General features: G+C 72.1%; 50 protein-coding genes and 2 tRNA genes (2 of these 52 running past the window's edge). 14 read left to right on the top strand and 38 right to left on the bottom strand.

Annotation, left to right across the window (positions count from 1 at the left end):
* Positions 1-1098: the 3' portion of a glutamate--cysteine ligase gene (locus IG54_RS0112280; protein ID WP_030781405.1), read on the top strand. The gene continues 39 nt to the left of window position 1, outside the view; the window shows 1098 of its 1137 coding nt (coding positions 40-1137); its start codon lies off the left edge, out of view; it ends in the stop codon at positions 1096-1098.
* A gap of 75 nt (positions 1099-1173) precedes the next feature.
* Here IG54_RS0112280 and IG54_RS0112275 read toward each other — a convergent pair whose 3' ends face one another.
* The 3 genes from IG54_RS0112275 to IG54_RS0112265 form a co-directional block, all read right to left on the bottom strand.
* Positions 1174-2325 (bottom strand): hypothetical protein, encoded by a 1152-nt coding sequence (locus IG54_RS0112275; protein ID WP_030781403.1) that lies wholly within the window; start codon positions 2323-2325, stop codon positions 1174-1176.
* A 171-nt stretch (positions 2326-2496) separates the two neighbouring features.
* Positions 2497-4113, bottom strand: a complete 1617-nt coding sequence (locus IG54_RS0112270) for a class I adenylate-forming enzyme family protein (RefSeq protein WP_234336119.1) — start codon at positions 4111-4113, stop codon at positions 2497-2499.
* 214 nt (positions 4114-4327) lie between these two features.
* Positions 4328-4401, bottom strand: a tRNA-Pro gene (locus IG54_RS0112265).
* Between the two features lie 107 nt (positions 4402-4508).
* On the opposite strand from IG54_RS0112265, the gene IG54_RS0112260 reads away from it, so the two are divergent.
* Positions 4509-5042 carry a DUF309 domain-containing protein gene (locus IG54_RS0112260; RefSeq protein WP_037896937.1) on the top strand — a complete coding sequence of 178 codons (534 nt, stop codon included), beginning with the start codon at positions 4509-4511 and terminating at the stop codon, positions 5040-5042.
* 107 nt (positions 5043-5149) lie between these two features.
* Positions 5150-7219 carry an MDR family MFS transporter gene (locus tag IG54_RS0112255; RefSeq protein ID WP_106976993.1) on the top strand — a complete coding sequence of 690 codons (2070 nt, stop codon included), beginning with the start codon at positions 5150-5152 and terminating at the stop codon, positions 7217-7219.
* Between the two features lie 18 nt (positions 7220-7237).
* Here the strand turns inward: IG54_RS0112255 and IG54_RS0112250 are convergent, their stop codons facing one another.
* The 13 genes from IG54_RS0112250 to IG54_RS0112190 form a co-directional block, all read right to left on the bottom strand.
* Entirely contained in the window at positions 7238-8770 is a 1533-nt protein-coding gene (locus tag IG54_RS0112250) for a long-chain-fatty-acid--CoA ligase (RefSeq protein WP_030781390.1), read from the bottom strand.
* Between the two features lie 93 nt (positions 8771-8863).
* Positions 8864-10051 carry a thiolase family protein gene (locus tag IG54_RS0112245; RefSeq protein WP_030781387.1) on the bottom strand — a complete coding sequence of 396 codons (1188 nt, stop codon included), beginning with the start codon at positions 10049-10051 and terminating at the stop codon, positions 8864-8866.
* A 224-nt stretch (positions 10052-10275) separates the two neighbouring features.
* Entirely contained in the window at positions 10276-10803 is a 528-nt protein-coding gene (locus IG54_RS0112240) for a GtrA family protein (RefSeq protein WP_030781384.1), read from the bottom strand.
* 219 nt (positions 10804-11022) lie between these two features.
* Complete coding sequence (locus tag IG54_RS0112235; RefSeq protein ID WP_030781381.1) at positions 11023-12132, bottom strand: LigA protein; 1110 nt, start codon at positions 12130-12132, stop codon at positions 11023-11025.
* Between the two features lie 2 nt (positions 12133-12134).
* Positions 12135-13187, bottom strand: coding sequence for a hypothetical protein (locus IG54_RS0112230; RefSeq protein WP_030781378.1), 1053 nt, complete (start codon positions 13185-13187; stop codon positions 12135-12137).
* A gap of 118 nt (positions 13188-13305) precedes the next feature.
* Positions 13306-14544: an NAD(P)/FAD-dependent oxidoreductase gene (locus IG54_RS0112225; protein ID WP_030781375.1), complete on the bottom strand. Its 1239-nt coding sequence runs from the start codon at positions 14542-14544 to the stop codon at positions 13306-13308.
* On the bottom strand, positions 14541-15977 hold the full coding sequence (locus IG54_RS0112220; protein WP_051819453.1) for an FAD-dependent oxidoreductase: 1437 nt from the start codon (positions 15975-15977) through the stop codon (positions 14541-14543). Before IG54_RS0112220 ends, IG54_RS0112225 begins: the two co-directional genes overlap by 4 nt.
* A complete protein-coding gene (locus IG54_RS0112215; RefSeq protein ID WP_234336117.1) occupies positions 15974-17437 on the bottom strand; it encodes an FGGY family carbohydrate kinase in 1464 nt (487 codons plus the stop codon). Before IG54_RS0112215 ends, IG54_RS0112220 begins: the two co-directional genes overlap by 4 nt.
* A gap of 107 nt (positions 17438-17544) precedes the next feature.
* On the bottom strand, positions 17545-18903 hold the full coding sequence (locus IG54_RS0112210) for a radical SAM protein (protein ID WP_030781369.1): 1359 nt from the start codon (positions 18901-18903) through the stop codon (positions 17545-17547).
* A gap of 170 nt (positions 18904-19073) precedes the next feature.
* Entirely contained in the window at positions 19074-19859 is a 786-nt protein-coding gene (locus IG54_RS0112205) for a carbohydrate ABC transporter permease (protein ID WP_037896935.1), read from the bottom strand.
* Positions 19860-19944: 85 nt separating this feature from the next.
* A complete protein-coding gene (locus IG54_RS0112200; protein ID WP_030781366.1) occupies positions 19945-20889 on the bottom strand; it encodes a carbohydrate ABC transporter permease in 945 nt (314 codons plus the stop codon).
* On the bottom strand, positions 20886-22142 hold the full coding sequence (locus tag IG54_RS0112195) for an ABC transporter substrate-binding protein (protein WP_030781363.1): 1257 nt from the start codon (positions 22140-22142) through the stop codon (positions 20886-20888). Before IG54_RS0112195 ends, IG54_RS0112200 begins: the two co-directional genes overlap by 4 nt.
* 140 nt (positions 22143-22282) lie before the next feature.
* Complete coding sequence (locus IG54_RS0112190; protein ID WP_030781361.1) at positions 22283-23416, bottom strand: amidinotransferase; 1134 nt, start codon at positions 23414-23416, stop codon at positions 22283-22285.
* Positions 23417-23789: 373 nt separating this feature from the next.
* On the opposite strand from IG54_RS0112190, the gene IG54_RS0112185 reads away from it, so the two are divergent.
* The 3 genes from IG54_RS0112185 (at position 23790) to IG54_RS37880 (ending at position 26434) form a co-directional block, all read left to right on the top strand.
* Positions 23790-24881: a mechanosensitive ion channel family protein gene (locus tag IG54_RS0112185; RefSeq protein ID WP_030781360.1), complete on the top strand. Its 1092-nt coding sequence runs from the start codon at positions 23790-23792 to the stop codon at positions 24879-24881.
* 60 nt (positions 24882-24941) lie between these two features.
* The gene (locus IG54_RS0112180) at positions 24942-25868 is read left to right on the top strand and encodes a cation diffusion facilitator family transporter (RefSeq protein WP_030781359.1); all 927 of its coding nucleotides are present in this window, start codon (positions 24942-24944) and stop codon (positions 25866-25868) included.
* A gap of 77 nt (positions 25869-25945) precedes the next feature.
* Positions 25946-26434, top strand: a complete 489-nt coding sequence (locus tag IG54_RS37880) for a hypothetical protein (RefSeq protein WP_051819452.1) — start codon at positions 25946-25948, stop codon at positions 26432-26434.
* A gap of 35 nt (positions 26435-26469) precedes the next feature.
* On the opposite strand, the gene IG54_RS0112170 is transcribed toward IG54_RS37880, so the two are convergent.
* The 3 genes from IG54_RS0112170 to IG54_RS0112160 form a co-directional block, all read right to left on the bottom strand.
* Complete coding sequence (locus IG54_RS0112170) at positions 26470-27972, bottom strand: UDP-N-acetylmuramoyl-L-alanyl-D-glutamate--2,6-diaminopimelate ligase (RefSeq protein ID WP_030781351.1); 1503 nt, start codon at positions 27970-27972, stop codon at positions 26470-26472.
* A gap of 206 nt (positions 27973-28178) precedes the next feature.
* Positions 28179-28316 (bottom strand): hypothetical protein, encoded by a 138-nt coding sequence (locus tag IG54_RS41990; protein WP_158708857.1) that lies wholly within the window; start codon positions 28314-28316, stop codon positions 28179-28181.
* A 128-nt stretch (positions 28317-28444) separates the two neighbouring features.
* Positions 28445-29380: a LysR family transcriptional regulator gene (locus IG54_RS0112160; protein ID WP_030781348.1), complete on the bottom strand. Its 936-nt coding sequence runs from the start codon at positions 29378-29380 to the stop codon at positions 28445-28447.
* 71 nt (positions 29381-29451) lie between these two features.
* Here IG54_RS0112160 and IG54_RS0112155 point away from each other — a divergent pair, with 71 nt between their 5' ends.
* Together IG54_RS0112155 and gdhA are read left to right on the top strand one after the other, a co-directional pair.
* Positions 29452-30348 carry a dihydrodipicolinate synthase family protein gene (locus tag IG54_RS0112155; protein ID WP_030781346.1) on the top strand — a complete coding sequence of 299 codons (897 nt, stop codon included), beginning with the start codon at positions 29452-29454 and terminating at the stop codon, positions 30346-30348.
* A gap of 136 nt (positions 30349-30484) precedes the next feature.
* Positions 30485-31852: an NADP-specific glutamate dehydrogenase gene (gene gdhA, locus IG54_RS0112150; RefSeq protein WP_037896934.1), complete on the top strand. Its 1368-nt coding sequence runs from the start codon at positions 30485-30487 to the stop codon at positions 31850-31852.
* Between the two features lie 19 nt (positions 31853-31871).
* Here the strand turns inward: gdhA and IG54_RS0112145 are convergent, their stop codons facing one another.
* A complete protein-coding gene (locus IG54_RS0112145) occupies positions 31872-32762 on the bottom strand; it encodes an NAD-dependent protein deacetylase (protein ID WP_030781341.1) in 891 nt (296 codons plus the stop codon).
* 56 nt (positions 32763-32818) lie between these two features.
* Here IG54_RS0112145 and IG54_RS0112140 point away from each other — a divergent pair, with 56 nt between their 5' ends.
* Positions 32819-33091 (top strand): DUF3253 domain-containing protein, encoded by a 273-nt coding sequence (locus IG54_RS0112140; protein WP_030781338.1) that lies wholly within the window; start codon positions 32819-32821, stop codon positions 33089-33091.
* A gap of 16 nt (positions 33092-33107) precedes the next feature.
* Here the strand turns inward: IG54_RS0112140 and IG54_RS0112135 are convergent, their stop codons facing one another.
* The 6 genes from IG54_RS0112135 to IG54_RS0112110 all read right to left on the bottom strand — a co-directional run bounded on the left by IG54_RS0112135 (position 33108) and on the right by IG54_RS0112110 (position 37931).
* Positions 33108-34274 carry an alkaline phosphatase PhoX gene (locus IG54_RS0112135; RefSeq protein ID WP_030781336.1) on the bottom strand — a complete coding sequence of 389 codons (1167 nt, stop codon included), beginning with the start codon at positions 34272-34274 and terminating at the stop codon, positions 33108-33110.
* 266 nt (positions 34275-34540) lie between these two features.
* Positions 34541-34614, bottom strand: a tRNA-Pro gene (locus IG54_RS0112130).
* A 108-nt stretch (positions 34615-34722) separates the two neighbouring features.
* Entirely contained in the window at positions 34723-35103 is a 381-nt protein-coding gene (locus IG54_RS0112125) for an MmcQ/YjbR family DNA-binding protein (protein WP_030781334.1), read from the bottom strand.
* Positions 35104-35192: 89 nt separating this feature from the next.
* Complete coding sequence (locus IG54_RS0112120) at positions 35193-36176, bottom strand: alpha/beta fold hydrolase (protein ID WP_030781332.1); 984 nt, start codon at positions 36174-36176, stop codon at positions 35193-35195.
* A gap of 206 nt (positions 36177-36382) precedes the next feature.
* A complete protein-coding gene (locus IG54_RS0112115) occupies positions 36383-36946 on the bottom strand; it encodes a helix-turn-helix domain-containing protein (protein ID WP_106976991.1) in 564 nt (187 codons plus the stop codon).
* An 85-nt stretch (positions 36947-37031) separates the two neighbouring features.
* Positions 37032-37931, bottom strand: coding sequence for a LysR family transcriptional regulator (locus IG54_RS0112110; RefSeq protein ID WP_030781325.1), 900 nt, complete (start codon positions 37929-37931; stop codon positions 37032-37034).
* A gap of 550 nt (positions 37932-38481) precedes the next feature.
* Between IG54_RS0112110 and IG54_RS42900 the strand changes: the two genes are divergently transcribed.
* A complete protein-coding gene (locus IG54_RS42900; RefSeq protein WP_030781322.1) occupies positions 38482-39387 on the top strand; it encodes an aminoglycoside phosphotransferase family protein in 906 nt (301 codons plus the stop codon).
* Between the two features lie 18 nt (positions 39388-39405).
* Here IG54_RS42900 and IG54_RS0112100 read toward each other — a convergent pair whose 3' ends face one another.
* Entirely contained in the window at positions 39406-40611 is a 1206-nt protein-coding gene (locus tag IG54_RS0112100) for a glycine C-acetyltransferase (RefSeq protein WP_030781319.1), read from the bottom strand.
* A 106-nt stretch (positions 40612-40717) separates the two neighbouring features.
* Complete coding sequence (gene tdh / locus IG54_RS0112095; RefSeq protein WP_030781316.1) at positions 40718-41746, bottom strand: L-threonine 3-dehydrogenase; 1029 nt, start codon at positions 41744-41746, stop codon at positions 40718-40720.
* A 322-nt stretch (positions 41747-42068) separates the two neighbouring features.
* On the opposite strand from tdh, the gene IG54_RS0112090 reads away from it, so the two are divergent.
* Both IG54_RS0112090 and IG54_RS0112085 read left to right on the top strand, forming a co-directional pair.
* The gene (locus IG54_RS0112090; protein ID WP_051819451.1) at positions 42069-44630 is read left to right on the top strand and encodes a polysaccharide lyase 8 family protein; all 2562 of its coding nucleotides are present in this window, start codon (positions 42069-42071) and stop codon (positions 44628-44630) included.
* A gap of 65 nt (positions 44631-44695) precedes the next feature.
* A complete protein-coding gene (locus IG54_RS0112085; RefSeq protein WP_030781310.1) occupies positions 44696-46579 on the top strand; it encodes a DUF2264 domain-containing protein in 1884 nt (627 codons plus the stop codon).
* A gap of 6 nt (positions 46580-46585) precedes the next feature.
* Here the strand turns inward: IG54_RS0112085 and IG54_RS0112080 are convergent, their stop codons facing one another.
* From IG54_RS0112080 to IG54_RS0112055, 6 genes are all read right to left on the bottom strand, one after another.
* Positions 46586-47113 (bottom strand): GAF domain-containing protein, encoded by a 528-nt coding sequence (locus IG54_RS0112080; protein WP_030781309.1) that lies wholly within the window; start codon positions 47111-47113, stop codon positions 46586-46588.
* Complete coding sequence (locus IG54_RS0112075; protein ID WP_030781305.1) at positions 47110-47703, bottom strand: GTP-binding protein; 594 nt, start codon at positions 47701-47703, stop codon at positions 47110-47112. Before IG54_RS0112075 ends, IG54_RS0112080 begins: the two co-directional genes overlap by 4 nt.
* Positions 47681-48052, bottom strand: coding sequence for a DUF742 domain-containing protein (locus IG54_RS0112070; RefSeq protein ID WP_030781302.1), 372 nt, complete (start codon positions 48050-48052; stop codon positions 47681-47683). Before IG54_RS0112070 ends, IG54_RS0112075 begins: the two co-directional genes overlap by 23 nt.
* A gap of 2 nt (positions 48053-48054) precedes the next feature.
* A complete protein-coding gene (locus IG54_RS0112065) occupies positions 48055-48489 on the bottom strand; it encodes a roadblock/LC7 domain-containing protein (RefSeq protein ID WP_030781299.1) in 435 nt (144 codons plus the stop codon).
* A gap of 89 nt (positions 48490-48578) precedes the next feature.
* Positions 48579-50384 carry a sensor histidine kinase gene (locus IG54_RS0112060; RefSeq protein WP_051819450.1) on the bottom strand — a complete coding sequence of 602 codons (1806 nt, stop codon included), beginning with the start codon at positions 50382-50384 and terminating at the stop codon, positions 48579-48581.
* 416 nt (positions 50385-50800) lie between these two features.
* Positions 50801-52030 (bottom strand): MBL fold metallo-hydrolase, encoded by a 1230-nt coding sequence (locus IG54_RS0112055; RefSeq protein WP_030781293.1) that lies wholly within the window; start codon positions 52028-52030, stop codon positions 50801-50803.
* 143 nt (positions 52031-52173) lie between these two features.
* On the opposite strand from IG54_RS0112055, the gene IG54_RS0112050 reads away from it, so the two are divergent.
* Complete coding sequence (locus tag IG54_RS0112050) at positions 52174-52746, top strand: TetR/AcrR family transcriptional regulator (RefSeq protein ID WP_199809532.1); 573 nt, start codon at positions 52174-52176, stop codon at positions 52744-52746.
* Between the two features lie 76 nt (positions 52747-52822).
* On the opposite strand, the gene IG54_RS0112045 is transcribed toward IG54_RS0112050, so the two are convergent.
* Positions 52823-53629: an SGNH/GDSL hydrolase family protein gene (locus IG54_RS0112045; RefSeq protein ID WP_106976990.1), complete on the bottom strand. Its 807-nt coding sequence runs from the start codon at positions 53627-53629 to the stop codon at positions 52823-52825.
* A 280-nt stretch (positions 53630-53909) separates the two neighbouring features.
* Here IG54_RS0112045 and IG54_RS0112040 point away from each other — a divergent pair, with 280 nt between their 5' ends.
* Positions 53910-54707, top strand: coding sequence for a tyrosine-protein phosphatase (locus IG54_RS0112040; protein WP_030781287.1), 798 nt, complete (start codon positions 53910-53912; stop codon positions 54705-54707).
* Between the two features lie 30 nt (positions 54708-54737).
* Here IG54_RS0112040 and IG54_RS37875 read toward each other — a convergent pair whose 3' ends face one another.
* The 3 genes from IG54_RS37875 to IG54_RS0112025 all read right to left on the bottom strand — a co-directional run.
* Positions 54738-54854: a DUF6126 family protein gene (locus tag IG54_RS37875; protein ID WP_037896943.1), complete on the bottom strand. Its 117-nt coding sequence runs from the start codon at positions 54852-54854 to the stop codon at positions 54738-54740.
* Positions 54855-54907: 53 nt separating this feature from the next.
* The gene (locus IG54_RS0112030; RefSeq protein WP_051819449.1) at positions 54908-55597 is read right to left on the bottom strand and encodes a helix-turn-helix domain-containing protein; all 690 of its coding nucleotides are present in this window, start codon (positions 55595-55597) and stop codon (positions 54908-54910) included.
* Positions 55598-55675: 78 nt separating this feature from the next.
* Positions 55676-56885, bottom strand: the 3' portion of a protein-coding gene (locus IG54_RS0112025) for an aspartate aminotransferase family protein (protein WP_051819448.1). It continues 248 nt past the right edge of the window; only the last 1210 of its 1458 coding nucleotides appear in the window; its start codon lies off the right edge, out of view; its stop codon occupies positions 55676-55678.

Genomic DNA, 56885 nt, shown 5'->3' with positions numbered 1-56885 from the left:
GACCGTGAGAGCGGCGAACCCCGGGCCCTGTCCTCGGCCGTCCTGGCCCGAGCCGCCAAGGACGCCGCGGGTCCCCCCGGCGCCGAGCGGCACGCGGACGACTACCGCGACCCCGAGGAGGAGACGTTCGAGAAGGAGTTGCAGGGCCAGCAGCTGGAGTTCGCCACACAGCCGCGGACGGGCATGGACAGCCTCATGGAGGAGATCGTCCGTTGGCGCTCGGAGGCGGCACGGCACGCGGGCGACCTGGGGGCGACGGTCGCCGCGCTCGCGACCTCTCCCCTGCCCGTCAGCCCCTCGGTCAACGTGGGCAGCCGCTACCAGTGGATGGAGGAGCAGTTCGGGCTCACCACCCAGGAACAGCTGACCTGCGGCTGCCACGTCCATGTCTCCGTCGACTCGGACGACGAGGGCGTGGCCGTGCTCGACCGGATCCGCCCGTGGCTCTCGACCCTGGTGGCGCTGAGCGCCAACTCGCCCTACTGGCAGGGCAACGACAGCCGGTACAGCAGCTACCGCAGCCGGGTGTGGGGGCGCTGGCCGATGGCGGGCCCGACGCAGATCTTCGGTTCCGCCGCGCGGTACGAGGAGCAGGTCGAGGACATGGTGGCCACCGGGGTGCTGCGCGACCGCGGCATGATCTACTTCGACGCCCGGCTGTCCCACCGCTACCCCACCGTCGAGATCAGGGTCGCGGACGTGTGCCTGGAGGCGTCCACCACCGTGCTGATCGCGGCCCTCGCGCGGGCGCTGGTCGAGACGGCCGCCCGGGAGTGGCGCGCGGGGAGTCCGCCGCCCGCGCACGACGTCAGCCTGCTGCGCCTCGCCGCCTGGCGGGCCGCTCGGTCCGGCCTCGAGGACTCCCTGCTGGACCCCGTGACCATGCGGCCCGCGCCCTGCGGGGAGGTGATGGCGGGGCTCCTGGATCACGTGCGGGACGCCCTGGAGGAGGCCGGCGACCTGGACATGGTCCGGAAGAGGATGGCCGACCTGCTGGAGCACGGCACCGGAGCCCGCGTCCAGCGGCAGCTCCTGGACCGGACGGGCAGCCTGAGCGCCATGGTCGCGGAGTGCGCGCGCCGCACTCAGGCGACGTGAGGGCGGCGCGGGGGTAAGGGCGTCAGGGCCGCCCGTGCCCGGTGGCACGGGCGTGAGGCTTCCAGGACCGGCGCTCTACTTGTGCGGGTCCCGGAAGCGATGGAACGCCTTGGTGAGGGCGCTCAGCGGCGATGCCTCCGGCTTGGCGGGCCCCGGCACGGGCGGCCGGGACGCGGTGTCGCCGCCGCCCGCTTCGTTCAGCGCTGCCATCGCCGCCTCGGCCGCCTCCTGGTACAGGTCGCGGGATTTCGTCATGGCGTCGAGCGCCTCGGCGTACTTGGCGACCATGGCCTGGGCGTGCACCAGCTCCTCGTCCGGCGTGAGCAGGTGCCAGCCCTGGCGCAGCCGCGTCAGGGCCTGCTCGGCGTCGGCCGGCAGCGGGCGCGGCAGCGCGGCGAACTCCTTGATCCTGTCGAGGAGTTCGGTCGGTTCCGAGCCGTCGAGAAAGACGTTGCGGACCGTGAAGCGCTCGGCGTCGTACTCCTGTCCCTGCGGCGCCACGGGCAGGATGACGGCGCCGCCGCGCGGCATCCGCACGCTCAGCTCGCGCTTCATCGCGAAGTCGGCGATCTGCGCCTGCTCCGGCGTGCCCCGGTGCTCGACCACGCGGTGTCGCAGGCTCGGCGGCAGGAACGTGGAGACCGGCTGCTGCCCCGCCGCGTCGGGTGTCATCGCCTCGTGCACGACGACATGGATGAACCAGCTGAGCCGGGTGCAGTCCCGCAGCAGGTGGCGCAGTTCGTCGTCGTCCTTCGGCAGGTGGTTCGTCGACCGCAGGCGCAGATCCGCGACGGTGTCGTGGTCCCAGGGGACCCGGTCGCTGTCGGGCCAGAACATGGTGGCGGGCGAGGGCCAGCGCGCGTCCCACGCCCGCTCCGCCTCGGCGGCGAGGACCCAGGTGACGCCCTCGCCCTCCTTGCGGCGGGTCTCCGGGTCGTACGTGGTCAGCTGTGCGCGGACCGTGACGTCGTCGGCGACGCGCCAGCGGGCCTCGAAGAGACGGCGGGCCGAGGGGCCCGGGTCCGCGGTCTCGTCCCGCGGGTGCAGGACGGTGGAGCGGGCCGCCTCGACGGGGTCGAGGTCCAGGAAGTCGTCGAGCACCCCGGCCGCCTTGAGGGCGATCAGGTTGCGCCGGACATCCTGCTCGGGCTCGGGCCCGAGGTGGCGCCCGCGCCCCAGCCACGCGGTGTCGGGGACGGTGGTCGAGGAGGTGCTGTTCTTGGCCATGGAGTCGTTCTGTGGGCGATCAGGACGTGACCAGTATGGTGCGTCGGGCCGTCGATGGAAGCCGTATGGGGTGCACGGTCTCACTCGGCCCGCCCGCGGGGCCCGTGCGGGCGGCCGACTGACAGGACATCGCCGCCGCCCTGCGGATCGCCGACAGCCGACCTCAGAGGCTCAACGCTCCGTGCTCGTCCACGCCGCCCTCAGCGCCTTCTTGTCCACCTTGCCGACCTTGGTCGTCGGCAGTCGGTCGAGCAGGACCGTCCTGCGGGGCGTGTACAGCTCTCCCAGCTCGGCGGTCACCGCCGCGCCGACCGTGTCCGGATCGACGTCGGCGTCCTCGGCGGTGGCCAGGAAGATCTGCACGGCCTCCCCGTACTCCTCGTCCGGCACGCCGAGCGCCGCCGCGTTGCGCACCCCGGGCAGGGTGAGCAGGAAGTCCTCAAGGACCCGGGAGTAGACGTTGTCACTGGTGCTGCCGGTGACGATGATGTCCTTGGCCCGGTCGACGAGATAGAGGTAGCCCTCGGCGTCGAGGTAGCCCATGTCCCCCGTGCGCAGCCAGCCGTCGCGCAGCGCCTCCGCCGTGCGCGACGGGTCCTCGTAGTAGCCGAGCATCACCGTCTCACCCCGGACGCACACCTCGCCGACCTGCCTGGCGGGCAACGCCTCCGTGCTGTCCTCACCACGGATCTCGATCTCGACGTCGGATATCGCGCGACCGCAGCTGCGCCACAGCTCGGGCCGATCGGCTCCCTTCGCGGCGAGGTCCTCGGCGCCGAACGCGGTGATGCCGAGCGCCTCCGACTGTCCGTAGCCCTGGCTGAGCACCGGCCCGAAGACCTCGACGGCCTGCTGGAGCCGGCTCGGCGAGGAGGCCGCGCCGCCGACGACGATCCGCCGCAGCGCGGGGAGAGCGCCCGGCTCGCACTCCGGGTGATCGAGGAGCGCGTACAGCATCGGCGGTACGAACATGGTGGCGGTGATCCGCTCCTCGCGCAGCACCGCGAGCGCCGCGCCCGCGTCGAACTCGGGCAGCACGACGAGGGTGGCCCCCGTCACCAGCGCCTGGATCGACGTGAGGTGGCCACTGCCGTGGGTGAGCAGGGTGGCGGCGAGCACCCGGTCCGTCTCCGGGTCCATGGCCGGGAAGACCGAGGGGCCGGACTCCCGCGGGTCGTCCACCGCCAGGTCCACGAGCGTGTCGTACAGCCGGCGGCTGTGCGCGGCGAGCTTGGGGCGGCCCAGGGTGCCGCCGGTGTAGAGGACCGTGACGGCTTCGTCCGCGCCCGGTGCGGGTACGCCGTCGGGGCGCTCGGCGGGGCACTCGGCCGCGAGGGCCAGCAGGTCCGCGCACCCCTGCTCACAGGGCCCGAGGCCGAGCAGCATGGGGGCGTGGCTGCTGCGGCCCGCCGCGTCGGCGGCCCGCCGCGCGAAGAGCGGGTCGGTGACCACGGCACGCGCCCGGGACTGCTCGACCAGCGCGGCCAGCTCACTCGGGCCGGGCTCGGGCGGCAGGAACACGACCCGGCAGCCGATGAGATGGACGGCGAGCTGTACCAGGACGGAGTCCACGCGGTTGGCCAAAAACAGGCCCACGCCGTCGCCGGGCGCGAGCCCCTGCCGGCGCAGCGCGTGTCCCAGCCGGAAGAGCCGCCGCCGAGCCTCTCCCCGGGTCAGCCGCTGCGCACCCTGGACGAGCGCCTCGGCGTCCTCGTCCTCGTGCCAGTGTTCCAGGACGCGGTCCACGTACGTCCGGGCCGGGGAGGTTTGCTGTGCGTTAACGATCATGGGCACATGCAAACATGCCGCTCAGGATCGGTGACCCGACAGGGGGCGGCTTCGGCCATCGGTCAACGCAGTATGATGCGCCGCGGCGCCGCTAGAACCTCGGGATGCCGGCGGGGCCAGAGCCGCCGGAACCCCGCCGCGCAGACCCCCAAAACGATCAAGGGGCCGTTTCAGATTGCTCTGAAACGGCCCCTTGATCTACGACTCTTTCGAGTCGGGACGACAGGATTTGAACCTGCGACCCCTTGACCCCCAGTCAAGTGCGCTACCAAGCTGCGCCACGTCCCGGTGTGTTCGGTGCGGTGTCCCGCGTGATCACAGGTAGAACTCTACCCCACGTGAAAGGGTGCTCCGTTCCCCGGTGACCGCCGTCAGGTACGCGCGACAATCCACGTATGAGCACTGCATCTCAACCGTACGACGGTGGCCGTGATCGTGATCGCGACGAGGAGGGCCGGGCCCGTAACCAGCGGCCGCGCGACGGGCTCGGGCGGCCGCTGCCCTATGGGGCGGACGGCGTGGCCCGGCAGCCCGAGGGCGTCGTGCGCGCGCCCGGGGAGTCCGTCACCGAGGCGCAGGCCCTGCTCGACGCGGGGCGGCCCTTCCACGCGCACGAGGTCTTCGAGGACGCGTGGAAGTCGGGACCGGAGGCGGAGCGGGACCTGTGGAAGGGCCTGGCCCAGCTGGCCGTCGGGCTGACCCACGCGGCCCGCGGCAACACCACGGGCGGGGCCCGGCTGCTGCGGCGGGGCGCGGGCGCGGTCGCGGCCTGGCGTGCCGCACCGGGCGGGCAGGCTCAGCCGTACGGGATCGAGGTCGCGGAGGTGGTCCGCTGGGCCGAGGAGCTGGCGGAGCGGGTGGAGCGGGAGGCGGCCCCGGTGGACGCGGCGGCACACGCGCCGAGGCTGCGCGGGGACACTGCCGGATAGGCACCGTCACCGTCAGCGCCCCGCCGCCCCCGGACCCTCGCCGTCACCGGACCGGCCTCACCCCGCATGCACGGCCCCCGGGCCGGTGTGAGGGTGGCCGTGTGACCATGACCGACCAGCCGACCGCAGTCGCGGCACCGGCGCCTGCCGTCCTCGACCGGCGTCGCCGCAATGTCGTCTTCGTGACGATCATGCTGGGGATGCTGCTCGCCGCCCTCGACCAGACCATCGTCGGTACGGCGCTGCCGACGATCGTGTCGGATCTGGGCGGGGCGGAGCACATGTCGTGGGTGGTGACGTCGTATCTCCTGGCGGAGACCGTCGCCACGGTGCTCGTCGGCAAGTTCGGTGACCTGTTCGGGCGGAAGGTCGTCTTCCAGGTCTCGGCGGTCATCTTCATCACCGGCTCGTTCCTGTGCGGTCTGTCGACCAACATGACGCTGCTCATCGCCTGGCGGGCGATGCAGGGCATCGGCGCGGGCGGCCTGATGGTCACGTCCATGGCGTTGATCGCCGATGTCATCCCGCTGCGCGAACGCGGCAAGTACCAGGGGGCGATCGGCGCCGTCTTCGGGGTGTCCACGGTGATCGGGCCGCTGCTCGGCGGGCTGTTCACGGACCATCTGAGCTGGCGCTGGGCGTTCTACGTCAATGTGCCCATCGCGATCGTCGTGGTCATCGCGGCCGCCCGCACGATTCCCGTGGTGAAGTCCGCGGCGCGGCCGGTCGTCGACTACATGGGCATCGCGCTGGTGGCGGTCGGGGCGAGCGCGCTGATCCTGGCGACGAGTTGGGGCGGCAACGAGTACGCGTGGGGGTCGCCCACCATCATCGGCCTGTTCGTCGGCGGGCTGATCGCGCTGGCACTGTTCTGCGTCGTGGAGACGCGCGCCGCCGAACCGATGCTGCCGATGCGGCTCTTCGGCAATCCCGTCTTCACGGTCTGCTCGATCCTCAGCTTCATCGTGGGCTTCGCGATGCTCGGCGCGATGACGTTCCTGCCGACCTACCTCCAGTACGTCGACGGGGACTCGGCCACGATCTCGGGCGTGCGGACGCTGCCCATGGTGATCGGGCTGCTCATCGCGTCCATCTTCAGCGGCAACGTGGTCAGCAAGACGGGTACGTACCGCGTCTTCCCGATCGTCGGCGCGCTGGTGATGGCGCTCGGGCTCTATCTGCTCTCGCTCATGGGGAGCACCACGAGCGCGTGGCTGGAGTCGCTGTACATGTTCGTGCTCGGCGTCGGCATCGGCCTGTGCATGCAGGTCCTGACGATCGCCGTGCAGAACACCGTCCCGTACGCGGACCTGGGCACCGCCACATCGGGGGTGACCTTCTTCCGTACGCTGGGCAGTTCCTTCGGCACGGCGGTGTTCGGCACGATCTACGCCAACACTCTTGAGCCCAACCTCAGGGACGGGGTCGCCGAGGCCGCGGGGTCCGGCGCCGCGGATCCGGCGGCGATCGCGAAGGCCGCACAGAGCCCCCAGGGGGTGCACGAGCTGCCGGGCGCGGCGGCGGGGCCGGTCGTCGAGGCGTACGCGGACACCCTGCACACCGTCTTCCTGTGGACCGTCCCCGTGGCGTTCCTCGGGTTCCTGGTGGCGCTCTTCCTCAAGCAGGTGGAGCTGCGCGACAGTGCGCGGATGGGCGCCCCCGACATGGGCGAGGGCTTCGCGCAGCCGAGCAGCGGCGACTCGGGTCACGTCCTGGAGCGGAGTGTCGCCGGCATCGTCCGGAATGCCGGTATGAACACCGTGCGCGGCGTCATCAAGGACTCCGACACGCGCCTGGACATCGCGGGAGCCTGGGCGGTCATGCAGGTGTCGCTCTTCACCCGGATGGTGGGGTACGCCAGTCTCGGTCTGGTCGCGGCGCGGCGCAGGATTCCGGCGGAGGTGCTGGTGCCGGTCTTCGACCGTATGACCGAGGAAGGGTATATGACCCATACCGGTACGTACTTCTCGCTGACGCCTGCCGGGGAGCGCGAGGCGGAGGTCATCTCCGCGGCCTGGTCGTCCTGGCTGGCCGAGGAGATCGAGAAGGACATCGGGCGCCCGCCGGACGCGGAACTGACCGCCGCGGTGGACGCGATCGCCAAGCGGCTGCTCGCGGAGGACCTGGAACAGGGCCTCACCCCGGAGACGGCGGGCGCCTCGCTCGCGCGGCGCTGAATCTTCACCTAAGAACTGCTATGAGCCGCTCGTCGAGCCGTCGGCGTAGTGCGCGCGCAGCTCGCGCTTGAGCACCTTCATGCTGGGGCCGAGCGGGAGCCGGTCGGTGAACTCCAGGCGGCGCGGGTACTTGTGCCGCCCCAGGTGCTCCTTCGACCAGGCGATGATCGCGTCCGCGTCCTTGTCCGCGTCGGGCGCCGGGACGACGACGGCGCAGATCTCCTCGCCGTGGACGGGGTGGGCCAGGCCGATCACGGCGGCCTGCGCGACGTCGGGGTGACGCATGAGGACCTCCTCGACCTCGCGCGGATAGACGTTGAAGCCGCCGCGGATGATGACGTCCTTCTTGCGGTCGACGATCGTCGTGAAGCCCTCGGCGTCCTTGGTGCCGAGGTCGCCGGTGCGGAACCAGCCGTCGACCAGCGCCTCCGCGGTGGCCTCGGGTCGGCCCAGATAGCCGGAGAAGACGTTGTGACCGCGGACCACGACCTCGCCGAGTTCGCCGACGGGCAGGAGTTCGACGCGCTCGTCGATGTCGGCGCGGGCGATCTCGACGTCGACGCCCCATACGGGGTGGCCGACGGTGCCCGCCCTGATGCCGAGGCCGGGCTGGTTGACGGAGGCGGCCGGGGAGGTCTCGGAGAGGCCGTAGCCCTCGTAGACGGGGGTGCCGAAGGCCTCTTCGAAGCGTTCGAGGACGGCGACGGGCAGCGAGGCGCCTCCGGAGACGCACAGGCGCAGCTTGGGCAGTTCGGGCGCGGCAGCGGCGGCGGCCGCGAGCCCCACGTACATGGTGGGCACGCCGTGGAAGGTGTTCGCCCCTTCCGCCACCATCAGCTCGATGGCGCGCGCGGCGTCGAAGCGGGGCAGCAGGACGAGGGTCGCGCCGGCCCGCCAGATGGAGTTCATGGAGACGGTCTGGCCGAAGGCGTGGAAGAGGGGAAGGGCGCCCAGCGCGATGTCGTCGGGGCGGACGTCGTGGGCGTCGAAGGCGTTGACCGTCGCGTTCATCACGAGGTTGAAGTGGCTGAGCACGGCGCCCTTGGGGACGCCGGTGGTGCCGCTGGTGTAGAAGATGACGGCCGGGTCGTCGGCGGCGCGTGTGACGTACGAGGCGAGGGGCTCGGTCGTGCGGGCCAGCGTCTCCAACTCGCCCTCGGCGCCCAGTTCCAGCATGCGTACGCCGGTCGCCTCGGCCGCCGCTCCGCCCGTCGGGGCCTGGGCGGGGTGGCACAGGAGCAGGCGCGCGCCGCTGTCGCGCAGGACGTGTTCGACCTCCTCCGCGGAGAGCAGCAGGTGGACGGGGACGACCACGGCGCCCGCGGCGAGGATGGCGTAGTAGGCCTTCGGGAACTCGGTGACGTTGGGCGCCATCAGGGCCACGCGGTCACCCGGCCGGACGCCCAGCTCCGTGAGGGCGGCGCCCTGGGCGCGGGCCTCGTGCCACAACTCCTTGAAGGTGAGCCGCAGTTCACCCTCGACGAGGGCGGTGCGGTCGGGGTGGCGGCGGGCGGGTTCGGCGAGGACGGCGGCGAGGGACAGCGTGGCCATGAGGGTGGTGCTCCGTTTCCGTGCGGCCTTGCGGTGGTCGGACTGCTGCGCGGTGTGGCGGGCGCGCCGGTCGGTGGCGGTGCGCCCGGGTGCTCAGTCGCGCTCGACGAGGAGTGCGGTGCCCTGGCCCACGCCCACGCACATCGTGGCGAGGCCGCGCGAGGCTCCGGTGCGGCGCATGCGGTGCAGCAGCGTGGTGAGGATGCGGGCGCCGGAACAGCCGAGGGGGTGGCCGAGCGCGATGGCGCCGCCGGAGGGGTTGACCAGCTCCGGGTCGAGGCCGAGGGCGTCGACACAGGCGAGGGCCTGGGCGGCGAACGCCTCGTTGAACTCCGCCTCCTGGATGTCGCCGACGCTCCAGCCGACCCGGTCGAGCGCCTTGCGCGTGGCGGGGACGGGGCCGATGCCCATGGTGTCCGGGTGCACGCCCGCCGACGCCCCGGCCGCGTACCGCCCGAGGGACTCCAGGCCCAGGTCGTTCAGTGCCTCCTCGCTGACGAGCAGTAGTCCCGCGGCACCGTCGTTCATCGGTGAGGCGTTGCCCGCGGTGACCGTGCCGCCCTTGCGGAAGACGGGCTTCAGGCCGGCGAGCTTCTCGTACGAGGTGTCCTCGCGCACGCATTCGTCCTGGTCGACCACCACGCCGTCGGGCCGGGTGACGGGGAGCAGTTCGTCGTCGAAGTGGCCGCCGGAGCGGGCGGCGGCGGCGCGCTGGTGACTGCGGAGCGCGAAGGCGTCCTGGCGCTCGCGCGAGACGCCGTGGCGTTCGGCGACCTCCTCGGCGGTCTCCCCCATCGCGAGGACGCCGTGCAGTTCCTTCATCCTCGGGTTGGTCAGGCGCCAGCCGAGGCGAGTGTCGGCGGCCTCCATGCGGTGGGGCAGCACCTCGTCCGGGCGGGGCAGGACGAAGGGGGCGCGGCTCATGGACTCGGAGCCGCCCGCGAGGACGATGTCCGCCTCGCCCGCGGCGATGGTGCGCGCGGCGATGGTGACGGCTTCGAGACCCGACGCGCAGAGCCGGTTGACGGTCGCTCCGGGTACGGACTCCGGGAGCCCGGCGAGGAGGGCGGCCATGCGGGCCACGTTGCGGTTGTCCTCGCCCGCCTGGTTGGCGGCGCCCCAGTAGATGTCGTCGATCCGGGCGGGGTCCAACCGCGGGATGCCGTCGAGGAGTCCTTGTATGACGTCCGCGGCGAGGTCGTCGGGGCGGACGGAGGAGAGGGCGCCGCGGAGTTTGCCGATGGGGGTGCGGCGGGCGGCGGCGAAGTGGACTGTGCGCACGATACGGCTCCGGATCGTTGTGCGGGTCTCGCTGCGTGGTCTGCGGGTTGTGCCGCGAGGTACGCGGGTCTCGTCGGCTCGCCGGCCTCGCTGCGTAAATTAGCGCTGCTAGTTTTGGAGTCTATGCGGGAGGTGGGGGCCGTGGGAAGGGCCCCCAACCCCTATGCGTGGGTGCGCCCCCGGCTCCGCGAGGCGGGTGAGGGCGGGCGCGGCCGCCGGCACGCTCACGCGGCCCGGCAGAGCGCCGCGACCTCGGCCGAGGTGGAGGCGTGGGCCATGGTCGCCGGACGCACGGGGTGGGCGCCACTCACTTCGCCCGCGGTCTGCGAACGGTGCCGCGCGAAGACGACGAGCCGCAGCACCACGAACCGGGCGACCCCGGCGAGCGCGGAGGCGGACAGATAGACGACCTGCTCGACCACCGCGCCGGGCGCCGCCGCGAGCTGGTGCAGGACGAACATCGCCGCGCAGGTCACCGCGTACGCGGCGGCCGCGGACCCGGCCGACTGCACGTGCTGGCGCCAGGTCGCGCGCCCGCCCGAGCCGAAGGTGAAGCGGGCGTGCAGCTCGGTGGCGAGGAGCGTGGAGACCACGGTGACCAGGGCGTTGGCGAGGGCCCAGGGAACGGAGGAGGCGAGAGCCACCACGGCGAAGCTGGAGGCGAGGCCGACGCCGCCACCGCAGAGCGCGAACCGGGCGAAGGCCGCGAAGGCACCCGAGGCCGCCTGCCGCCGGCTCCGTGCTGTCTCCATGATTCGACCCCTTCGACTGCTCACTCCGCGGAAACGCGCACCCCTTGGCCGAGGGGACCGAGGAGTGCGCGCCGTTCGTGGCACCACTATGGCACACAGATGGCACCACTGCGAGCTATTAATGGCGCCAGGCATGGCTCGCTACGGCGCCACGCTGGTGGGCGCGGGGTGGCACCGTGCTGATAGGGCAGGTAGAGGCGGGGCGCGGAGAGGCGCGGCTCAGCCGAAACGCAGGATGCGCGGTGCGAAGGTGTTCTCGGGCCCGGCGGCCCTGCCGACCGACCACACCGTCTCCGTGCCCGGCACAGGCGCCAGCCGCAGCATCGAGGAGTCGCCCTCCCCGGCCACCGTCGGTTCGCTGTGCGCGGTGAAGGACTGTCCGTTCCAGGCGAGGAAATCCGGCCCGGAGACGATCGGCGGATAGCTCCCCGGCGGGCCGTACTTCTGCGAGCGGGCCACGGCGACCCAGCCCAGCTCGCCGGACGTGGTGGGCGCGAGCGAGCTGACCGAGCCGAAGTCGGTGGGCATCGGCACCCGGCTCCACGCCTGCCCGTCGAAGCGGACCAGCAAGGGCGGGATCGGCTTGCCGACCGGGCCGCCGACGAACCCTGACGTGCCGCCCGCCCACACTTCGGTCGGCGAGACCGCGAGGACGGTACCCACGGCCGAGCGCGGGAACCCGTCCACGACCGTCTGCTTCCACTCCCGCCCGTTCCAGTGCGACACGGCCGCGGTCGTATCGGTCTCGCCCGCGGCCCAGACGTCGTCGGCCGCCTTGATGTGCAGGCCGTGCACGGTCCCCGGCGGCACCGGAAGGTCGCGCCAGCCACCGTCGGCCCGGCGCAGCAGGACCTGCGCGCCGTCCCGCGAACCGATCAGCCAGGTCTCGCCGCCACCGGTGACGACCTTGGTCAGCACGACACCGCGCGGCGGGCGGCTCTCGGTCCAGGCGGCGCCGTCGAAGCGGAGCAGGCGGGCGCCGCCCGCCGAGTCGCGGCCGACCGCCCAGGCCTCGGCCGGTGAGGTCGCGGCGACGGACAGCAGCTCTCCCTGCCAGCGGATCTTGGGCAGACTCTGGCGCTGCCACGCGGTCCCGTCCCAGCGCAGCAGCAGCGGGAAGCCCGGCGCCTCGCGGCCGACGGCGTCGGCGCCCACCGCCCACGCCCGGTCGGGGCCGAACGCCACGGCTTCGTTCAGCGCGGCCTGCGGGCGTACCTGCGCCGGGACCGGTACATGTTGCCAGGACCGGGGTTCCGCCGCGGCCGAGGCCATGACGACCAGGACGGTCATCGTGACGGCGAGGGCCGCGACGAGAAGCCTGCGTGCCATGGTCAGCCTCCCCGCCGCTCGCTCATCAGGTTCGGTTTGGAGCCGTAGATCTCGACGGTCCCGAAGGACAGCAGTGAGGCCCCTGCCCTGGCCAGTGCGCGCGGCTTGACGTCGATCGCGTTCGTGCGCTCCGGGCCGTAGGAGAAGGTGGTGCGGGGGCCGTCCAGCCGTGCGTACTTCGACTGGTACGCGCGGTCGCTGCGCACCGGCAGCCACAGCGCGCCGTCCGGTCCGCGCACTATGGCCTCGGTCTGGGTGTCTCCGAGCGGCGGGTGCGTGGTGCGCCAGACGTGCCCGTTCCAGGTCATTAGGTAGGTGCGGGGCGGGGCATCGGAGTACTGGCTGCCGCCGATCGTGGCCCTGCCGGACGGTTCGACCAGGATCGTGTGCACGTTGCTGTTCGGCGGCAGCGAGACCTTCGCGTCCCGCCACGCCGTGCCGTCCCAGCGCAGGACGGCGGGCCCGGTGCCGGTGTCCGCCCAGGCCCAGGCGTCGTCGGCGGTGCGCGCGGTGACGCCCATCACGTAGTGCACACCCTCCGGAGTGGTCTGGGTGGTCCAGCCGGAACCGTCGTAGCGCAGCACCTTGAGGCCGGTGTCGTCCTCGCCGACGACCCACGCGGCACCCGGCACCGCGGTGAAGTCCTGGTAGACCCGCAGGGTCCGCGGCAGCGGGACGGCGCTCCACCCGTCCGCCGACCGGCGCAGGATCTCCCCCTCCCCCGCGCGGTTGTGGAAGATCCACGCCTCCTCGCCGACGAACTGCACCTTGCCGAGCCAGCCCGGTTCACCGGCGCCGGGGAAGGTCGTGTCCCGGCTCCATGCCGTGCCGTCCCAGCGGTACAGCATCGGCCGCAGCCCGTCGGGGGTGTGTTCGTATCCGCTCGCCCATGCCTCGCTCGGCCCGCGGGCGGCGAGGTCCTTCACGGTCACGGTCGGTGCCGTCACCGGCGGCACCGGCAGCGCCGACCAGCCCGGCGCCGCGGCCGCGGCCGGCGACACCCACGTGGCACACACGAGCACGAGGCAGATGACGACCGTACGAAGACTGTTCACACGTCCCCCAGACCGCGAAGGTCGCACAGCCTACGGGCGTTCACATACGCGCGAACAGGCGTCATTCGGCCGATCGCGGTGGGTCCTCAGCAGGCTGGTTCCTCAGCGGGGTGGTCCTTCAGGGGGGACCCGCTCGGTCGGCCAGGGCGACGCGTACGGCGCCTCCTCGCGCGTCCACCCGGCCGACCCAGCCGCTGGGGACGTGGAACGGGCGGTTCGGGATCGCCGGGCGTCGGTGGCGTGCGCGGTAGAGGGTCCTGCCGTCCTGGGTGATCGCCAGCGTGGGGTGGGGGACGAACTCCGTTGTCCGCAGGGTGAATCCGTCGCCCGGTTCGTCCGGTGTCAGACGGTTGGGGGCGACCCAGCCGAGCGGGGCGGTGACCCGCAGCGGGACCGAGGCGCAGGGCCAGTCGCCGTCGCGGAGGTAGCGCCGCACCGCGACGGCGGCGGCCACGCCCTCGCGGGCCACCATCCGCGCCGGTTCGGCGGCGTGCAGGACGTTGCCGACCGCGAAGACGCCGCGTTCGGCGGTGCGGAAGGCGCCGTCGACCGCGGGGCCGCGCGTGCCGGGGTCGAGCGGCAGACCGGCGCGCCGCGCCAAGTCGTGGTCGGGCACGAAGTCCCCGGTGAAGACCACGGTGTCGCAGGGGAGGTACGCCGTCCGCCCGTCCCGGTGCCGCAGCCGCACCCCCGACAACCGCCCCCGCCCGAGGAGTTCGGCGACGGTGGCGCCGGTGAGCAGCGGGATGCCCTGCCGCAGCCGGGCCTCGGCGGCGCGGCCCCGCGACGCCTGGTGGCGCGGGTGCTCCGTGACCAGCGCGACGACCTCGACCCCGGCACGCCGCAGTGTGTCCAGGGCGGTGAAGCTCACCGGTTCCGCGCCGACGACGACGGCCCGCGTGCCGATCCGCTGCCCGTGGACGTGGACGGCCCGCTGCAACTCCCCCGTGGTGTAGACCCCCGCGGGCCGCGTGCCCGGTACCAGGCGTGCGGCGCGGGGCCGTTCGCGCGCGCCGGTGGCGATGACGACGGCTCGGGCGGTGATCCGTTCCAGGCCGCGCGCGCTGGTGGCGTCCACGGTGAGCGATCCCGGCCAGTCGGTGACGGTGACGCCGGTCCGCAGCACCGCGCCGACGCCGACGGCCGCGGCCACCCAGCGCTCCGCGTACCGCGGCCCGGTCAGCCCGAGTCGGCCGAATCCGCCGTGCGCGCAGTGCCGCGCGGCTCCGCCCGCCTCCTGCTCCCGGTCGACCACCTCGACCTCGCCCGCGCCCGCCGCGGCGAGACCGGTGGCGGCGGCGAGGCCGGCCGGCCCGGCGCCCACGATCAGTACGTCGACGATGCGTTCACGTCTCATCCGGACACCGACTCCCCGCCCTTTTCGTAGAGTTCACGCACCAGCGCCCCGCAGTGGAAGCCCTGGCAGCGCCCGCCGCGCGCCCGTGTGCGGCGCCGCAGCCCGTCCGGCGAGCCGGGCGGGATCGTGGCCGCGAGGGCGTCGCGGATCTCGCCGAGCGTCACCTTCTCGCAGTGGCAGACGATGGTGCCGTAGGCGGGGTCGGAGGCGATGAGGTCGGCCCGCCGGTAGGGGCGGGGGAAGGCCTGGCCGAGGTTCGGCATGCGCACGGGCGGCAGTTCCCGGGCCGCGGGGAGGTCGAGGCCCGCGGCGGTGAGGAGTTCGGTGACGTGGGCGGCGAGGGCCAGGGAGGCGGTGAGTCCGGTCGAACGGATGCCACCGACCGTGACGTAGCGCTGCTCCTTGTGGGCGCTGACGCGGTAGTCGTCGTGCTCGGTGGCGGCGCGCAGTCCGGCGTAGACCGCGGTGACCTCCTCGTCGAGCAGTTCGGGCAGGATCCGGCGGCCCTTCTCACGCAGGAGGGCGATGCCCTCGGCGGTCGAGGCGGTGTCCGTCTTGTCGACCAACTCCTCCGCGGTGGGCCCGAGAAGGACGTTGCCGTACACGGTCGGGGCGACCAGGACGCCCTTGCCGAGGGCGGTGGGGACGGGCAGCAGGATGTGGTTCACGAGGCCGCGGGCGAACGTGTCGAAGAAGATGAGCTGGCCGCGGCGCGGGGTCACGGTGAAGTCGTCGTGGCCGAGGAGCCGGTCGACGGCGTCCGCGTGCAGCCCCGCGGCGTTGACGAGGTAACGGGTGCGCAGGGCGCCGCGGCTCGTGGTCAGCTCGTGTCGGCCCGCGCCCGGATCGACGTGCAGCACACGGCAGTCGAGGTGCAGGTCGACGCCGCCGCGTACGGCCTGGGTGGCGTAGGCGAGTGTGGTCGTCCAGGGGCAGATGATGCTCTCGCCGGGCACGTCGAGCGCGCCGAGTGCGCCGGGGCCGAGGTGCGGCTCGCGGGCCCTGAGCCGGTCGGGGCTGATGATCCGCGCGTCGTGGTAGCCGTTGCGGACGGCCTTGTCCAACAGGGCGGGCAGAGCGGCCAGTTGCTGCTCGTCCCAGGCGACGAGCAGTGCGCCGACCGGCTCGACGGGGATGCCGGACTCGGCGGCGTACGCGGCAAGGAGTCGCTGTCCCTCACGGACGAGGCGGGACTCCAGGGAGCCGGGCACGGCGTCGAAACCGGTGTGCAGGATCGCCGTGTTCGCCTTGGAGGTGCCCTCGCCGACGTCGTTCGCCGCGTCGAGCAGGGCGATGCGCAGCCCGCGGTGGCGGGCCAGTTCACGGGCGATGGCCGCGCCCACGACGCCCGCGCCGATCACGGTCACGTCGTACGTCGTGCCGGGCGGCGGGCCGCTCCTCAGCACCCGCCCCGCGCTCTCGGGGGCGCTCATGCGGGGGTGCGTTCCAGGAGTGCCGTCACGGCGGAACGGAAGTGCGCGAGGCGTTCGGCCGCCCGGTCCGCGTCGATCCGGGGTTCGTAGACCGCGGCGGGCGCCCAGGCGGGGGCGGCGTCGGCGATCGCCAGCGCGGGGTCCAGGCCGATGCGGGCGAGGGCGGCGGCTCCGAGCGCGGTGACGTCGGGCAACGCCGAGACCTCGACGGGCAGTTGGAGCAGGTCCGCCTGGGTCTGCATGAGCAGCGCCGATCGGGTGAGGCCGCCGTCGACGCGCAGGCTCGTCAGGGGTTCGCCGAGATCGGCGGCCACCGCGTCGGCGAGCGAGGCGACCTGCGCGGCGATGCCCTCGCACAGGGCGCGGACCAGGTGCCCGGGGGTGGTGTCGAGGCCGAGCCCGGTCAGCGAGCCCCGCAGGTCGCCGCGCCACCACGGGGCGGCGAGGCCGGCGAGGGCGGGCACGAACGTGACGCCTCCCGCGTCCGGGACGGCGGATCCCACGGGGTCGATGTCCTCGGCGCCGCCGATCACGCCGAGGCCGGTGAGCCAGCGGACGGCGGAGGCCGCGGTGTAGACCTGCCCGTCGAGGCAGTAACTGCTCTTGCCGTCGAGCCGCCAGGCGACACAGCTGACCAGGCCCGAGCCGCCGCGGCGGGGTCGCGCGCCGGTCTGGGCGAGCAGGAACGCCCCTGTTCCGTAGGTGCACTTGGCACTGCCGGGCTCGGTCACGTGCTGGGCGAGCAGCGCGGCCTGCTGGTCGACGAGGAGTCCGGTGAGCGGCAGCTCGGGGCCGAACGCGGTGGTGGTGCCGACGGGTCCGGCGGCGTCGACGACACGGGGCAGGCGTTCCTCGGTGAGTCCGTAGATCTCCAGGGCGCGCGGCGACCAGGCGACGTCGTCGAGGTCGAGGAGCTGGGTGCGGCCGGCCGTGGCGGCGTCGGTGACGTAGGCGCCGGTGAGCCGGTGGACGAGCCAGGCGTCGCTGGTGGTGACCACGCCGCGCCGGGTGAGGTGGCGGCGTATCCACGCCATCTTGGGCGCGGCGAAATAGGGGTCGAGGGGCAGGCCGGTGAGGTTTCTCAACTCCTCGGCGTGGTCCGCGAGTTCGTCGCAGATAGAGGCGGCTCTGCGGTCCTGCCAGACGAGGGCGTCGGTGAGCGGTTCCCCGGAGTCCGGGTCCCAGGCCAGGACCGTCTCGCCCTGGTTGGCGAGGCCGACGGCGGCGACCGGCTCGCCCGCGTCGGCCAGCGCCCTGCGCCCGGCGTCGACGACGGAGGACAGCAGCTCGGCGGGGTCGATCTCCACCAGGCCGCCGGGCAGGAAGCGGGGACGCACCTCGACGGCACCCGCGCCGATCACCCCGCGCTCCGGGCAGACCACGAGGGCCTTCGTCCCGGAGGTGCCCTGGTCGACGGCGAGCACGGGCCGCTGCGCCGAAGACCGCTCATCGGTGATCACCGCGGAAGCGTGCTACAGCCGGACAGAGGGCGTCAAGGGATCGGTACGACCATGGCGGGACGTCGCCCCTGCCATGGTCGACCGTCGTCACGAGCCCGGGGTGAGGGCTACCGCGTCCGCGTGGCGGCGTCCGCGTCCTGCGGGGCCGGGGTCTCCGCGGGCAGGCTGTCCATGAAGGAGCTGACGGAGAAGACCGCGTTGCCGGGGCCGGCGGGGCCGTAGCCGGGCGGTGACGTCAGGCCGTTGGCCTCCAGCGTCGCGCGGTAGGCCTCCAGGAGACGGACGTGGTACTCCAGCGGGGCGCCCTGGGGGTTCGCCTTGCCCAGCGGCGTCGTGGGCTCTGGGCACCACGTGGTGAAGCGGGGCGTGATGCCGCGCGACATGAAGTACTGGAGCCCCTCGACCGTGGAGTCGATCGCCTCGTCCACCGTCTTGAAGCCGAACGGCTCCGCCATCTCCACGCCCGCCACGAAGTTGGGGATGACGTTGCGCGGGCCGAACACCTCGGCGGAGTCCAGGATGCGGCGGTGCCACTCGTCACGGCCGACGTAGCGCTCCTTGCCGGGGCAGTACCGCTCGAAGAGGTACGGGTCCCACACCTCGTAATTGGGGTGGTAGATCCGCACTCCGTAGTCGTGGAAGCGCTGTACGTCCGCCTTGGGCAGCGCCTGGGCGACGACCTTGCCGATCCAGCGGCCGGGGAAGCGCTCCTCGATGGCCTTCGCGTACTGCCCGTAGAAGTCGGCCTCGTCCTTGCCGCCGATCTGCGAGGTGATGGCGCCGCCGGTGAGCGTGTACGCGGTGGAGGACTTGCCGGTGTCGTACTTGTCGATGATGGCGAGGGCCTCGAGGACCTCCTCCACCGGCTTCACTCCCGTGTAGGGCCGTCCGGCCGCCTTGTGCTGGCGCCAGTTGTGGTTGATGTCGCAGTACTGGCACTCCTCCTTGGCGCCGAAGTACTGGCAGACCCGGAACACCGTCAGATAGATGAGGTAGCCCCACTGGATGGTGGGCGCGACCTCCATGACGGACTTGCCGTTCTCCAGCGTGTGCCGGTAGTAGTCCGGCATCGGCGGGAGGCCCACGTCGGAGATGCGCGCGCCGTCGAGGTAGAGGCCGAGCACGCCGTGGTCGTCGGCGGCGACACGGTACGGCGAGGACGGGTTCACACGGACCGAGACGACGGTGCGGCGCAGCTCGTAGGGGCCGCCGGTGAGGACGATCTCCTCCGGCGGGCGGCGCAGCGCGGCGGCGCCCAGCTCGGGGAGGGTGCCGTGGTCGAAGGAGAAGATGAAGTACGACTTCGGCTTGACCTCGCCACCCTCGTTGTCGCTCAGGGCCGACTCGTCGAAGGCGATCCCGCCGCGCAGCAGATCCTCCTTGATCACGGCTTCCCGCGGCACGTGCGGGAACCGCTCCATGAGTGACTCGATGAGCTGGGTACGGTTCTCGCTGCGGCTTGGCATGGGCCGGGCACCTCGTATCCTGTCGGGCGATCTGTCCCGTCCACGCTAATACGCGCCCGGTCCGTCGCGGAACCGGCTCCGGTCGCGGGCCGCGTCCGCCCCGGGTCTAGGCTGTGGACGGCGTGCCCGCGACCGGGACCGCGGTTCTTGGCGGGGGACGGCCCGCGGGCTCAGCTCTTGGAGCCGGACAGGGCGACGCTCTGGACGAAGTGCCGCTGGAGGAAGACGTAGACCAGCAGCATGGGCAGGCTCGCGATGACGGAGCCGGCCATCATCACGGGGTAGTTGGTTTCGTACTGGCCCTCCAGGGAGGTCAGTCCGGCGCTGATCGGCATCTTCGCCGGGTCGGTGTTGACGATCAAGGGCCACAGCAGGTCGTTCCAGGACCACATCGCGGTGATGACGGCGAGCGCGGCGAGCGCGGGCCTGATCAGCGGCAGCATGATGGACCAGAAGATGCGGAAGGAGCCCGCGCCGTCGATGCGGGCGGCCTCCTCCAGCTCCCTGGGGAGCGCGAGGAAGAACTGGCGCAGCATGAACGTGCCGAACGCGCTGAACATGCCGGGCAGGAACAGCGCGGGGGCGGAGTTCAGCAGGCCGAGCCCCTGGATGATGTCGTACTGCGGCAGGACGAGCAGGGAACTCGGCACCATGAGGACGGACAGGAACAGCGCGAACAGGACGTTGCGCCCCCTGAACCGCATGCGGGCGAAAGAGTAGGCGGCGAGCGAGCAGAACACGAGCTGGCCGAGAGTGCGCCCGACCGTGTTCAGCACACTGTTGGTGAGCATCTCGCGGAACGGCAGCGCGGTGAAGACCTCGTCGAAGCTCGCCCAGTTCCAGGTGTCGGGCAGGAACGTGGGCGGGACGCGCGAGGTCTCCGCGAGGGTCTTCAGCGCGGTCAGCAGCTGCCACAGGAACGGGAAGACCATCACGAGCGCGCCCAGCGACAGCACGGCGTGGGTGGCGACGGATCCGGCACGCCCACGCCCGCGCTTTCTAGCCTCACTCCCCTTTCGGGGCTCAAGCCCCTTTCGCGCCTCACTCATAGTGCACCCACCTCCTCTGGAGCCGGAATTGCAGATACGTCAAGGCGGCGATGAGGAGCATGAGCAGGAAGGCGAGCGCGGCCGCGGCTCCTTGCGCGTTCTCGATGAACGCCCATTTGTAGAAGAGGCCCACGACGGACTGCGTATCGCCGATCGCGGGATTCTTCTCGGCCATCATGATGTAGATCAGATCGAAGGTCTGGAGTGAATTGATCATGCAGATGACCGAGGCGAAGAACAGGGTGGGACTGAGGAGGGGAAGGGTGATGGTGAAGAACCGGCGCAGCGCCCCGGCCCCGTCGAGTTCCGCGGCCTCGTAGTAGTCCCGCGGGATTCCCTTGATGCCCGCCATGAAGATGATCAAGTAGTAGCCGGTGGTCGACCAGACCATGACCGTGCCGATCGCGTAGACGGCCGTGGAGGGGTCGGAGACCCAGTAGTGCCGGTCGACGCCGAACCGGCTCAGGATGTCGTTGAGGAGCCCGAAGTCGCCGTTGTAGAGCCAGTTCCAGACCAGCCCGACCGCGACGGGGAGCGTCACGAACGGCACGAAGTACAGGGCGCGGTAGAGGGCGACACCGCGCAGGCCGCGCCGGTTGAGCAGGGCCGCGACGACGATCGCGATCGGCAGCGCGGTGAGCCCGATGAGGCTGTAGACGAGCGTATTGCCGAGCGCCTGCCAGACCGTGACGTCCTTCACGACGCGTATGTAGTTGTCGGTCCCGATGAACGTATGACCGCCGAAGGCCCCGAATTCGGTGAAGCTGAAGTAGAAGGTCTGGAGCAGGGGCCAGAAGTAGAAGACGGCGAAGCCGAGGCCGAGCGGCGCTATGAAGAGATAGGCGGCGCGCTGGCCGCGGGGACCGGCACGCCCGCCGGCCGCGGCGGCGCCGCGATCCGCCGCCCTCGATGCCGCCGTCGCGGGAAAGACACTCATGAGGCGCGTTCCTCCTTCAGGGCCCGGTCCATCTGCTCACCCAGCGTGCGGGCGGCACCCTCGATGCCGCCCTTGCCGCTGAACGCGGCGCCGAGGAGCGGATACTGGAGGTTCTCCCAGACCGCGGTGTTCTCGGAGCTGGGATAGGGAACGGCGTACTCCTGCATCTCGATGAAGTGCTTCAGCTCGAATTCGGGCATCGACTTGAGCCAGGCGTCCTGTGTTCCTTCGTACGAGGAGATGGTCGCGCCCGCTGTCGCCTGGATCTCGGCGGCCTCGCGCCCCGCCATGAAGTGCGTGAATTTCCAGGCGGCTTCCTTCTTGCGGCTCTTGGCGGAGATGACGTTCGCCAGGCCGTGGATGATGGTGGCCCTGCGCCGGCCCCGGGGCAGCACCGCGATGCCGCCGTGGTCCTTGAGCGCGGGCACCGCGTACATCTGCCCGGCCATCGCTGACAGGTCGTAGTTCATGGCGACCTTCTCGGACCAGTAGCGCACCCGCCCGATGGACTCGACCATCGCGCTCTGCGGCGGCGACCAGCCCCGGTCGACCATGTCGGTCAAGAAGCGCAGCCCCTCGATGGACCGCTCGTCCCCGAAGCCCGAGCGGCCGTCCTTAAGGATGTAACCGCCCGCGCCGCAGACGGCCGGGTAGATCTTCATCTGCCGTTCCATCTCGGCGGCGAAGCCGTGCACGCGGCGACCGGGGTCGGTGAGTTCGGCGGCCGCGTCCCGCAGATCGTCCCAAGTCCACGTGGCGTCCGGGTACTTGATGCCCGCCTTGTCGAAGAGCGCCTTGTTGTACCAGAGGCCGATGGTGTCGAAGTCCTTGGGCAGGCCGTACTGCGTGCCGCGGTAGGCGTAGAGCCTCACCAGGGCGTCCGGGTGGCGGTCCACGGGCGTGGCGTCGGCCTCGATGTGGCCGGTGAGCGGTTCGAGGACGCCACCGGCCGCGTACAGCTGGAAGTTGACGGCGTTCATCCAGAAGACGTCGGGTGCCGTGCCGCCGCGCATCGACGTCTTGAGGGTGGTCCAGTAGCTCGCCCAGGGGGTCAGCTCGATGCGTACGGAGATCCGCGGATGCCGTCTCTCGAACGCGGCGATGATCTTCCGCATGCCCGGCACCTGCGCCGGGTCCCACATGCCGTACGAGAGCGTGGTCCTGCCCCCGCCGTCCGAGCCGCCGCCTCCGCCGGTGCAGGCGGTGAGCAGGGGGGCGGCCAGCGCCCCGCCGAGCAGTGTCCTTCTGCGCATACGCGCCTCGCCTCCCGGAGAGTCGAGTTCCGCACAGTGCTTCACCCCGGACCCGTGCCGGACAGCCCGGTCGGCGGGCCGTCGTCAGGGGCGGCCCGCCGAATGCGGTCAGGACACTTTCCTACCCGTGGGCGGGGCGATCAGTCGAAGTACGACTCCAGCGTGCCGCGCCGGCGGACGTCGAGCGTGGCGCAGTGGAACGAGCCGCCGAACGGCGCGTAGTGCAGCAGGTCGCACGGGATCGGTTCGAAGCCCCACTTCTCGAGCGCGCGCAGCATGCCGGTGTGGTGCCGCTCGGCGATGACCCGCTTCTCGTCGAGCATCAGCACGTTCATGCTGAGCCACTTGCCGCACATCGAGGTCATTTTGAGCAGGCGCTCGTCGATCGGATCGGGTTCGGGTGCGACCAGGACGTCCCACGACCGCAGGACGTCGGGCAGCCGGTCGACGTCGATGTACTCGGGGTTGACCAGGACCTTGCCGGGCGCGAGCAGGACGAACGTGGTGTCGATGTGCATGGGCGTACGGCAGCGGCTCTCGATCTCGTGGATGCGGTACCCGGGCCCGAGATGGCGGCGCAGCCATTCGATGCCCATCTGGTTGGTCACGTTGCTTCGCGTGACGAACAGATCGCGGCCCGCGCGCACGAAGTCCGCCGCGTCGAATACCGGCTCGAATTCCGTGAGGATGTAGCGCATCGGCTCATCACCCTCGGGAGGGCGGAAATCCTTCTCGTACAGCGCGTCGGTGAGCTGCGGCTTGGGCGCCGAGGTCCAGCGCGCGCCACGCCGGAAGTAGTCCTTGAGCAGCTCGCGATAGGAGTGGGTCTCGAAATACCGGGACGGCCACGCCATCGGGGTCTCGATGATCTCGTCCCCGATGACGAGCATGGCGTCGCGCGGGCAGGAGTTGCAGAATCCGCGGGACGACCAGTCGGGGGTGCTGAAGCGCTGCTTGTGGTCGACCGCGTCCGGGCGCGTGACCGTGACACCGAGGGACCGCAGCAGGGTGATGAACTGGTCGAGTTCCTGCTGGGCCGGCTCGATCAGCCTGCGCGGGTACTCGAAACCGGCGGCGAGCCCCTGCAACCGCGCCGCCCAGGGCGGGATGTTGCAGGCCACCACCGGATGGCTGGAGGGAATCGTCGAGCCGTCGAGGCGCCCGACGACGACCTCCTCCAGCGGGTCCCACTCATTGTGTGAATTGACCGGCGAGACGAGAGCCTCGTGGCCTGTCTCCCCTGCCGGAATTCCGGGTCTGCGCACTACCGTCATGCTCAACCGCTTCCGCTCGCAGAAACCAACGATTCACCGGACTCGACGCCCAACGGAACGACGCACCGGACTCGACGCCCTACGGGACGAGGCCCCACAAACGCGTCGAGTACCAGCATCCGCGATATTCATGCCATCGCCATCTCCGACACCGCGTCACGGCCGACCGGTTGACAGAGGTGACCGGTCTGTGAAGATCCAGGTGGGGGTATGCGCGCCTGCTGGACACGGATGGGGCAGGATGACGTCCGCGCCGGGCCGCTCCCCCCTCCGGCGTGACCGAACCCCCGGAATCGAGCAGGTATCACAAGGTGACGACACATCACATACGCAGCGTGCAGGCGGCCACCTCCCGTACGGCGGGGGTGAACTGATGACCCGTGCGCTCACCCTGCACGACTGGATCATGGCCGGGATCGCGGTGGCCGCAGGTGTCGGGGCCGGGCTGCTGCTGCGGACCCTGCTGCGCTGGCTGGGCGAGCGGGCGAGCCGCACGCGGTGGAACGGCGACGACGTCATCGTCGACGCGCTGCGCACCCTCGTGCCCTGCGCGGCCATCACCGCCGGGCTCGCCGCCGCGGCGGGCGCGCTCCCGCTCACCCCGCGGACCGGACGCAACGTCACCATGACGCTGACGGCGCTGCTCATCCTCGCGGCGACGCTGACGGCGGCGCGGATCGTCACCGGCCTCGTCAGGGCCCTGGCGCAGTCGCGCTCCGGAGTGGCGGGGTCGGCCACGATCTTCGTGAACATCACGCGGGTCGTCGTTCTCGCGATGGGGTTCCTCGTCGTCCTCCAGACCCTCGGCATCTCCATCGCCCCGCTGCTCACCGCGCTCGGCGTGGGCGGCCTCGCCGTCGCCCTCGCGCTCCAGGACACCCTCGCCAACCTCTTCGCGGGCGTCCACATCCTCGCGGCGAAGACGGTGCAGCCCGGCGACTACATCCGGCTGAGCAGCGGCGAGGAGGGCTATGTGGTCGACATCAACTGGCGCAACACCACGGTGCGCCAGCTCTCCAACAACCTCGTGATCATCCCCAACGCCAAGCTGGCGAGCACCAACATGACCAACTACAGCCGCCCCGAGCAGGAGCTGTCGATCATGGTGCAGGCAGGGGTCAGCTACGACAGCGACCTGGAGCAGGTCGAGCGGGTCACGACCGAGGTCGTGGACGAGGTGATGAAGGACATCACGGGCGCGGTCCCCGACCATGAGGCGGCCGTCCGCTTCCACACGTTCGGCGACTCGCGGATCAGCTTCACGGTGATCCTGGGCGTCGGCGAGTTCAGCGACCAGTACCGGATCAAGCACGAGTTCATCAAGCGCCTGCACCAGCGCTACCGCGCCGAGGGCATCCGGGTCCCCGCACCGGCCCGCACGGTCACCGTCCACCAGGGCGAGCTGCCGCCCCCGCTCGGCATCCCCCACCAGCGGGACGTCTCGACGCCGCCGCGGGTGCGCTGAGCCGGACACCGAGGGCGCACCGAGTGGCGGCCCGCGGGCCTGCATGATCCACTCGCGGGCATGGGGCACGACCACGGCCCGTCCACCGCGACGGCGGGCGGCACGCTCAGCGGGACGTATCGCAACCGACTGCTGTGGACCATCGGCATCAGCGCCTCGATCACCGTCATCCAGGTGATCGGCGCGCTCCTGTCCGGCAGCCTCGCGCTCCTCGCCGACGCCGCGCACAGCCTGACCGACGCGGTCGGCGTCTCCCTCGCCCTCGGCGCCATCACCCTCGCCCAGCGCGCGCCGACGCCGCGGCGCACGTTCGGGTTCTACCGGGTGGAGATCTTCTCGGCGGTCCTCAACGCGCTGCTCCTCGTCGCCATCTTCGTCTGGGTCCTGTGGTCGGCGATCGGCCGGTTCAGCGAGCCGGTGGACGTCAAGGGCGGCCTGATGTTCGCGGTCGCGGTCGGCGGGCTCCTCGCCAACCTGGCGGGCCTGTGGCTCCTGCGGGACGCCAAGGAGAAGAGCCTCAATCTACGGGGCGCCTACCTGGAGGTCCTCGGAGACGCGCTCGGCTCGGTCGCCGTCATCGTGGGCGGCCTGATCATCCTGTTCACGGGGTGGCAGGCCGCCGACCCGATCGCCTCGATCGTCATCGGGGTGCTGATCGTGCCGCGCGCGTACGGGCTGCTGCGGGACTCCGTCCACGTACTCCTGGAGGCGACCCCGCAGGACGTCGACCTCGGGGAGGTACGGCGCCACCTCCTCGCGGAGCCGGGCGTCGTCGCCGTGCACGACCTGCACGGGTGGACCGTCACCTCGGGGATGCCGGTGCTCACCGCGCATGTGGTGGTCACGGACGCCGCCCTCACGAGCGGTTACGGGGCCCTCCTCGCGCGGCTCCAGCGATGCGTCGCCGGCCACTTCGACGTGGTCCACTCGACGCTCCAGCTGGAGCCCGAGGGACACACGGAGGAGGGCGGAGCGCTGCATCTCTAGCTCCCACCGGCCGAACCCTGCCGATGCGACCGATACGACCGATGCGACCGACTCCCCGACCGGACAGGAATGGCACATTGAAGATCACGAACCGCGTCAAGCGCACCGCCCCGCTCTCCGGATTCGCGGCCCTCACCGTGCTGCTCGGACCGGCGGCGGACATGGCCTCCGCGACACCACGGACGGCCGCGCCACCACGACCGGCCGCGGTCGCCACGCTGGCCGTGGATGCGCCGGGGGCCGTGGAGGCGCCGAGGGCCGCGGACGACGCCCCGCTGCCGACGCTCACCGCGCAGACGTCCGTGAGCAGTGTGCGGGCCGCGCAGGAGTTCCGCGTCTTCGGCGCGAGCCAACATCTGCCGCCCGGCACCCCCGTCTCCCTGCAACAGCAGCAGGGCACGCGCTGGGTGGACCTGCCCGCCTCGGTGCGCACCACGCCCCGGGGGACGTACTCCATGCGGGTCGTACTCGGCATCGAGGGACGCAACGCCCTGCGCGTCACCGGCGGCGGCGCCGTCTCTCCGGTCGTCTACGTCACCGTCGAGGCCCGGGAGGAACGCGCCTGACGTACCGCAGGCGCTAGGGGACGAGGCCCGCCGGGCTACTGCCTCGACAGCTGACCCGCGCCCAGAGCGAGTTCGCGTACGACGGCCATGTCGCTGAACGGAAGCAGTTCCTCGCGGACGGTCTGGTGCGGTTCGCTGCCCTTGCCCGCGACGAGGACGGTGTCCTCGGGACCCGCCGCCGACAGCGCGAAGGCGATGGCCTCGCGGCGGTCGACGAGGCGCTCGAACGGCGTCCCGGTCGCGGCGAGGCCGGGGACGATCTGGTCCAGGATGGCCTCCGGGTCCTCGTTGCGGGGGTTGTCCGAGGTCACGACGCACAGGTCGGAGTGGGCCCCGGCGATCCTGCCCATGTCGGCCCGCTTGGTGGTGTCCCGGTCCCCGCCGCAGCCGAAGACGGTGATCACCCGGCCGCGCGTGTAGCCGCGGATGGCGGACAGGACCTTGTCGAGGGAGTCCGGGGAATGGGCGTAGTCCACGACCACGGAGGTGCCCTGCCGGGTCTCGAAGCGTTCGAACCGACCGGGTACTGGCGGCATTTGACCGAGTGCGGCGATGAGGGCGTCCAGATCGTGCCCGAGGACGTGGCAGGCGGCCAGCGTCGCGAGGGCGTTGGCCACGGAGTACCGCCCGGGGAACGGTATCGACGCCGAGTGGGCGCGCCCGCCGTGGTGAAGGGTGAAGCGCGTACCCGAGGCGCTCGCGACGAGGTCGGTCGCCCGGTAGTCGGCGGGCGCGTCGAGGGCGTACGTGGTCACCGCGCCGGGCATCAGCGCTTCGATCACGGCGCCTATGGGGTCGTCGGCGTTGACGACCGCGCGCCGGCACAGGCCCTGGAACAACCGGAGCTTGGCGTCCCGGTAGTTGGCCATCGTGCCGTGGTCGTCCAGGTGGTCCTGCGTCAGATTGGTGAACACCCCGACGTCGATGAACGTGCGGTCCACGCGGTGGTTCAGCAGCGCCATCGAGGTGGCTTCAAGGACCACGCCGGTGGTCGCGCGGTCGCGCATATAGCCCAGCAGGTACTGGAGGTCGGGCGACTCCGGGGTGGTGAGCACCGAGTGCGGCATCGGGATCAGCTCGTCGCCGATCCGGCTGCCGGCCGTCCCGATGACTCCCGTCCTCGCCCCCGCGGAGATCCGCAGGACGGATTCGACCATGTACGACACCGACGTCTTGCCGTTGGTGCCGGTGATCGCCACCACGTCCATGGCCCGGCCCGGTTCGCCGTAGTAGCGGGCGGCCACGACCGCGGCCGTACGTCGGGTGTCCGGCACCCGCACGGCGCACCTGCCCGCGGGCCACGGGGTCGCGGCGAGTGCCGGATCCGTCCCCTCGACGAGTACGGCGGCGGCCCCGCGGGCCAACGCGGCCGTCACGGCTTCGGGGCCGCCCTCCCGGTGTCCGGGCACAGCGACGAAGACGGAACCGGGCATGACCCGGTCGACATCGAAGGTCACGCCCGCGGTGATCACCGTCCCGCTCGGGTCACCGTGGAGTACATGACAATCCGGTCCGTCCAGCAAGTCGCTCAGCTTCACAAAGATCCCTTCGAAGTGGCGCGACCCGGTGGTGCGGTCACGGCCGGGCGGCAGCACCGGCGGGGGCCGGAGGGCTGCTGTGGTGAGGTGGGGCGGGAGCGGGGCCCGCCCGGCGTGGCTGTGCGAGACGGCTCTCGGCCGGGGAGGGGAGCGGGCCGGGCGCGCGGCGTGGAGAACGCGCGCGGCGCGGGCCTGTGCGCGGATCGCTAGCCGTGCTCGTGCAGGGCGATGCGCCGGGCCCGGGGTGTTCCGGCGCGGGCGGCGCCCACCGGATCGGCGACGCGCGGGCGCGGGTCCGAGGCGGCCCGCTGCCGGCGCTGCCTCGTGGAACCCATGCGACCCATGAGCCCGAGTGTACGGCCGTTCCGCCGACCGGGCGTCCAGGCCAACGGCTGCGGGGCCGCAGCGGATTGCCCGGGGCCGCCCGGCCCCGGCCCTCTCCCTCGGGAGTCCTACCGGAAATGCCGTGCCCTCATGAACCCGCCATGCGGCCGACCGCCGTCGTCGCCGCGGCCACGAAAGCGGCGATCGCCGGATGGGCGCCGCCGCCCGCACGGAAGGCGACCTTCGAGCGGCGGAACAGCGGCAGCTCCGTCAGCTCCACGCCCGCGGGGCTCGGCACGGCGGCCATCTCCGGCACGAACCCGGCCCCTTGTCCGGCGGCGACCAGCGCCAGCACGGTACGGAAGTCGTTGACCTGGTGGCGGATCCTGGGCTGGAACCCGGCGGCCTGGCAGGCGCGTACGGCCATCGCGTGACCGGTCGTGCCGTCCCGCGCGGTGATCCACGGAACCTCGGCGCGGGGCCCGAGCAGCGCTGCCAGCGTGTCCCCGCGAGCGGCACCCGCCGTCGTGCCCGTGGTCGTGACGTCGCTCCCGGCACGGGTGACGAGGTACATCGGCTCCTCGAGCAGAGGCACCTCGTCCACGGTCGTATCCGGGGTCGCGGGGACGAAGTCGTAGTCATGGACGAGGGCCACGTCCAGTTCACCGGCCCGCAGACCGTCGGAGACACGCGCGGAGTCGATTTCCCGCACCATCGGTTCCAACGCGGGGTGACGGCACGCCAGTTCGGCCAGCGCCGCCGGAACGATGGTGTGGCCGCCGGAGGGGAACGTCCCGATCCGCAGCGGCCCGCCGATGCCGTCCCGCGCCCCGGCCAGCTCGGCGACCGCCTGTTCGAGGCGGTTCAGCACCGCGTCGGCGTGCGCGACGAGGGAGCGGCCCGCGGGCGTGAGGACCACGCGCCTGCCGCTGCGTTCCAGCAGGGGGACGCCCGCCTCCCTCTCCAGCACCCCCAGCTGCTGGGAGACGGCGGAGGCGGTGAAGGTCAGCGCTTCGGCCACGGCGGCGATGGTGCCGCGGCGGTGCAGTTCGCGGAGCAGATGAAGACGACGGACATCAAGCATAAGTTCAGCTTAGGTGTGAGGGCAGAAATCAGAAATGGATCTACCGGGTGGGCGTGGGCCAGGGTGGGAGCATGAAGCCCGACCCGATCTTCCAAGGCCTGTACGTCCCCCTGATCACCCCGTTCACCGACGATCTGCGGCTGGCTCCCGATGCCCTCGCCCGACTCGCCGACGACGCGCTGTCGGCCGGGGCCGCCGGGCTCGTCGCCCTCGGTACGACCGCCGAGACCGCCACGCTGACCGCCGAGGAGAGAGAGACCGTGATCCGCGTCTGCTCGGCCGCCTGCCGGGCGCACGGGGCGCCGCTCATCGTCGGGGCCGGCACCAACGACACGGCCGCCACCATCACGGCGCTGCGAGAGCTGGCCGCCCAGGGGGACATCGCCGCCGCGCTGGTTCCCGCGCCGCCGTACACCCGCCCCGGGGAGGCGGGGACCCTGGCGCATTTCACCGCGCTGTCCGAGCACGGCGGCCTCCCCCTGGTCGTGTACGACATCCCCTACCGCACCGGGCAGACTCTCGGCGCGGACACGATCACCGCACTCGGCCGACTGCCGGGGGTCGTCGGCATCAAGCACGCGACCGGCGCGATCGACCCGACCACCATGGAGCTGCTCGGCACTCCCCTGCCCGGTTTCGCCGTGCTCGGCGGCGACGACATCGTCCTGTCGCCGCTCGTCGCGGCGGGCGCCCACGGCGGCATCGTCGCGTCGGCCCATGTGCGTACCGCCGACTTCGCCGAGATGATCACGCTGTGGCGAAGCGGTTTCGCCGCACCCGCCCGCAGCCTCGGAGCCGAGCTGGCCCGGCTGTCCGCGGCTCTCTTCACCGAGCCGAACCCGACGGTGATCAAGGGGGTCCTGCACGCCCAGAACCGCATCCCCAGCCCGGCCGTTCGCATGCCGCTGCTGGCCGCCTCCACCGGTTCGGTCCGCCGCGCGGCGCTTCTGGCGGCGGGCCGCGATTGATCCCTCGGGGCCCGCGGGTCGGCCGGTAGCACCCGGGGGCGGGCCTCGCAATGTGGTAATTCGCTGGACCTGCGGGCTGGTCACTGTGTTTACATGCGCGTGACACCTGCGGCTTGAGCGTCCAGAAAGGGCCTCTTTGACCATGCGACCCGATACGAAGACAGCGCTGCCGGCGCTCTCGCAGCTGCTCGCCGAGATCGAGCACCGCAACCCCGCCCAGCCGGAGTTCCACCAGGCCGCCCGCGAGGTGCTCGAGAGCTTGGCGCCGGTCATCGCGGCCCGCCCCGAGTACGCGGAAGCCAGCCTGATCGAGCGACTGTGCGAACCGGAGCGGCAGATCGTCTTCCGGGTGCCGTGGCAGGACGACCGCGGTCGCGTGCGGGTCAACCGCGGCTTCCGGGTGGAGTTCAACAGCGCGCTCGGCCCGTACAAGGGCGGCCTGCGCTTCCACCCGTCGGTGAACCTCGGCGTCATCAAGTTCCTCGGCTTCGAGCAGATCTTCAAGAACGCGCTGACGGGCCTCGGCATCGGCGGCGGCAAGGGCGGCAGCGACTTCGACCCGCGCGGCCGCAGCGACGCGGAGGTCATGCGCTTCTGCCAGTCGTTCATGACGGAGCTGTACCGGCACATCGGCGAGCACACGGACGTGCCCGCGGGTGACATCGGCGTCGGCGGCCGGGAGATCGGCTATCTGTTCGGCCAGTACCGGCGCATCACCAACCGCTGGGAGGCGGGCGTCCTCACCGGCAAGGGCCGGACCTGGGGCGGCTCCCTGATCCGTCCGGAGGCGACCGGTTACGGCAACGTCCTCTTCACGGCGGCGATGCTGCGTGAGCGCGGCGAGAGCCTGGAGGGCCGGACGGCGGTCGTGTCCGGCTCCGGGAACGTCGCCATCCACACCATCGAGAAGCTGGCCGCGCTGGGCGCCAACGCCGTGACCTGTTCGGACTCCTCCGGTTACGTGGTCGACGAGAAGGGCATCGACCTCGACCTCCTCAAGCAGGTCAAGGAGGTCGAACGGGCCCGGGTGGACACCTACGCCGAGCGCCGCGGTGCCTCGGCCCGCTTCGTGCCGGGCAGGCGGGTCTGGGAGGTGCCGGCCGATATCGCGCTGCCGTCGGCCACGCAGAACGAGCTGGACGCCGACGACGCCGCCACGCTGATCCGAGGCGGCGTGAAGGTCGTGTCGGAGGGCGCCAACATGCCGACGACCCCCGAGGCCGTGCGCCTCTTCCAGCAGGCGGGCGTCTCGTTCGGGCCCGGCAAGGCGGCCAACGCGGGCGGCGTCGCGGTCAGCGCCTTGGAGATGGCCCAGAACCACGCCCGTACGTCGTGGCCGGCCGAGCGCGTCGAAGAGGAACTGACGCGCATCATGAACGACATCCACAGGACGTGCCACGAGACCGCCGCGCGCTATGGGGCCCCCGGGGACTACGTGACGGGCGCGAACATCGCCGGCTTCGAGCGGGTGGCGGACGCGATGTCCGCCCAGGGCGTGATCTGACCCCGGCGGAGTCCAGGCGTCAGCTGACCCCGGTGGAGATGCCCAGCCGCTCGGCCACGGAGGTGAGTGCCGGTCCGAGCGGCAGCGCGACCCGGGTGACGGCGTGCCGGTCGCCCCGGGTGGCGTCCCGGTTGACGATCACCACTGGCTTGCCGGCCTCGGCCGCCTGGCGGACGAACCGCAGCCCGGACATCACCGTCAGCGAGGACCCGAGCACCAGCAGGGACGCCGCCTCACGGACCGCCGCGCGGCAGCGCTCGACCCGCTCGGGCGGCACCGGCTCGCCGAAGAACACCACGTCCGGCTTGAGGACGCCGCCGCAGACCGTGCAGGGCAGCACGCGGAAGTCCCCGACCTGTTCGTCGGTGAGGTCGGCGTCGCCGTCCGGGTTGAGCCCGGCGGCGACCGGCGCGAAGCCCGGGTTGGCCTCCTCCAGCCGCCGGGCCAGCTCACCGCGCGGGCCGAGGGTGCCGCAGGACAGGCAGACGACCCGGTCCAGGCTTCCGTGGAGTTCCACGGTCCGCCCGCTGCCCGCGGCCTGATGCAGGCCGTCGACGTTCTGCGTGATCACACCGGTGAGCAGCCCGTGCCGCTCGAACGCGGCTACGGCCCGGTGCCCGGCATTGGGCCGGGCCCGGCCGAAGGTGCGCCACCCGAGGTGGCTGCGCGCCCAGTACCGGCGCCGGGCCGCATGGCGGGCGGTGAACTCCTGGTAGGTCATCGGGGTGTGCCGGCTCAGGCTCCCGCCCTCGCCCCGATAGTCCGGAATTCCTGATTCCGTGGAGATGCCCGCCCCGCTGAGCACCAGCACACCGCCGGCGCCCAGCATCTCGACGACCGGCCCCACATCCGTCGTACCCGGCGGCAGGTCCTCGGCAGGAGTCCAGCTCAGAGTGGGGCGCATACGCATGCCGCCAGGGTACGGAACACCGGCGGCGCGGGAGCGGCGGTGCGACACTGGCGGATGTGACGGAGAACGACCGGCAGCCGGACCGGCGCCTGGAACGGGCCGTCCTGGAGCTGCTGGAGCGGCGCGGCCCGTCCGCGACGATCTGCCCCTCCGACGCCGCGCGGGCGGTGTACGAAGGGGACGACGACGGCTGGCGCGCCCTCATGGAACCGGCCCGCCGCGCTGCCCGTCGACTGGTGACGGCCGGCGAGGTGGAGATCACCCAGGGAGGCCGCCCCGTGAGCCCGGCGGACGCGCGCGGGCCGATCCGTATCCGCCGCGTCGGCTGACGCCCGGCCGGGTCGTTCAGGCGGTGGTGCGGAAGGGGCCGGTGACCTCGTAGGTGATGCCGCCGGATGAGCTGCCGGACGTACCGCGCTGGCTGGAGAAGTACAGCCGCCTGCCGTCGGGGGAGAAGGCCGGGCCGGTGATCTCCGAGCCCGACTGGCCGGTGATGCGCAGGAAGGGGGCCACGACCTCGGCGGGGGTGATGACGCAGATCTCCATGGTGCCGCCGTCCTCGGCGACGAACAGGTCGCCCGAGGAGCTGCCGGTGACGTTGTCGACGCCGGTCAGGGGCGCGGCGCCGTTGGTGACGAGGCTGTCGTCGTAGGCGAGTTCGTAGGTGCTGTCGCGCAGGTTGAGCCGCCAGACGCGGTTGTCGCCCTTGGTGGTGAACCAGACGGTGTCGGCGGCGTAGTGGCAGCCCTCGCCGCCGTTGAAGATCTTGGCCCCGGAGACCTGGTCGCGGGTGTAGGTGGGCGAGCCGTCCGGGTCGGGCACGTTCGTCCAGGTGAAGGAGCCGGTGGTGCCGGACCCCGCGACCAGTACCTGGAGGGTCCCGGAGGACAGGTCGCCCCAGGTGGTGGGGAGGAACCGGTAGAAGCAGCCGTCCGACTCGTCCTCGGTCAGGTAGATCGCCTTGCGCACCGGGTCGGCGGCGGCCGCCTCGTGCTTGAACTGGCCCATCGCGGCGCGGCGGACGGCGGCCTTCGTGCCCCAGGGGTCCGTCTCGTAGACGTAGCCGCGGCTGACCTCCTCGCACGACAGCCAGGTGTTCCACGGGGTGGCTCCGCCCGCGCAGTTGTTGCGGGTGTTGGACAGGACCCGGTAGGCACCCGTGACGGAACCGGAGGAGGTGAACTTCACGGCGCTCGCCCCGCCGCCGGTGGCCAGTTCGGAGTTGGATACGTATATCCAGCCCGCGCCGTCGGCGAAACAGGCGCCGCCGTCAGGGGCGCCGTGCCACGTGTACGAGGTGCCGGACACCGTCCGGCCCGAGCGGGCTATGACACGGCTGGTGAAGCCGGACGGCAGCATGATGCCGTTGGTGTCGGCGGCCAGCAGTCCACCGTAGGGGCTGGTGCCGTTCTGTGCGGGGGCCGCGTAGGCGGCGCCGTGCATGAGGGTGCCTCCGAAGACGGCGGCAGAGGTGCCGAACACCGCACCACGCAGGAAATTGCGACGGTCCACAGATACTCCTACACCGGGAAACGATCGATGAGTTGACGGGCGTCGCCGACTGGTCACAGGGACCGTAGGGGCCCCGACCAGACAGGGGCAGGGGCGAGCGAGCCAACTTTGTTCGACGAACGGGTGCACGAGCGCGGGGTGGAGGTTGCCGTTCCGGCACCAAATGAACGGTGCGGGAATCCCTGTGGCCCGCCGCTCCCCAAAAACGATCTAGGGGCCGTTTCAGATTGCTCTGAAACGGCCCCTAGACCTACGACTCTTTCGAGTCGGGACGACAGGATTTGAACCTGCGACCCCTTGACCCCCAGTCAAGTGCGCTACCAAGCTGCGCCACGTCCCGTTGCCCGTGTGACCTGGGGTTTCCCCCGGCCGAACGTGCACGGAAACAATACCGCACTCTGACCGGTGATCGCTCACCCTTTCCTTGGCCGGCCACGGGGCCCCGGCGTCATTCCGAGGCCGGAACTCCCAACTCCGGGTGTTCCTCAAGGAGCCGGGGCGGCGCGGCCTGGCGCCAGGAGTCCGACAGGATGTCCGTCAGCTCCTCCTTGTCGAGCGCCGCGAGGCGCACCCGCACCCACGCCGAACCCGCCTCGTGCGCGGCGACCCAGAACTTGTCCGGCTCGGCCAGGACCAGCTCGTCCCGCTCGACCTTCGGGCAGCGCACCGCGATGGACGTCTCGTCGTCGGGGACGGTCACGAACATCTTTCCGGACACGCGGAACGTGGGCATGCTCCACGCGATCTTCTCCACCGTGTCCGGCAGGGCGAGGGCGATGCGGCGCACGTCGTCGGAGGTGACGCGGGCCCGGGATCTGGACTTCGACATGGCATGAACCGTAGCCAACGCCACTGACAGTCAGCCGCCGAGCGGTGACCGGCCCGCCCCGGGGCGGGCGGCCCTCACAGCACCCGCCCTCACAGCACCCGCTTGTCCAGCCACGCGGTCAGGTCCTCGTGGACCTCTTCCCGGTTGGTCTCGTTCAGGATCTCGTGGCGCGCGTCCGGATAGCCCTTCCACGTGAGGTCCTCCACTCCCACATACCTGAGGTCCTCCAGGAGTTCGTGGACCAGGGTCATCCGCTGGTTGCACGGGTCCTGCTCGCCGACGGCGATGTGGATCGGCAGATCGGCGGGCACGCGCGCGAGGTTGCGCGGATCGTTGATCTTGCGGATGCCCCGCATCCAGTCCAGGGAGAGCCCGGCGGAGAAGGCGAATCCGCAGCGCTCGTCCGCCGCGTACGCGTCGACCTCCGCCTCGTCCCGCGACAGCCACTCGAAGCCGGTGCGGTGGGTGTACGGGTCGTTGAAGGAGGCGAAGAGGTCGGTGACGTACGAGGAGATCGCGGCGCGGCCGCGCTCGGCGGTCTCGCGCTCCAGGCGGGCGATGGCCCCTTGCGGATCGGCGCCGGGCAGCGAGCGGAACGTGCCCGAGAGGATCACTCCCGCGAGGCCGTCCGCGTACTCCTGGGCGTAGTCCCGCGCGAGCATCGAGCCGAGGCTGTGCCCCAGGAGGAAGAACGGGAGTCCGGGGTGCAGGGTGCGCACCTGGTCGCCGATGGCCTTGAGGTCGTCGACGATCGCCCGCCAACTGTCGGCCTCGTCGGAGCCGTCCGCCCCGGAGGTCACCCCATAGCCGCCCGTGGCCTGTGCGGTGGCGCCGTGTCCGCGGTGGTCGGAGGCGACCACGCCGTAGCCGTGAGCGGTGAGGTGGCGGGCGAACCGGTCGTAGCGCAGGGCGTGTTCCATGGCTCCGTGCGCGATCTGGACGTAGGCGCGCGGCCTGCCGTCGGCCGGCAGCCAGGTGTACGTGGCGACGGGCACGCCGTCGGCGGCGTTGAGCAGTCCGGCGGTGTAGGTGGTGGCAGAAGGAGAGGGGGTGTCGGCGGCTCGGTCGGGCATCGCGCGGGCTCCCTGGGCGTGGTTTCCTGCGGGCGGCGGGGTGGTTGCGTACGGGCTTTCGCCTCAGCCTCCCCCACGGGCGGGGCCTCATGCGGGCCACTGAGGGATTCGGCGGGGCCGAGAGCGGCCAGGTCGTCCGCGCGCTCCAGGAGCCGGGCCGCGTCGAGGCGCCCCGGCACCCCGGGGACCGTCACGGCTTCACGACCTCACGGCTTCACGACCACGAGGGCGTAGCGCACGGCCTGCCCCCCCAGGCAGCGGAAGCGCGAGGCGCCCCACAGCCGGTAGCGCAGGCAGTCGCCGGTCCGCAGGGCGTGCGACTCCCCGAGCACCGTGACCTCCAGGGCTCCTTCGAGCACCCAGATGTGCTGCTCGAGGCCGGGCACGGGGGGCCGGTCGTAGTCGATGTCGGCGCCCGGCTGGAGGCGGCCCTCGACCAGCTCGCCACGCATTCCGAGGTGCGGCGGCGAGACCGACCAGCGCATGAAGCCGGCGTCGTCGTCCGCCCAGACCGCCTGGTCGACGGCGCGCACCAGCTGTGCGGGCTCCGCCTCTACCTCGCTCAGGAGCTGCGACATGGTCCGTTCGTAGACGGCGCAGAGGCGGTTCAGGAGGGCCGCGGTGGGGCTGATCTCCGCGCGCTCGGCCCGGGACAGGGTGGAGCGGCTGATCCCGCTCAGCTCGGCCAGCTCACCCAGGGACCAGCCGCGTTCGGCACGCAGCTCGGCCAGCCGGGCGGCGAGGCGCGCGTCGACTCCTTCGTGTTCCATATTCGGCACGCTAACCCGCATACGGGATGTCGACAAGGTGCTCTTCGTGGCTGAAAGGTGACGGCGGACGTGCGACGTCCGGGGGTCAGCCCGCCGCCTCCCCGAGAGCCGCGAGGACCGGACGGATCAGCGGGTGTCCCTCCGCACCGCACCGCACCGCCGCGAACACCCTGCGCGTGGGGGCCGCGCCCTCCACCGGGCGCACCACTGCGCCCGACACGTCCATGCCGCGCAGTGCCGAGCGCGGTACCAGGGCGACGCCCGCGCCGGCCGAGGCGAGCGCCACCACCGCGCGGAAGTCGTCCGACCAGTGCTCCAGCAGGGGCTGGAACCCGGCCTGCTCGCAGGCGAGGACGACGACGTCGTGGCACGGGTTTCCGGCGAAGGGGCCGATCCAGGCGTCCTTGGCCAGCTCGGCCAGCGGCACCCGGTCGGCGGCGGCAAGCCGGTGACCGAGCGGCAGCACCGCGTCGAACGGCTCCGCGTACAGGGGTACGCGCGTCAGGCGGGGGTCGTCCGCGCCCGGCCCCCCGCGGTACTCGACGGCGACCGCGACGTCCACCTGTCTGTCGAGCACCATCGGGAGGCTCGCGTCGCCCTCCGCGTCCTGGACCCGGACCCTGATGCCGGGGGCGGAGGCGGCGAGGCGGGCCAGAGCCGGGGCGACGACCAGGCCGATGCCGGTGGCGAAGGAGGCGACGGTGACCGTGCCGGCCTCGCCGGAGCTGTACGCGGCGAGTTCGGCCTCGGCGCGCTCCAGCTGGGCGAGGACCGCGTTGGTGTGCGTCAGCAGGATCTCTCCGGCGGCCGTCAGGCGTACGCCGCGCGCCGAGCGGTCGACCAGGCGGTGGCCCGTCTCCTGCTCCAGGGCGGTGAGCTGTTGGGACACGGCGGAAGGAGTGAGGTACAGCGCGGCGGCGGCAGCGGTCACGGTGCGGTGGTCGGCCACCGCCCGGAGGATGTGCAGCCGCCGCGCTTCGATCATGCGCCCGATTCTCCCAAACCGGAGGCATCGGCCGCACCACCGGTCACGCCCGGCGTGGGTGGCGGGGCCGGACCACGCGCACCCCCTCGCGCCCCGGCGCCTTCCGCGCCTCAAAATCGGTCGACAGGCGAGGCCGCGAAACCGCACTGTGAGGGCTCCGAGCGACCACCGGCCGCCGAGCGCCGATCACCGACCGCGGTCCTCAATCACCGATCACCGGCCGCGATCCTCGGTCACCGGTCACCGATCACCGATCACCGATCACCGATCACCGATCACCGATCACGGTCCTCGATCACCGACCGCGGTCCTCAATCACCGACCACAGACCGCTGTCCCCGACCGCCACCACCGACCACCGACCGCCCTCCCCAAGCGCGACCACCGGCCGCCCTCCCCAAGCGCGACCACCGGCCACCGACCACAGACCGCCGTCCCCGAGCGCCACCACCGACCACCGACCGTGGTCCCCCACCACCGACCACCGACCGCCGCCTCCGCCCGCCGCGCGAAGCGGAAAGCGGAAAGCGACCCCAGGCAGGAGCTGTCCTTGGCGACCGAAAGCACCCCGGCCCCCCATCCCCGGCCCCGCCCGGCCATCGACGCGGCCCTCGCCAGGCGTCTGGTCGACACACAGTTCCCGCACTGGGCCGAGCTGCCTCTCAAGCTGCTCGCCCCGGCCGGGTCGGACCACGTGATCTACCGCCTGGGCGAGGAGCTGTCCGTCCGGCTGCCCCGCCACGCCGACGCGGTCGGGCAGGCCAGGAAGGAGGCGCGGTGGCTGCCCCGGCTCACCCCGCACCTGCCGCTGGCCGTCCCCGAGCCGGTGGGGGTGGGAGAGCCCGGGCTCGGCTATCCCTGGGCCTGGGCCGTCTCCCGCTGGCTGGAGGGCGAGGTGGCGACCCCTGAGGCGCTGGGCGACTCGCCCAGGGCCGCCGTACGACTCGCGGAGTTCCTCGCCGCCCTCCAGAAGTGCACGCCGGACGCGGCCGAGGCGGCGCCCGAGGACGTCCGCGCCGACACGCTCGCCGACCGGGACCGCGACACCCGCGATGCCATCGGCGAAGTCGCTGACGTGTTCGACGCCGAGGCCATGACCACGCTCTGGGACGCGGCCCTGAGCGCCCCCGGATGGGACCGTGCGGCGGTCTGGTGCCACGGCGACCTCCACACCGGCAATCTGCTCACCGTCGACGGACACCTCAGCGCGGTCATCGACTTCGGCGAGCTGGGCGTCGGCGACCCGGCCTGTGATCTGACCATCGCCTTCACCCTGATGTCACCCGGGAGCAGGTCCGTCTTCCGCGATGCTCTCGGCGTCGACGACGCCACGTGGACCCGTGGCCGTGGCTGGGCCCTGGCCACGGGTCTCAACGCGTACACCACCTACGCCGCCGAGAACCCCCGCGTCGCCGCGCAGACCACGCGCCAGATCACCGCGGCCCTGACCGGCTGAGCGACGCCTTCGTCCGCGTCACGCCGCGCCCGACTCCCCCAGCTCCGCGCGCGCCGCCACGAACGCGTCCACCGCGCGGTTCACGTCCTCCGTGGAGTGCGCCGCGGACAGCTGGACGCGGATGCGGGCCGCGCCCTGCGGCACCACCGGGTACGAGAAGCCGATCACGTACACGCCCCGCTCAAGGAGCAACTCGGCCATGCGGCCCGCCACAGCCGCGTCGCCGATCATGACCGGGGCGATGGCGTGGTCGCCGGGCAGGACGTCGAAGCCCTCTTCGGTCATCCGCGAGCGGAACAGGGCCGTGTTGACGGCGAGGCGCTCACGCAGGTCGCCCGCCGACTCCAGGAGGTCGAGGACCTTCAGGGAAGCCGCCGCGATCACCGGGGCAAGGGTGTTCGAGAAGAGGTACGGGCGCGAACGCTGGCGCAGCAGAGCGACGATCTCGGCACGGGCCGCCACGTAGCCGCCGGAGGCACCGCCGAGCGCCTTGCCCAACGTACCGGTGATGATGTCGACGCGGTCCATGACACCGTGCAGCTCGGGGGTGCCACGCCCGCCGGGGCCGACGAAGCCGACGGCGTGCGAGTCGTCGACCATGACCATGGCGTCGTACCGGTCGGCGAGGTCACAGATCTCCGCGAGCGGGGCGACATAGCCGTCCATGGAGAAGACGCCGTCGGTGACGATCAGCCTCCGCCGGGCCCCGGAAGCCTCCTTCAACTGCTGCTCCAGGTCCGCGAGATCGCGGTTGGCGTAGCGGAAGCGGCGTGCCTTCGACAGCCGGATGCCGTCGATGATCGAGGCGTGGTTGAGCGCGTCGGAGATGACCGCGTCCTCGGCGCCGAGCAGGGTCTCGAAGACACCGCCGTTGGCGTCGAAGCAGGAGGAGTAGAGGATCGTGTCCTCCTGGCCGAGGAACGCGGAGAGCCGGGCCTCCAGTTCCTTGTGGACCTCCTGCGTGCCGCAGATGAAGCGGACGGACGCCATGCCGTAGCCCCAGCGGTCCAGCGCCTCGTGCGCGGCGGCGACGACCTCGGGGTGGTCGGCGAGGCCGAGGTAGTTGTTCGCACAGAAGTTCAGGACCTCGCCGGGGCGGCCGCCCGCCGTGACGGCGACGGTGGCGGACTGCGGGGTGCCGATGACGCGCTCGGGCTTGTGCAGCCCGGCGGCGCGGATCTCGTCGAGGGTGGCCTGGAGGTCTTCGCGGACGGAGTCGAACATACGTAATCCTTCGAGATACGAACCGTGGAGAGCCGGACGGATCGGTACGAGTCAGGGGAAGAAGGGCCCGTCAGGGACGAGGGGCGCGTCTGGGACGAGGGACGCGTCAGGAGGTCCAGTCGAGGATGACCTTGCCGCCGCGGCCGCTCGCCGCGTCGTCGAAGGCCGCCTCGAAGTCACGGTGGCCATAGCGGCCCGTGATGACGGGCGCCAGGTCGAGGCCGCCTTCGAGCAGCACGGACATCGCGTACCAGGTCTCGAACATCTCACGGCCGTAGATGCCCTTGATCGTGATCATCGAGGTGACGATCCGCGACCAGTCGACGGCGAACTCCTCGGCCGGCAGGCCGAGCATGGCGATCTTGCCGCCATGGGTCATGTTGGCGACCATGTCGCGCATCGCGCGCGGGTTGCCGGACATCTCCAGGCCGATGTCGAAGCCCTCGCGCAGGCCGAGCGCGCGCTGGCCCTCGGCGATCGGGGCGTCGGCCACGTTGAGCGCGAGGCTGACACCGACCTTGCGGGCCAGTTCGAGGCGCTCCTCGCTGACGTCCGTGATCACGACGTTGCGGGCACCGGCGTGCCGGGCGACGGCGGCCGCCATCAGGCCGATCGGTCCGGCCCCGGTGATCAGCACATCCTCGCCGACCAGCGGGAAGGACAGAGCGGTGTGCACGGCGTTGCCGAACGGATCGAAGATCGCGGCCACGTCGAGGTCCACCGGGACGCGGTGCACCCATACGTTGCCCGCGGGCAGCGCGACGTACTCCGCGAAGGCGCCGTTGCGCCCGACGCCGAGGCCGACCGTGGCGCGGCACAGATGGCGCCGTCCGGCCAGGCAGTTGCGGCACTTGCCGCACACCAGGTGGCCCTCGCCGCTGACCCGGTCGCCGACCTTGATCTCCGCGACGTCGCGGCCGGTCTCCACGACTTCGCCGACGAACTCGTGTCCGACCACGAGGGGCGCGGTGACCGACTGCTGCGCCCAGCCGTCCCAGTCCCTGATGTGCAGATCGGTGCCGCAGATCCCGGTGCGGAGCACCTTGATCAGGACGTCGCCGTGGCCGATGACCGGCTCCGGCACGTCCATCAGCCGGAGGCCCGGCTCCGCTTTCTCCTTGACCAGCGCCTTCAACGCAGCGGCTCCTGTCGTACGTCGCTTCTTCCCCCGACGGCACAGGAATCTTCCTTAAGGAGGCGTTCCGGTCCATCGAGGATTTCTTAAGCGCCGCCGCAGGTTTCCTTCAGACCGCGCCGGTCGCCGGGTCGGCCGAGCCTCACCGGTCCACGTCCGACTGCAAGCGGTTAACCCTCGACAGGTTCCCCTCAGCCCCAGTGTCCGGGCAGAAAGACCGAGAAAGATTTCCGCCCCTCTTGCGCCTCATAGCAACCGCTTACATGCTGTCGCGCAATCGCCTCATGGGTCCCCGACTGCCCCGACACCTCTGGGAGTTCGCATGCCCCTCCCCCTGCCTCTGCCCCTGCCTCGCTCCGGATCCACCGGGCCCAGCCGTCGCACGCTGCTCGCGGCCGGGGCGGCGTCCGCCGTCGTGTCGGCGACGGCGGCAGGCGGAGCGGCGTCGGCGGCCGACCGCGAGAACGCCCACAACACCCACGACGACACCCACGACACCCACGACGCCCACGACGCCCACGAGACCGCCTACGACACCCTCCTCGCCCGCGCCGCGACCCAGCTGACCGGCGGCCCCTTCGACGCCACGGACCCCGACTTCGCCGCCGCGCTCAAGACCCTGGACACCCTGGCGACGACTTGGTGGCGGCGGTTGGACCGCTCGGCGGGCAGGGCCGCGCTGTGGGCCGACCTCTCCCCCGCCTCGGACCCCGGCAACTTCGGCCAGAGCTATACCCGCCTGCGCACCCTCGCCACGGCCTGGGCCACGCCGGGCACCTCCCTCGCCGACAGCGCGGAGGTCATCGAAGCCCTGCTCGACGCGCTGCGCTTCCTGCACTCCACCGGCTACCACCCGGGCCGCACCGAGACCGGCAACTGGTGGTTCTGGGAGATCGGGGCGCCGCGCGCGCTGATGGACACCTGCGTCCTGCTGCGGGCGCGGCTGTCCGCCGAGGATCTGGCCGCGTACACGGCGACGGTCGCGAAGTTCTGCCCGGACCCGGACCGCCGTACGAACGTCCCCTCGCTCTCGGAGACCGGCGCCAACCGCGCCGACAAGGCCGTGATCGTGGCCCTGCGCGGCCTGCTCATCCGGGACGGGGCGACGGTGGCGCTGGCGCGCGACGGCCTGTCCGACATCAGGGGCAGCGGCAGCAACAGCCTCTTCAAGTACGTCACTTCTGGCGACGGCTTCTACGAGGACGGTTCGTTCGTGCAGCACGGATCCGTCGCGTACACGGGCACGTACGGCAGTGTCCTGCTCGGCGGCGCCGGGCAGCTGATCGCACTGCTCGCGGACTCCCCGTGGGCGGTCTCCGACCCGAAGACGTCCGTGCTGTACGACGCGGTCGACCGGACGTTCGCACCGGTGATTTTCGACGGGCTGATGATGGACGCCCTGCGCGGCCGGGCGATATCCCGGGAGAAGGCGCGCGACCACCACGACGGCGCGGCGGCCCTCTCCCACATCCTCCAACTCGCCTCCGGCGCACCGGACTCCTACGCGCGCCGCTGGCGGGCGCTCGTCAAGGGCTGGATCCGCCGCAACGGCACCACCCCCTATCTGGGCCTGGTCGGCATCCCCGCGCTGGCCCGCGCCAAGGCCGTCCTCGACGACCCCGCCATCCCGGCCACCGACCGGCTCACCGGGCACTTCGTCTTCGCCGGCATGGACCGGGTGGTGCACCGGCGGCCCGGCTGGGCCCTGACGCTCTCGCTCTCCTCGAAGCGGATCGCGGCATACGAGGCGGGCAACGGCGAGAACCTGCACGGCTGGTACACCGGCGACGGCATGACCTATCTGTACGACGGTGACGACCTCGGGCAGTTCGGCGACGGCTTCTGGGCGACCGTGGATCCGTACCGCCTGCCGGGCACGACCGTGGACACCCGCGCGCGGGCCGACGTCGGCACCGGCGCGGGCACCGGTACGTACCGACCGAAGAACGCGGTGGCGGGCGGCGCGGCCCTGGACGGCGGCTATGGCGCCGCCGCCATGGAACTCCTCGCCGACGGCAGCACCCTGCGGGCACACAAAGCGTGGTTCTGCCTCGACAACGTGGTCGTCGCGCTCGGCGCGGGCATCAGCGCGAGCGACGGCCGCACGATCGAGACGGTCGTCGAGAACCGCAATCTGCACGCGGCCGGGCCCACCCGGGCGCTGACCGTGGACGGCCACCGACAGCCCGGCCACCAGGGCTGGACCGCGCGGTTCGACCACGCGCGATGGGCCCACCTGGAAGGCACCGGCGGGTACGTCTTCCCCACTTACCCCGGTTCCCCGGCCTCCCCCGCCTCCCCGTTCTCTCCCGGTGGACCCGCCGGGGCGGACGGCGGCCTCGGCCTGCGCGCCCTGCGCGAGGAGCGCACCGGCAGCTGGCGGGACATCAACACGGGCGCGGACACAGGGGGCGGCACCACGCCCCTCACCCGCCGCTATCTGACGCTGTGGCTGGACCACGGCACCTCCCCGAGCACGGCCGCGTACGCCTATGTCCTGCTGCCCGGCGCGACCGCGTCCGCGACCGCCGCCTGGGCACAGGCCCGGCCCGTGCGGATCGTGGCCAACGACACGACCGCCCAGGCCGTCGAGGCGCGCCGCGCGGGCCTCCTCGCCGCGCACTTCTGGCGTCCCGGCACCGCCGCGGGCCTCACTGCGTCGGGCCCCGGCACGGTCCTGGTGCGGCGGGACCACCGGGGCGTCTCGGTGGCGGTCGCCGACCCGGGCCGCACGGAGGCGACCCTGCGCGTCGAACTGCCCTTCCCCATACGGGAGGTACGACGCGCGGACGACACGGTGACCGTCACTCTCGGGCGGCGTCCCGTGCTCACCGTCCAGGTCGGGGGCTCCCGGGGCCGGACGCATACGGCGGAGGTCGTCTGAGTGAGCCCCCGCGCCCATCGCGGGGCGCTCCCCCGGCCGGCCCCCGTCGAGGAGTGTCGAACCCCATGCCCGCACCGCATCTGCCCCTGCCTCCCACCGACCGCGTCCTCTCCCCGCTGACCGGCTGGACCAGGGCGCACTGGGAGGCGCTCGCCGACCGGCAGCTGGACGCACTGGTCCCCTACGCGACGCCGGGCTTCGCGCAGTACCGCCTCCCGGGGCGCCAGAGCCGGTCGGGGGTGGTGTCGGACGGCCTTGAGGGGTACGCCAGGTCATTCCTGCTGGCCTCCTTCCGGATCGCCGGGGCGGGCGGCGAGGTGGACCCCCGACTCATCGAACGCTACGCGCTGGGTCTGACAACGGGCACCGACCGCGGCAGCGACGAGGCCTGGCCCGAACTCACCGACCGCGCACAGCAGATGGTGGAGGCCGCCTCGGTCGCGATCGGCCTGCACGAGACCCGCCCCTGGATCTGGGACACCCTCGACACCCGGGTCCAGGAGCGGGTCGTCGACTGGTTCTCCGGGTTCGTCGGCCGTAGGACCTGGGACAACAACTGGCGCCTCTTCCAGGTGGTGTCCGAGCAGTTCCTCGCCTCGGTCGGCGCCCCGTACCGCCAGTCGGACATCGACGGCGGCCTAGACCGCATCGAGGACTGGTACCGCGGCGACGGCTGGTACAGCGACGGCGACGGACGCAACTTCGACTACTACAACGGCTGGGCGATGCACCTGTACCCGCTGCTGTGGGCGCGGATGGCGGGCCCCGGCGGGGACGGCGGGCGCGGCGAGGTCTACCGCGAGCGCCTCGGCCGGTTCCTCGCCACCTACCCGCACTTCTTCGGAGGCGACGGCGCCCCGGTCCACCAGGGCCGCTCGCTGACCTACCGCTTCGCCACCGTCGCCCCCGTATGGATGGGCGCTCTCGCGGACTGCACGCCGCTGGCCCCCGGCCTGACCCGGCGGCTGGCCTCCGGCACGGCCCGGCACTTCGTCGAGCGCGGCGTCCCGGACGAGCGGGGTCTGCTGCCGCTCGGCTGGTACGGGACGTTCCTGCCCGCCACGCAGGCCTACTCGGGCCCGGCGTCGCCGTACTGGGCGAGCAAGGGCTTCCTCGGCCTGCTGCTGCCCGCCGGCCACCCGGTGTGGACGGAGCGCGAACTGCCGCTCCCCGTCGAGGAGTCCGACCAGTACACCGCGCTCCCCCGGCCGGGCTGGCTCCTGCACGGCACCCGGCACGACGGCATCGTCCGACTGATCAACCACGGCAGCGACCACAACCCGCTCGAAGGCGCCGCCCAGGACGACCCGCACTACGCGAAGTTCGGCTACTCGACGGCGACGGCTCCCGAGACCGCCCCACGCGCGTGGGAGCGTGCCGTCGACGGCCATCTGGCGCTGCTCGCCCCGGACGGCACGCCGTCCCGACGCGTGCGCATCCATCCTCTGCGGTGCGAGGGGCGCCACGCCTCGTCCCGCCACGACGCCCGGCTGCCGGGCCACGACGAGGTGTTCCCCATCGTGACGACGAGCGCTCTGCACGGCCCGTGGGAGATCCGCGTACACCGGTTGCGGGCCCCCGAGGGCACGACGGTCCGCGAGGGCGGGTACGCGGTGGCCGATGGCGCGCTCCCGCACGCCGAACGCGGCCCCGGCTGGGCCCTCACCCGTACGGCTGCGGGACTCACCAGCGCGGTGGTCGCCCTGCACGGCTGGGACGAGGAGACGGGCACAGCCCGCGAGGTCGCCGCCAACGCCTACGGACCGCACTCCGCGACGCCCTTCCTGACCTTGCCGCAGCACCCGGGCGGGCACAGCCTCCATGCCACGCTGGTCGCCCTCTCGCGGGACACCGTCGACCCGCGGGCGCTGCGCGCGTCCATCACGTGCGCCGTGGACGAGCGGGGCGTGCACGTCCGCTTCCCCGACGGGACGGAGCTTGAGCTGTGAGTGGGGTCAGATCCCGCCGTCCTCCCGCCGGTGGATCCGCTCGACCAGCTCCGCGGCCATCGTCTTGATCGTGTCGAGCCCCGCCCTCCCCCAGCGCCGGGGTTCGACATCGACGACGCAGACCGTGCCGAGGACGATGCCCGTACGGTCGATGAGGGGCGCGCCCAGATAGGAGCGGATGCCGATCTCGTCGACGACGGGATTGCCCGCGAACCGCGGATAGTCGCAGACGTCCTCCAGGACGAGGGCCTTGCGCCGCACCACCACATGTGGGCAGTACCCGTGGTCACGGGCCATGTAGCGCTCCATGGAGCTGTCCGGAGTGTGCAGGCCGGCGAAGAACTGCCGGTTCTCGTCGATGAAGTTGACCATGGCGTAGGGCGCGCCGGTCAGCTCCGCGAGCCGGCCCGCGAAGAGGTCGAACTCCGGGTCGACGCGGTCCCCGATGCCCAGCCCGCGCAGCCGCCGCACGCGCGCGGGGGCTTCTTTGTCGACGGGGGTGAGCAGGAGATGCCCGGTCGGTTCGTACCTCACGTGTGGGCTCCGTAGCTCGGCTCCGGTGCGTGGTTGAGGAGGTGTTTGACGAGGATGAGGAGCGTCTGGATGCCCGAGCTGGAGATCCGCGCGTCGCAGCGTACGACGGGCACTCGGGGGTCGAGGTCGATGGCGGCGCGTACCTCTTCGGGTTCGTAGCGGTGGGCACCGTCGAATTCATTGATCGCGACGATGAAGCCCATGCCGCGCTGTTCGAAGAAGTCCACGGCCGCGAAGCAGTCCTCAAGTCGGCGGGTGTCGGCGAGCACCACGGCGCCGAGGGCGCCTTCGGACAGCTCGTCCCACATGAACCAGAACCGCTCCTGGCCGGGTGTGCCGAAGAGATAGAGCACGTGTTCGGGGTCGAGCGTGATGCGTCCGAAGTCCATGGCGACGGTCGTCGTGGTCTTGTTCTCCACGCCCGACAGGTCGTCGGTTGCCTCGCTGACCGTGGTGAGCAGTTCCTCCGTGCTCAGCGGCGCGATCTCGCTCACCGCGCCCACGAAGGTCGTCTTGCCGACGCCGAAACCCCCGGCGACCAGGATCTTCAGCGCGGTGGGGAAGGGGTCAGAGCTGTCGTCGTAATCCATCGAGCACTGCCTCCAACAGGGACCGGTCAGTGGGGTTGTGAGTGAAGTCCGGGGCCTTCGTGGTGAGGGCCCCGGAGTCGAGGAGATCGCAGAGGATCACTTTGGCCACGACCGCGGGGAGCTTCAGCTGCGCCGCGATCTCGGCGACGGAGGTCGGGGCCCCGCACAGCCCGAGGGCCGCGGAGTGCTCCGGCCCGAGATAGCCGAACGGGGTCGATCCGGTGGCCATCACCTGGGAGAGCAGGTCGAGTTGCGTGGTCGGTCTGGTCCGGCCGTTGCTGACCGTGTAGGGACGCACGAGCCGTCCCGCGGCGTCGTCGAGCCAGGGCCCGTCATGCGGGGCCGCCATGCTCAGCGCCTCATCGACGCGGGTTCCCCGGCGGGCTGCCGGGGCGCGGTGATCAGGTACGGGCGGACGCTCTTGACGAGCATCGCCATCTCGTAGCCGAGGACGGCCGCGTCCGCCTCGCGGCCCGCGAGGACGGCGAGGCAGGTTCCGGAGCCCGCGGTGGAGACGAACAGGAGGGTCGAGTCCAGTTCCACGACGACCTGCCGGACGTCCCCGCCGTCCCCGAAGCGGATGCCCGCGCTGCGCCCGAGGGAGTAGAGCCCCGAGGCGAGGGCCGCCATGTGGTCGGCGCTGTCCGGGTCGAGGCCGTGCACCGACTTCACGAGGCCGTCGGAGGAGAGCAGGACGGCACTGCGGGTGTGCGGCACGCGCTGCACGAGGCCGCTCATCAGCCAGTCGAGATCGGATACATGGCCGGTCGGCGCATCGCTCGCCATGGTGGATCGACTCCTTGAGGTACGACGTACGAGGGTCTGCGGGTGCGGGTACGGAGGGGGCGGGGCGTGGTCGGGCGTCATGGTGCTGGTCAGCCGCCTTGTTCGCCCCCGCCCCGGGGGAGCCCGCCGTCCTGGGGGGTGGGGTCGCGCGCCTCCTGCGCCTGGGCCAGGCCGATGCCCCGCTGGAACGCGGCCATGAGGCCCGGGTCGTGCCCGACGGGGTTCTCGTTGTCGGGGCGCGGGGCCGGGGCGTCCCGCAGCTGGGGTGCGATGTGTTCCTGTGCGCGCCGTTTGGGCAGGCGGGGCCTTTCGACCCGGCCGCGCACGGTGCCCACCAGAGGCGTCAGCGGCGCGGCGGCGTGCTCGGCCGCGGCCTGCCGGTCCTGCGGGCGGATGCCGGGGACGGCGTCGGCGGGCGTGGGCCGGTCCTGGCGGGTGCCGCGCACCGGCAGGGGGGCGGGCGCGGTGCCGTTCGCGGCGTGGGCGGGCGCGGCGGCGTCCGGGCCGGTCGCCTCGTCGGATTGCGGCGGGTACGGCACGGGCACCGGTTCCCGGCGGGCTTCCGGCTGGGGGGCGGCCTGCGGGGGCCGGGGAGCTTCCTGGCGGCCGCCTTCTTGTACGTGATCGGAGGCGCCCCGTGATGCCACCTCGGCCGCCGGGCGCAGCCGTGTCGCGGGCTCCTCCTGCCGCTCGGCGCCCAACAGCTCCTGCGGCAGGATCAGTACGGCCTGTACGCCGCCGTAGATGTTGGTCTGCAACCGGACCGCGACGCCGTGTCTGCGGGCGAGGGCGGAGACCACGAAGAGGCCGATCCGCCCGTCCTGGAGGAGGCTCGCGACGTTCACCTGGTCGGGGTCGGCGAGCAGCCGGTTCATCCTGTTCTGCTCGGTGAGCGGCATACCGAGGCCCCGGTCCTCGACCTCGACGGCGAGCCCGGCGGTCACGAGGTTGGCGCGCAGCAGCACCTGCGTGTGCGGCGCGGAGAAGACCGTGGCGTTCTCCACCAGTTCGGCGAGCAGGTGGATGACGTCGGCCACGGCGTGGCCGCGCAGGGTGCCCTCGATGGGCGGCACCAGTTTGACGCGGGAGTACTGCTCGACCTCGGCGATGGCGGAGCGCATCACCTCGGTCATCGAGACGGGGTTGCTCCACTGGCGGCGCGAGACGGCGCCGCCGAGCACGGCGAGGTTCTCGGCGTGTCTGCGGATGCGGGTCGCCAGGTGGTCGACGTGGAAGAGGCCCTTGAGCAGTTCGGGGTCCTCGACGTCGTTCTCCAACTCGTCGAGCAGGGAGATCTCGCGGTGCACCAGCGACTGGAGGCGCCGGGCGAGGTTGACGAAGACCTCGACCTTCTGTTCGCTGCCCGCGTGGCTGGAGAGCTGGGCGGCCTGGACGACGGCGGTGACGGCGGCGTCCTGGGCACGGGTCATCTCGTCGGCGAGCTGGTCGAACTCGTCGCCGCCCGGCCGGGCCCGGGACGGGGCGCCGCGCGCGGGCGGCTGCTCGCCGCGGCGCAACTGCTCGACGGCCTCCCGCAGTTCGGCCTGGCCGCGCGCGGTGGCGCGGCGCAGGGTGCCGACCCGGTCGTGTACGGCCCTGGCGGCGCGGTCGGCCGCGACGGCGGCGATCACGATGCCCGCGAGGCCGACCAGCGCCGCGGCGGCGAGTACGGCGAGGAGGGCGGGCCCGGGGCGTGCGCCGGTCGACCGCAGCGTGAACAGCACGGCCGCGCAGGCGCTCAGACCGACGGCGACGGCGGGCAGCACGGCGATGCGCAGGAGCTGCGGCCGTATGGGGGTCTCGGGCAGGGCCGTGGCGGACCGGCTGCCGGGCCTGCCGTGCCGTCCGCCCTCACGGCGGTCTGCACGGGCGGCCGGTGCGCGTAGGTGAGACATCTGCGTCCTCGGTACGTTGCGACGGGGCTCCAGCGGGCGGCCCGACTCCTCTTCTGCGACGTCGTTCCGGCGCGGTTCCGACGGAGTTTCCGGCATCGCCGCGCCGGCCGGCAGGTCGCGAGGGCATGCCCGCGCCGTGATCCCTGCGTCGCCCGACGAACACTCACGGTAGTCGGCAACGCATCATGTGCGGTGGGCAGTTGACGAAGTCGGCGGGGGTGCGTCCCGCTCCGGTATGACATCTCGTACGGGAGTCCGATTCCGCTCGCACGCGGGTTCGCGGGATCACTCGTACGCGGGTTCGCAAGGTAACTCGTACGTGGTTCGCATGCGCGTCCGCGAGGCACAAGAGGGCGCCCCGGCCGGAGACGGCCGGGGCGCTGGTGCTGCTCGGTGAGGCTGGTGCCGGACAGGCCCTAGGCGACGGGCGCCGTCTCCGGATCGCCGCTGTCCGCGGCCGTGGCCCGGGGCTCGTCCACGGCCTCGGCGGGCCAGCCGCCGTCCGGCACGACCGCGACGCCGCGCCACCAGGGGGCGGCCGGTACGTTCCGCGCCCCCGGCTCGAAGGGCTCGCCGGGGCAGGGCAGGGCGATGTCGGCGCCCGCGCCGCGCGCCGCGGCGAGCGTGCCCTCGCCTGGCTCCGACCACGGGTGCGGGGCGAGGTTGAACGTCCCCCAGTGGATCGGCAGCATCAGCCCCTGCGGTCGGCCGCCCTGGAGGTCCAGGTGGGCCCGCATGCCCTCCTCGGGCGTCATGTGGATGTCCGGCCAGAACTCGGAGTAGGCGCCGATCTGGACCATCGTGACGTCGAACGGTCCGTGCTCGGCGCCGATGTCCCGGAATCCCGGGAAGTACCCCGTGTCCCCGCTGTGGTAGACGCGGTGCTCGGGGCCCGCGACCACCCAGGAGGCCCACAGGGTGTGCTGCGGGTTGCGCAGGCCGCGGCCGCAGAAGTGCCGCGCGGGCGTCGCCGTCAGGGTCAGCCCGGCCACCTGGGCCGACTCGTGCCAGTCCAGCTCGCGGAGCCGGTCCGCGGGCACGCCCCAGCGCTCCAGGTGGGCGCCGACGCCGAGCGGCACCGCGAACACGGTGCCCGTACCGGCCAGCGCCTTGATCGTGGGCATGTCCAGATGGTCGTAGTGGTCGTGCGAGATGACCACGGCGTCGACCGGGCCGAGGGCCTTGAGGGGCACCGGCACGGGGTGCAGCCGCTTGGGCCCCGCGAAGGAGTACGGCGAGCACCGCTCGCCCCACACCGGGTCGAAGAGCACGCGCCGCCCGTCGATCTCGGCGAGGACACTGGAGTGCCCCATCCAGGTGATCCGCAGGCCGTCGGCCGGCGGCTTGGCGAGGTCCGCGAGAGTCGTGGCGTGCACCGGGATCGTGCCGGCGGGGCCGCGGCGTACGCGCTGCTCCTTGTGGAAGTAGATCTTCGCGAACTCCAGCGTGGACCCCGAGGGCCTGGCCCGCGCCCCTACGGGGTTCTGGAAGGCGCCGTCGGCCACGGAGAAGTTCGGCGACCTGCGGATCCGCGCCAGCCGCGCGCCGGCCGGGTCCGCGCCGAAGGCGGGGGACCGCAGCGTGCGGAGCCCGGGGATCAGGGACCGGGACACGGGACCTCCTGAAAAGGTGGATAGGCCTCCCATTATGTCCACCGCCCGCTGAGCCACATTCCAGGAGGCGGGGTGCGCGGCCGGAACGTCACGTGGTTCGGGCGGCGCGGGCGGGCCTGGGTAGGGTGCACGGCGTGACAGGGGTGCGGTTGAGCGTGGCGGAGCGGCGGGCGGAGATGCTCGTCGCCACCGTCGAACAGATCGAGACGCGGGGCGTGGCCGCCGTACGGATCGCCGATGTCGCGGCGGCCCTCGGAGTGAGCAACGCGCTGGTGCTCTACCACTTCGCGTCCAAGGAGAAGCTGCTCGCCGCGGCCTTCGAACACGCCGCCCGGCGTGATCTGACCCGGCTGCGCAAGCTGCTGGGCCGCCGCACCTCGGCCCTGCGCCGGTTGCGCGCGGCCGTGCGCTGGTACGCGCCGACCGGCCCGGCCAAGGGCTGGCGCCTGTGGATAGAGGGCTGGTCCGCGTCCCTGCGGGAGCCGACGCTGCGCGCGGTGACCCAGGACCTCGACCAGCAGTGGAAGGCCGCGCTCGCCGAGGTCATCGCGGAGGGCTGCGCCGCGGGCGAGTTCCGCTGCCCGGACCCCATGGGCGCGGCCCTGCGCCTCACCGCGCTCCTCGACGGACTCGCCGTCCAGATGACGGTGTACGAGGGTGCCGTGCCCCGCGCCGGGGCCCGCGACTGGGCGGACGAGGCCCTGGCCCGCGAACTGGGCCTGAGGCGCGAGGACCTGTCCGCCTCGTAACGCCGCCCCCTTTGATGGAGCCGGTGGGGCGGGCGGAGCCGACCAGGCGGGCGGAGCCGGCGGGGCTGGCGGAGCGCTAGAGCGGCAGCAAGTCCGGCCGCTTGGCCTCCACATGGTCGCCCGAGCTTTCCCCCCGGATGCGCCGGCCGATCCACGGCACCAGGTACTCCCGCGCCCAGAGGATGTCGTCGCGCCGCAGGTCCAGCGTGCCGCGCGGCGGCAGCGGCGGCCACGCCTGGTCGGGGTCGGCGGGCACCTCCAGGCCGAGGACCTGGGCGGCGCGCAGCGCCACACGGGTGTGGCCCTCGGCGGACAGGTGCAGCCGGTCGCCGTCCCAGGCGCGACGGTCCTGGACGGTCTTGAGGGACCACAGGTCGAGCACCGGGCAGCCGTAGCGGTCCGCGACCGCGCGGACGTGCATGTTGTACGTGGCGATCTTGCCGCGCAGATGCTTGAGGACCGCGACGCCCCGGGTGTCGAACCCGGTGGTCACCATGACCGTGCCGACCGCCGAGGAGAGGTCGGCGACGGCCCGCTCGAAGCGCTCGGCCAGCTCGTCCGGGTCGGTGCCCGGACGGATGATGTCGTTGCCGCCCGCGCAGAACGTCACGAGGTCGGGGGCCAGCTCCTTGGCGCGCGGCACCTGGTCCGCGACGATCTGGTCGAGGAGCTTGCCGCGCACGGCGAGGTTGGCGTACCGGAAGGTGTGCTCGGGTACCCGGTCGTCCAGCAGGACGGCGAGACGATCGGCCCATCCGACGAACGTGCCGCCGGGTCCCGGGTCACCGACGCCTTCGGTGAAGCTGTCGCCGACCGCTGCGTAGGAGTTGAATACGCCGTTGTTGATGGGGTGATTGATGAAGGTTGTCGACTCTGCGCTCACGGAGCCACATCCTTCACCTCCTCAAGTGACCTACGCCACCGTAGGGAGGGGTTGACGGGGCGTGAGATAAGCCACCGGTCAAGATTCACCCAAACCCGGAATAAGCCCCGCCCCGCACTCGAGCCCCCTCGCCCCCCTCTTCCGGGGGCAAGTCCGCGCAACCGTACCGGCCCCGGTGCCACGTGCGCGAAGGGGCGATCACCCGGGGAACCCGTGTCGTATCGTCGAATGCGCATCCACCGGCGCGCCGCGTCGGCCCGCAGAGCCCCGAGGAGAGCCCGTGACGCAGCAGGTCCCGTCAACCGAGCCTGAGCTTGCCGGAGTGCGCAACTTCCGTGACGTGGGCGGGCTGCCGACCGTGGACGGCCGCCGCATCCGCCCCGGCAGGCTCTTCCGCAGCGGCCACCTGGCGCACGCCACCGCGGCCGACACGGCGTTCCTCACCTCGCTGGGCCTGCACACGATCTTCGACTTCCGCAACGCCGCCGACCAGCGCCTCGAAGGCCCGGACGTGGAGCTGCCCGGCGTGCGCAACGTGAACCTGCCGCTGACCGACCCGGCCGACGGCGCCGAGTTCTGGAAGATGGTCCGCGACGGCGATCTCGACCAGCTGCGCGCCATCCTGTCCGACGGCAAGGCCGCGGACCGGATGGCGTCCTCGTACCGCACGATCATCAAGGAGCGCACGGCCGAGCACAGCCGGGTGCTGCACGCCCTCGCCGAGGACAGCGTGCCCGCGCTGATGCACTGCGCGGCGGGCAAGGACCGCGCCGGTCTTTCGATAGCGGTCACACTGCTGGCCGTCGGCGTCGAGCGTGACGCCATCGAGGCGGACTACCTCGAGTCGAACGCGGCGCACCGCCGCTACAAGGTGCACCGCAGCAGCGACTCCCCGAACGCGATGTCCCCCGAGGTCATGGAGCTGCTCAACCCCCTCTTCGACGCCCGCGCCGAGTATCTGGCGGCGGCGTTCGAGACGATCGAGCAGACCTGGGGCGACTCGGACACCTATCTCTCGGAGGGCCTCAAGGTGACGCCCGAGACCCGTGAGCGGCTGCGCGAGCGGCTCCTCGACTGAGGCGGGTCCCCTCCGAATCAGGCGGCTCCCCTACTTGTTCTGTGCGCCCAGTTCGAACAGCAGGTAGATGAAGGCGGCGAAGAGGTGGCCGACCGCCACATAGATGATCAGGCGGACCCAGAGAGCGCGCGGGAACTTCTCCTCCATCGTGCTCTCGGCGGGCCGCTTTGGTCGTACCGGTCCCTGCGGGTCGGATTCCGTCATGTCGGTTCTCCCTGGGTGGGGCCGCCGAGGCACAGCGCGGTGGCGGGGCTCTGGAGCAGCGTATGGACGAAGAGGAGATCGGCGCCGCCCCGGTCGGCGGCCGCGATTCGGTGCGGGGTCAGCGAGTCGAAGTGCGCGCTGTCCCCCGGCGCGAGCGTGTGCGTGGCGTCCCCGAGCCGCAGCCGCAGCCGCCCGCCGAGGACGTACAGCCACTCCTCGCCGGGATGGACGCGCACGATGTCGCCCTGCGCGCCATTCGGGACGTGTACGCGCAGGGCCTGCATCCCCCGGCCGGGGGAGCCCGCCTGCCAGTAGGTCCAGCCACCGGCCCCGGTCGGCTCCATGTCCGCGGCCCTGACGACCGCGTCCCGGCCGGCGACCGTCTCGCCGAGCAGCTCGGAGACCGTCGTACCGTAGACGCGTGCGAGCGCGAGCAGCATCGGCAGCGAGGGCTGGCGCTGCCCGGTCTCCAGGCGGGACAGATGGGCGGGCGAGAGGCCGGCGGTACGGGCGGCGGCCTCCAGCGTGAGGGACGCGCGGCGGCGCAGCTCACGCAGTTGCGGCGCGACGGCGGGCAGTGCTTCGGCTGAATCGGCCGCCTCGGGCGGCCCGGTCGGCCCGGTCGGCTCGACGGGGTCAGCGGGCCCGACGGGGGCAGCGGGCTCGGCGGGCTCGGCGGGGGTCATACGCCGATTCAGCCAGAGGATTGCCTCTCGGGCAACTTTCTTGCCCGAGAGGCAAAATCCCTCCCTGGACGCGTCGGCTCAGCGGCCCGCGACCGCCTGCTTCACCAGTGTCCTGCCGAAGTCCCACATCAGCCCGCCCCCGCTGTGCGCCTCGTCCATGACGGCGGTGAACGCCTCGACGAAGCGGTCCACCTCCCGCTCCCCCACGGTCAGCGGCGGGATCAGCTTGATGACCTCCAGGTGATCGCCGGAGACCTGGGTGAGGATGCGGTGCTTGTGCAACAGCGGTACGACGACCATCTGCGCGAAGAGGCCCTTGCGGGCGGCCTGGAGCATCGACCAACGCCCGCGCAGCTTCAGTGACTTGGGGCGGCCGAACTCGATGCCGACCATGAGGCCGCGGCCGCGCACCTCGCTCAGCAGCTCGTAGCGGTCGACGAGGGCGGCGAGCCGGGACCTGAGCAGCTCGCCCGTGACCCGCGCGTTGTCGACGACCTTCTCGTCCTCCATCACCGACAGCACGGCGAGGCCCGCCGCCATGGCCTGCGCGTTGGAGCCGAAGCTCGCCGAGTGGACGAGCACCCGGTCCATCGACGAGTAGACCTTCTTGAAGATCCAGTCCTTGCCGAGGGTGGCGCCGACCGGCACATAGCCGCCCGACAGCGCCTTCGCGACGCAGACCAGGTCCGGCTCGACGCCCTCCTCGTGCTGATAGGCGTAGAAGTCGCCGGTCCTGCCGAGGCCCGTCTGCACCTCGTCGGCGATCAGCAGCGCCTTGTGCCGGCGCAGCAACTCCTGGGCGGCTCGCAGATATCCGGGCGGTGTCGCGTGCACACCCTTGCCCTGGATGGGCTCGACGATCAGCGCGGCGACGTCGCCGCGCCGCAACTCCGCGCGCAGCGCGTCCAGATCACCCAGCGGCACGGCCGTGTCCGGCAGCAGCGGGGCGAAGCCGTCCCGGAAGCCGCTCTCGCCGTTGACGGACAGCGACCCGGTGGTCAGCCCGTGGAAGGCGTGGGCGCAGTACAGCACGCGCGGCCTGCCCGTCGCGTACCGGGCGAATTTCAGCGCGGTCTCCACGGCCTCCGTGCCGCTGTTACCGAAGAAGACGCGGTCCAAGTGCGGGCTGTGGCGCAGCAGTTGCTCGGCCAGCAGCCCCGGCAGCGGCTGGCAGTCGAAGCGGGTGAGGTCGGCGAGCGAGGCGTCGAGGACGTCGTGCAGGGCCTTGCGTACGACGGGGTGGTGCCGGCCCAGGCCCATCACGCCGAAACCCGCGAGCATGTCGAGG

The organism is Streptomyces sp. NRRL S-920, from assembly GCF_000717945.1.
In the GTDB taxonomy this organism is placed as follows: Bacteria; Actinomycetota; Actinomycetes; order Streptomycetales; family Streptomycetaceae; genus Streptomyces; species Streptomyces alboniger.
Note: the sequence above shows the minus strand (reverse complement) of the source record. Positions and strands in the feature narration are given on the sequence as shown.

Bases quoted from the DNA above. Each gene is read 5' to 3' on its own strand.
- IG54_RS0112155 (WP_030781346.1), top strand. From the start codon at position 29,452: ATGAAGCCCGACCCGATCTTCCAAGGCCTGTACGTCCCCCTGATCACC.
- IG54_RS0112180 (WP_030781359.1), top strand. From the start codon at position 24,942: ATGGGGCACGACCACGGCCCGTCCACCGCGACGGCGGGCGGCACGCTC.
- IG54_RS0112210 (WP_030781369.1), bottom strand. From the start codon at position 18,903: ATGCCAAGCCGCAGCGAGAACCGTACCCAGCTCATCGAGTCACTCATG.
- IG54_RS0112075 (WP_030781305.1), bottom strand. From the start codon at position 47,703: ATGGATTACGACGACAGCTCTGACCCCTTCCCCACCGCGCTGAAGATC.
- IG54_RS0112220 (WP_051819453.1), bottom strand. From the start codon at position 15,977: ATGAGCGCCCCCGAGAGCGCGGGGCGGGTGCTGAGGAGCGGCCCGCCG.
- IG54_RS37875 (WP_037896943.1), bottom strand. From the start codon at position 54,854: ATGGAGGAGAAGTTCCCGCGCGCTCTCTGGGTCCGCCTGATCATCTAT.
- IG54_RS0112200 (WP_030781366.1), bottom strand. From the start codon at position 20,889: ATGAGTGTCTTTCCCGCGACGGCGGCATCGAGGGCGGCGGATCGCGGC.
- IG54_RS0112235 (WP_030781381.1), bottom strand. From the start codon at position 12,132: ATGGCACGCAGGCTTCTCGTCGCGGCCCTCGCCGTCACGATGACCGTC.
- IG54_RS0112270 (WP_234336119.1), bottom strand. From the start codon at position 4,113: ATGATCGTTAACGCACAGCAAACCTCCCCGGCCCGGACGTACGTGGAC.
- IG54_RS0112185 (WP_030781360.1), top strand. From the start codon at position 23,790: ATGACCCGTGCGCTCACCCTGCACGACTGGATCATGGCCGGGATCGCG.
- IG54_RS0112030 (WP_051819449.1), bottom strand. From the start codon at position 55,597: ATGACCCCCGCCGAGCCCGCCGAGCCCGCTGCCCCCGTCGGGCCCGCT.
- IG54_RS0112195 (WP_030781363.1), bottom strand. From the start codon at position 22,142: ATGCGCAGAAGGACACTGCTCGGCGGGGCGCTGGCCGCCCCCCTGCTC.
- IG54_RS0112145 (WP_030781341.1), bottom strand. From the start codon at position 32,762: ATGCGTATGCGCCCCACTCTGAGCTGGACTCCTGCCGAGGACCTGCCG.
- IG54_RS0112085 (WP_030781310.1), top strand. From the start codon at position 44,696: ATGCCCGCACCGCATCTGCCCCTGCCTCCCACCGACCGCGTCCTCTCC.
- IG54_RS0112065 (WP_030781299.1), bottom strand. From the start codon at position 48,489: ATGGCGAGCGATGCGCCGACCGGCCATGTATCCGATCTCGACTGGCTG.
- IG54_RS0112125 (WP_030781334.1), bottom strand. From the start codon at position 35,103: ATGTCGAAGTCCAGATCCCGGGCCCGCGTCACCTCCGACGACGTGCGC.
- IG54_RS0112115 (WP_106976991.1), bottom strand. From the start codon at position 36,946: ATGGAACACGAAGGAGTCGACGCGCGCCTCGCCGCCCGGCTGGCCGAG.
- IG54_RS0112060 (WP_051819450.1), bottom strand. From the start codon at position 50,384: ATGTCTCACCTACGCGCACCGGCCGCCCGTGCAGACCGCCGTGAGGGC.
- IG54_RS0112160 (WP_030781348.1), bottom strand. From the start codon at position 29,380: ATGCTTGATGTCCGTCGTCTTCATCTGCTCCGCGAACTGCACCGCCGC.
- IG54_RS0112190 (WP_030781361.1), bottom strand. From the start codon at position 23,416: ATGACGGTAGTGCGCAGACCCGGAATTCCGGCAGGGGAGACAGGCCAC.
- IG54_RS0112050 (WP_199809532.1), top strand. From the start codon at position 52,174: ATGCTCGTCGCCACCGTCGAACAGATCGAGACGCGGGGCGTGGCCGCC.
- IG54_RS0112110 (WP_030781325.1), bottom strand. From the start codon at position 37,931: ATGATCGAAGCGCGGCGGCTGCACATCCTCCGGGCGGTGGCCGACCAC.
- IG54_RS0112260 (WP_037896937.1), top strand. From the start codon at position 4,509: ATGAGCACTGCATCTCAACCGTACGACGGTGGCCGTGATCGTGATCGC.
- IG54_RS0112070 (WP_030781302.1), bottom strand. From the start codon at position 48,052: ATGGCGGCCCCGCATGACGGGCCCTGGCTCGACGACGCCGCGGGACGG.
- IG54_RS0112055 (WP_030781293.1), bottom strand. From the start codon at position 52,030: ATGGGAGGCCTATCCACCTTTTCAGGAGGTCCCGTGTCCCGGTCCCTG.
- IG54_RS0112100 (WP_030781319.1), bottom strand. From the start codon at position 40,611: ATGTTCGACTCCGTCCGCGAAGACCTCCAGGCCACCCTCGACGAGATC.
- IG54_RS0112090 (WP_051819451.1), top strand. From the start codon at position 42,069: ATGCCCCTCCCCCTGCCTCTGCCCCTGCCTCGCTCCGGATCCACCGGG.
- IG54_RS0112250 (WP_030781390.1), bottom strand. From the start codon at position 8,770: ATGGCCACGCTGTCCCTCGCCGCCGTCCTCGCCGAACCCGCCCGCCGC.
- IG54_RS0112240 (WP_030781384.1), bottom strand. From the start codon at position 10,803: ATGGAGACAGCACGGAGCCGGCGGCAGGCGGCCTCGGGTGCCTTCGCG.
- IG54_RS0112275 (WP_030781403.1), bottom strand. From the start codon at position 2,325: ATGGCCAAGAACAGCACCTCCTCGACCACCGTCCCCGACACCGCGTGG.
- IG54_RS0112120 (WP_030781332.1), bottom strand. From the start codon at position 36,176: ATGCCCGACCGAGCCGCCGACACCCCCTCTCCTTCTGCCACCACCTAC.
- IG54_RS41990 (WP_158708857.1), bottom strand. From the start codon at position 28,316: ATGGGTCGCATGGGTTCCACGAGGCAGCGCCGGCAGCGGGCCGCCTCG.
- IG54_RS0112255 (WP_106976993.1), top strand. From the start codon at position 5,150: ATGACCGACCAGCCGACCGCAGTCGCGGCACCGGCGCCTGCCGTCCTC.
- IG54_RS0112225 (WP_030781375.1), bottom strand. From the start codon at position 14,544: ATGAGACGTGAACGCATCGTCGACGTACTGATCGTGGGCGCCGGGCCG.